This window comes from Georgenia sp. AZ-5 (genome assembly GCF_043952095.1).
Lineage (GTDB): Bacteria > Actinomycetota > Actinomycetes > Actinomycetales > Actinomycetaceae > Georgenia.
In genome coordinates, this window is record NZ_JBINOU010000001.1 from 3,110,095 (window position 1) to 3,164,364 (window position 54,270).

The 54,270-nt window shown below is 73.5% G+C and carries 55 protein-coding genes, 1 tRNA gene and 1 pseudogene; 22 read left to right on the top strand and 35 right to left on the bottom strand.

Annotation, left to right across the window (positions count from 1 at the left end; genetic code table 11):
* Positions 1–112: 112 nt before the first annotated feature.
* From ACF0H8_RS14535 to ACF0H8_RS14545, 3 genes are all read left to right on the top strand, one after another.
* Positions 113–703 (top strand): helix-turn-helix domain-containing protein, encoded by a 591-nt coding sequence (locus ACF0H8_RS14535; RefSeq protein WP_395289603.1) that lies wholly within the window; start codon positions 113–115, stop codon positions 701–703.
* Positions 700–1,455 carry a transposase gene (locus ACF0H8_RS14540; RefSeq protein ID WP_395289604.1) on the top strand — a complete coding sequence of 252 codons (756 nt, stop codon included), beginning with the start codon at positions 700–702 and terminating at the stop codon, positions 1,453–1,455. The genes ACF0H8_RS14535 and ACF0H8_RS14540 overlap by 4 nt, the downstream gene beginning before the upstream one ends.
* Before the next feature lie 201 nt (positions 1,456–1,656).
* Positions 1,657–2,079, top strand: coding sequence for an iron chaperone (locus tag ACF0H8_RS14545; RefSeq protein WP_395289605.1), 423 nt, complete (start codon positions 1,657–1,659; stop codon positions 2,077–2,079).
* Here ACF0H8_RS14545 and ACF0H8_RS14550 read toward each other — a convergent pair.
* On the bottom strand, positions 2,030–2,812 hold the full coding sequence (locus ACF0H8_RS14550) for a hypothetical protein (RefSeq protein WP_395289606.1): 783 nt from the start codon (positions 2,810–2,812) through the stop codon (positions 2,030–2,032). The genes ACF0H8_RS14545 and ACF0H8_RS14550 overlap by 50 nt on opposite strands.
* Before the next feature lie 133 nt (positions 2,813–2,945).
* Between ACF0H8_RS14550 and ACF0H8_RS14555 the strand changes: the two genes are divergently transcribed.
* The gene (locus ACF0H8_RS14555) at positions 2,946–3,674 is read left to right on the top strand and encodes a competence/damage-inducible protein A (RefSeq protein ID WP_395289607.1); all 729 of its coding nucleotides are present in this window, start codon (positions 2,946–2,948) and stop codon (positions 3,672–3,674) included.
* Between the two features lie 153 nt (positions 3,675–3,827).
* The gene (locus ACF0H8_RS14560) at positions 3,828–4,226 is read left to right on the top strand and encodes a YybH family protein (RefSeq protein ID WP_395289608.1); all 399 of its coding nucleotides are present in this window, start codon (positions 3,828–3,830) and stop codon (positions 4,224–4,226) included.
* Positions 4,227–4,243: 17 nt separating this feature from the next.
* On the opposite strand, the gene ACF0H8_RS14565 is transcribed toward ACF0H8_RS14560, so the two are convergent.
* Both ACF0H8_RS14565 and ACF0H8_RS14570 read right to left on the bottom strand, forming a co-directional pair.
* The gene (locus tag ACF0H8_RS14565) at positions 4,244–5,893 is read right to left on the bottom strand and encodes a thiamine pyrophosphate-binding protein (protein ID WP_395289609.1); all 1,650 of its coding nucleotides are present in this window, start codon (positions 5,891–5,893) and stop codon (positions 4,244–4,246) included.
* Positions 5,893–6,663 (bottom strand): cyclase family protein, encoded by a 771-nt coding sequence (locus tag ACF0H8_RS14570; protein WP_395289610.1) that lies wholly within the window; start codon positions 6,661–6,663, stop codon positions 5,893–5,895. The genes ACF0H8_RS14565 and ACF0H8_RS14570 overlap by 1 nt, the downstream gene beginning before the upstream one ends.
* A 140-nt stretch (positions 6,664–6,803) precedes the next feature.
* On the opposite strand from ACF0H8_RS14570, the gene ACF0H8_RS14575 reads away from it, so the two are divergent.
* Positions 6,804–7,919, top strand: coding sequence for an LOG family protein (locus ACF0H8_RS14575; protein WP_395289611.1), 1,116 nt, complete (start codon positions 6,804–6,806; stop codon positions 7,917–7,919).
* Between the two features lie 35 nt (positions 7,920–7,954).
* Here the strand turns inward: ACF0H8_RS14575 and ACF0H8_RS14580 are convergent, their stop codons facing one another.
* Together ACF0H8_RS14580 and ACF0H8_RS14585 are read right to left on the bottom strand one after the other, a co-directional pair.
* Positions 7,955–8,497 (bottom strand): dihydrofolate reductase family protein, encoded by a 543-nt coding sequence (locus ACF0H8_RS14580; protein ID WP_395289612.1) that lies wholly within the window; start codon positions 8,495–8,497, stop codon positions 7,955–7,957.
* A gap of 131 nt (positions 8,498–8,628) precedes the next feature.
* Positions 8,629–9,651: an Rv2578c family radical SAM protein gene (locus tag ACF0H8_RS14585; protein WP_395289613.1), complete on the bottom strand. Its 1,023-nt coding sequence runs from the start codon at positions 9,649–9,651 to the stop codon at positions 8,629–8,631.
* A 281-nt stretch (positions 9,652–9,932) separates the two neighbouring features.
* Here ACF0H8_RS14585 and ACF0H8_RS14590 point away from each other — a divergent pair, with 281 nt between their 5' ends.
* A complete protein-coding gene (locus tag ACF0H8_RS14590) occupies positions 9,933–10,568 on the top strand; it encodes a DUF2461 domain-containing protein (protein WP_395289614.1) in 636 nt (211 codons plus the stop codon).
* A 58-nt stretch (positions 10,569–10,626) separates the two neighbouring features.
* Here the strand turns inward: ACF0H8_RS14590 and ACF0H8_RS14595 are convergent, their stop codons facing one another.
* From ACF0H8_RS14595 to ACF0H8_RS14605, 3 genes are all read right to left on the bottom strand, one after another.
* Positions 10,627–11,697 (bottom strand): LLM class flavin-dependent oxidoreductase, encoded by a 1,071-nt coding sequence (locus ACF0H8_RS14595; RefSeq protein ID WP_395289615.1) that lies wholly within the window; start codon positions 11,695–11,697, stop codon positions 10,627–10,629.
* Between the two features lie 141 nt (positions 11,698–11,838).
* A complete protein-coding gene (locus ACF0H8_RS14600; protein WP_395289616.1) occupies positions 11,839–12,966 on the bottom strand; it encodes an NYN domain-containing protein in 1,128 nt (375 codons plus the stop codon).
* Between the two features lie 97 nt (positions 12,967–13,063).
* Positions 13,064–14,308 (bottom strand): M14 family zinc carboxypeptidase, encoded by a 1,245-nt coding sequence (locus ACF0H8_RS14605; protein WP_395289617.1) that lies wholly within the window; start codon positions 14,306–14,308, stop codon positions 13,064–13,066.
* A 467-nt stretch (positions 14,309–14,775) separates the two neighbouring features.
* Between ACF0H8_RS14605 and ACF0H8_RS14610 the strand changes: the two genes are divergently transcribed.
* The gene (locus tag ACF0H8_RS14610; RefSeq protein WP_395289618.1) at positions 14,776–16,308 is read left to right on the top strand and encodes an MFS transporter; all 1,533 of its coding nucleotides are present in this window, start codon (positions 14,776–14,778) and stop codon (positions 16,306–16,308) included.
* Positions 16,309–16,398: 90 nt separating this feature from the next.
* Here the strand turns inward: ACF0H8_RS14610 and ACF0H8_RS14615 are convergent, their stop codons facing one another.
* Genes ACF0H8_RS14615 through ACF0H8_RS14625 form a run of 3 tightly spaced genes read right to left on the bottom strand, consistent with a single transcriptional unit; the run spans position 16,399 to position 18,937 of the window.
* Positions 16,399–17,391 (bottom strand): ribokinase, encoded by a 993-nt coding sequence (locus tag ACF0H8_RS14615; RefSeq protein ID WP_395289619.1) that lies wholly within the window; start codon positions 17,389–17,391, stop codon positions 16,399–16,401.
* Positions 17,388–18,740: an ADP-ribosylglycohydrolase family protein gene (locus ACF0H8_RS14620; protein ID WP_395289620.1), complete on the bottom strand. Its 1,353-nt coding sequence runs from the start codon at positions 18,738–18,740 to the stop codon at positions 17,388–17,390. Before ACF0H8_RS14620 ends, ACF0H8_RS14615 begins: the two co-directional genes overlap by 4 nt.
* Positions 18,737–18,937 carry a hypothetical protein gene (locus tag ACF0H8_RS14625; protein ID WP_395289621.1) on the bottom strand — a complete coding sequence of 67 codons (201 nt, stop codon included), beginning with the start codon at positions 18,935–18,937 and terminating at the stop codon, positions 18,737–18,739. Before ACF0H8_RS14625 ends, ACF0H8_RS14620 begins: the two co-directional genes overlap by 4 nt.
* Before the next feature lie 303 nt (positions 18,938–19,240).
* Here ACF0H8_RS14625 and ACF0H8_RS14630 point away from each other — a divergent pair, with 303 nt between their 5' ends.
* Entirely contained in the window at positions 19,241–20,566 is a 1,326-nt protein-coding gene (locus ACF0H8_RS14630) for an MFS transporter (RefSeq protein ID WP_395289622.1), read from the top strand.
* Between the two features lie 89 nt (positions 20,567–20,655).
* Here ACF0H8_RS14630 and ACF0H8_RS14635 read toward each other — a convergent pair whose 3' ends face one another.
* A complete protein-coding gene (locus tag ACF0H8_RS14635; protein ID WP_395289623.1) occupies positions 20,656–21,900 on the bottom strand; it encodes a M20 family metallopeptidase in 1,245 nt (414 codons plus the stop codon).
* A 125-nt stretch (positions 21,901–22,025) separates the two neighbouring features.
* Here ACF0H8_RS14635 and ACF0H8_RS14640 point away from each other — a divergent pair, with 125 nt between their 5' ends.
* Positions 22,026–22,859, top strand: coding sequence for a DUF3100 domain-containing protein (locus ACF0H8_RS14640; RefSeq protein WP_395289624.1), 834 nt, complete (start codon positions 22,026–22,028; stop codon positions 22,857–22,859).
* Positions 22,856–23,350, top strand: a complete 495-nt coding sequence (locus tag ACF0H8_RS14645; protein ID WP_395289625.1) for a hypothetical protein — start codon at positions 22,856–22,858, stop codon at positions 23,348–23,350. Before ACF0H8_RS14640 ends, ACF0H8_RS14645 begins: the two co-directional genes overlap by 4 nt.
* 76 nt (positions 23,351–23,426) lie before the next feature.
* Here ACF0H8_RS14645 and ACF0H8_RS14650 read toward each other — a convergent pair.
* The 3 genes and pseudogenes from ACF0H8_RS14650 to ACF0H8_RS14660 all read right to left on the bottom strand — a co-directional run.
* Positions 23,427–23,690, bottom strand: a pseudogene (locus ACF0H8_RS14650) (glucose-6-phosphate isomerase); the annotation flags it as partial.
* 109 nt (positions 23,691–23,799) lie between these two features.
* The gene (locus ACF0H8_RS14655; RefSeq protein ID WP_395289626.1) at positions 23,800–24,111 is read right to left on the bottom strand and encodes a hypothetical protein; all 312 of its coding nucleotides are present in this window, start codon (positions 24,109–24,111) and stop codon (positions 23,800–23,802) included.
* Positions 24,112–24,299: 188 nt separating this feature from the next.
* Complete coding sequence (locus ACF0H8_RS14660) at positions 24,300–24,842, bottom strand: gamma carbonic anhydrase family protein (RefSeq protein ID WP_395289627.1); 543 nt, start codon at positions 24,840–24,842, stop codon at positions 24,300–24,302.
* Between the two features lie 351 nt (positions 24,843–25,193).
* Here ACF0H8_RS14660 and ACF0H8_RS14665 point away from each other — a divergent pair, with 351 nt between their 5' ends.
* The 3 genes from ACF0H8_RS14665 (at position 25,194) to ACF0H8_RS14675 (ending at position 28,870) form a co-directional block, all read left to right on the top strand.
* Positions 25,194–25,610 carry a ChaB family protein gene (locus tag ACF0H8_RS14665; protein ID WP_395289628.1) on the top strand — a complete coding sequence of 139 codons (417 nt, stop codon included), beginning with the start codon at positions 25,194–25,196 and terminating at the stop codon, positions 25,608–25,610.
* A 69-nt stretch (positions 25,611–25,679) separates the two neighbouring features.
* Positions 25,680–28,082 carry a transglycosylase domain-containing protein gene (locus ACF0H8_RS14670; protein ID WP_395289629.1) on the top strand — a complete coding sequence of 801 codons (2,403 nt, stop codon included), beginning with the start codon at positions 25,680–25,682 and terminating at the stop codon, positions 28,080–28,082.
* A gap of 314 nt (positions 28,083–28,396) precedes the next feature.
* Complete coding sequence (locus ACF0H8_RS14675) at positions 28,397–28,870, top strand: VOC family protein (protein WP_395289630.1); 474 nt, start codon at positions 28,397–28,399, stop codon at positions 28,868–28,870.
* Positions 28,871–29,060: 190 nt separating this feature from the next.
* Here ACF0H8_RS14675 and ACF0H8_RS14680 read toward each other — a convergent pair whose 3' ends face one another.
* The 5 genes from ACF0H8_RS14680 to ACF0H8_RS14700 form a co-directional block, all read right to left on the bottom strand.
* The gene (locus ACF0H8_RS14680) at positions 29,061–29,618 is read right to left on the bottom strand and encodes a flavodoxin domain-containing protein (RefSeq protein ID WP_395289631.1); all 558 of its coding nucleotides are present in this window, start codon (positions 29,616–29,618) and stop codon (positions 29,061–29,063) included.
* A gap of 78 nt (positions 29,619–29,696) precedes the next feature.
* Positions 29,697–30,695, bottom strand: coding sequence for a nuclease-related domain-containing protein (locus ACF0H8_RS14685; RefSeq protein WP_395289632.1), 999 nt, complete (start codon positions 30,693–30,695; stop codon positions 29,697–29,699).
* A 183-nt stretch (positions 30,696–30,878) separates the two neighbouring features.
* Positions 30,879–31,712, bottom strand: a complete 834-nt coding sequence (locus ACF0H8_RS14690; RefSeq protein WP_395289633.1) for a trypsin-like serine protease — start codon at positions 31,710–31,712, stop codon at positions 30,879–30,881.
* A gap of 547 nt (positions 31,713–32,259) precedes the next feature.
* Positions 32,260–32,556, bottom strand: coding sequence for a gamma carbonic anhydrase family protein (locus ACF0H8_RS14695; RefSeq protein WP_395289634.1), 297 nt, complete (start codon positions 32,554–32,556; stop codon positions 32,260–32,262).
* Positions 32,557–32,811: 255 nt separating this feature from the next.
* Positions 32,812–33,963, bottom strand: a complete 1,152-nt coding sequence (locus tag ACF0H8_RS14700; RefSeq protein ID WP_395289635.1) for a Glu/Leu/Phe/Val dehydrogenase dimerization domain-containing protein — start codon at positions 33,961–33,963, stop codon at positions 32,812–32,814.
* Between the two features lie 263 nt (positions 33,964–34,226).
* Between ACF0H8_RS14700 and ACF0H8_RS14705 the strand changes: the two genes are divergently transcribed.
* The gene (locus ACF0H8_RS14705; RefSeq protein ID WP_395289636.1) at positions 34,227–35,447 is read left to right on the top strand and encodes a S8 family peptidase; all 1,221 of its coding nucleotides are present in this window, start codon (positions 34,227–34,229) and stop codon (positions 35,445–35,447) included.
* Between the two features lie 196 nt (positions 35,448–35,643).
* On the opposite strand, the gene ACF0H8_RS14710 is transcribed toward ACF0H8_RS14705, so the two are convergent.
* Both ACF0H8_RS14710 and ACF0H8_RS14715 read right to left on the bottom strand, forming a co-directional pair.
* Positions 35,644–36,105, bottom strand: a complete 462-nt coding sequence (locus tag ACF0H8_RS14710; RefSeq protein WP_395289637.1) for a hypothetical protein — start codon at positions 36,103–36,105, stop codon at positions 35,644–35,646.
* Positions 36,102–37,838 (bottom strand): carbon starvation protein A, encoded by a 1,737-nt coding sequence (locus ACF0H8_RS14715; RefSeq protein WP_395289638.1) that lies wholly within the window; start codon positions 37,836–37,838, stop codon positions 36,102–36,104. The genes ACF0H8_RS14710 and ACF0H8_RS14715 overlap by 4 nt, the downstream gene beginning before the upstream one ends.
* Positions 37,839–37,968: 130 nt before the next feature.
* Here ACF0H8_RS14715 and ACF0H8_RS14720 point away from each other — a divergent pair, with 130 nt between their 5' ends.
* Both ACF0H8_RS14720 and ACF0H8_RS14725 read left to right on the top strand, forming a co-directional pair.
* Positions 37,969–38,748 carry a hypothetical protein gene (locus ACF0H8_RS14720; protein WP_395289639.1) on the top strand — a complete coding sequence of 260 codons (780 nt, stop codon included), beginning with the start codon at positions 37,969–37,971 and terminating at the stop codon, positions 38,746–38,748.
* A 157-nt stretch (positions 38,749–38,905) separates the two neighbouring features.
* On the top strand, positions 38,906–39,868 hold the full coding sequence (locus ACF0H8_RS14725) for a DMT family transporter (protein ID WP_395289640.1): 963 nt from the start codon (positions 38,906–38,908) through the stop codon (positions 39,866–39,868).
* A gap of 3 nt (positions 39,869–39,871) precedes the next feature.
* Here the strand turns inward: ACF0H8_RS14725 and ACF0H8_RS14730 are convergent, their stop codons facing one another.
* From ACF0H8_RS14730 to ACF0H8_RS14740, 3 genes are all read right to left on the bottom strand, one after another.
* Entirely contained in the window at positions 39,872–40,426 is a 555-nt protein-coding gene (locus ACF0H8_RS14730) for a DnaJ domain-containing protein (protein WP_395289641.1), read from the bottom strand.
* A 291-nt stretch (positions 40,427–40,717) separates the two neighbouring features.
* Entirely contained in the window at positions 40,718–41,026 is a 309-nt protein-coding gene (locus tag ACF0H8_RS14735; protein WP_395289642.1) for a hypothetical protein, read from the bottom strand.
* Positions 41,027–41,041: 15 nt separating this feature from the next.
* Positions 41,042–41,470 (bottom strand): Hsp20/alpha crystallin family protein, encoded by a 429-nt coding sequence (locus tag ACF0H8_RS14740; protein ID WP_395289643.1) that lies wholly within the window; start codon positions 41,468–41,470, stop codon positions 41,042–41,044.
* A 126-nt stretch (positions 41,471–41,596) separates the two neighbouring features.
* On the opposite strand from ACF0H8_RS14740, the gene ACF0H8_RS14745 reads away from it, so the two are divergent.
* On the top strand, positions 41,597–41,971 hold the full coding sequence (locus tag ACF0H8_RS14745; protein ID WP_395289644.1) for a MerR family transcriptional regulator: 375 nt from the start codon (positions 41,597–41,599) through the stop codon (positions 41,969–41,971).
* 243 nt (positions 41,972–42,214) lie between these two features.
* Here the strand turns inward: ACF0H8_RS14745 and ACF0H8_RS14750 are convergent.
* Positions 42,215–42,287, bottom strand: a tRNA-Ala gene (locus ACF0H8_RS14750).
* A 206-nt stretch (positions 42,288–42,493) separates the two neighbouring features.
* Here ACF0H8_RS14750 and ACF0H8_RS14755 point away from each other — a divergent pair.
* Positions 42,494–42,895 (top strand): ankyrin repeat domain-containing protein, encoded by a 402-nt coding sequence (locus tag ACF0H8_RS14755; RefSeq protein ID WP_395289645.1) that lies wholly within the window; start codon positions 42,494–42,496, stop codon positions 42,893–42,895.
* 80 nt (positions 42,896–42,975) lie between these two features.
* On the opposite strand, the gene ACF0H8_RS14760 is transcribed toward ACF0H8_RS14755, so the two are convergent.
* The gene (locus ACF0H8_RS14760; protein WP_395289646.1) at positions 42,976–44,211 is read right to left on the bottom strand and encodes a flavin-dependent oxidoreductase; all 1,236 of its coding nucleotides are present in this window, start codon (positions 44,209–44,211) and stop codon (positions 42,976–42,978) included.
* A gap of 275 nt (positions 44,212–44,486) precedes the next feature.
* Between ACF0H8_RS14760 and ACF0H8_RS14765 the strand changes: the two genes are divergently transcribed.
* Complete coding sequence (locus tag ACF0H8_RS14765) at positions 44,487–45,479, top strand: ABC transporter substrate-binding protein (RefSeq protein ID WP_395289647.1); 993 nt, start codon at positions 44,487–44,489, stop codon at positions 45,477–45,479.
* A 74-nt stretch (positions 45,480–45,553) separates the two neighbouring features.
* Here the strand turns inward: ACF0H8_RS14765 and ACF0H8_RS14770 are convergent, their stop codons facing one another.
* Genes ACF0H8_RS14770 through ACF0H8_RS14790 form a run of 5 tightly spaced genes read right to left on the bottom strand, consistent with a single transcriptional unit; the run spans position 45,554 to position 48,964 of the window.
* A complete protein-coding gene (locus tag ACF0H8_RS14770; RefSeq protein WP_395289648.1) occupies positions 45,554–46,174 on the bottom strand; it encodes a histidine phosphatase family protein in 621 nt (206 codons plus the stop codon).
* Positions 46,171–46,581, bottom strand: a complete 411-nt coding sequence (gene rsfS / locus ACF0H8_RS14775; protein WP_395289649.1) for a ribosome silencing factor — start codon at positions 46,579–46,581, stop codon at positions 46,171–46,173. Before rsfS ends, ACF0H8_RS14770 begins: the two co-directional genes overlap by 4 nt.
* Positions 46,582–46,619: 38 nt before the next feature.
* Complete coding sequence (locus tag ACF0H8_RS14780) at positions 46,620–48,089, bottom strand: hypothetical protein (protein WP_395289650.1); 1,470 nt, start codon at positions 48,087–48,089, stop codon at positions 46,620–46,622.
* Positions 48,086–48,781: a nicotinate-nucleotide adenylyltransferase gene (gene nadD / locus ACF0H8_RS14785; RefSeq protein WP_395289651.1), complete on the bottom strand. Its 696-nt coding sequence runs from the start codon at positions 48,779–48,781 to the stop codon at positions 48,086–48,088. The genes ACF0H8_RS14780 and nadD overlap by 4 nt, the downstream gene beginning before the upstream one ends.
* A gap of 9 nt (positions 48,782–48,790) precedes the next feature.
* Positions 48,791–48,964, bottom strand: a complete 174-nt coding sequence (locus tag ACF0H8_RS14790; RefSeq protein ID WP_395289652.1) for a hypothetical protein — start codon at positions 48,962–48,964, stop codon at positions 48,791–48,793.
* Positions 48,965–49,495: 531 nt separating this feature from the next.
* Between ACF0H8_RS14790 and ACF0H8_RS14795 the strand changes: the two genes are divergently transcribed.
* Positions 49,496–50,935 carry an IS110 family transposase gene (locus tag ACF0H8_RS14795; protein WP_395289653.1) on the top strand — a complete coding sequence of 480 codons (1,440 nt, stop codon included), beginning with the start codon at positions 49,496–49,498 and terminating at the stop codon, positions 50,933–50,935.
* A 22-nt stretch (positions 50,936–50,957) separates the two neighbouring features.
* Here the strand turns inward: ACF0H8_RS14795 and ACF0H8_RS14800 are convergent, their stop codons facing one another.
* Entirely contained in the window at positions 50,958–51,959 is a 1,002-nt protein-coding gene (locus tag ACF0H8_RS14800; protein ID WP_395289654.1) for a cation diffusion facilitator family transporter, read from the bottom strand.
* On the bottom strand, positions 51,956–52,432 hold the full coding sequence (locus ACF0H8_RS14805; protein ID WP_395289655.1) for a transporter substrate-binding domain-containing protein: 477 nt from the start codon (positions 52,430–52,432) through the stop codon (positions 51,956–51,958). Before ACF0H8_RS14805 ends, ACF0H8_RS14800 begins: the two co-directional genes overlap by 4 nt.
* Before the next feature lie 146 nt (positions 52,433–52,578).
* Here ACF0H8_RS14805 and ACF0H8_RS14810 point away from each other — a divergent pair, with 146 nt between their 5' ends.
* Positions 52,579–53,328, top strand: a complete 750-nt coding sequence (locus tag ACF0H8_RS14810; protein ID WP_395289656.1) for an aspartate/glutamate racemase family protein — start codon at positions 52,579–52,581, stop codon at positions 53,326–53,328.
* On the opposite strand, the gene ACF0H8_RS14815 is transcribed toward ACF0H8_RS14810, so the two are convergent.
* Positions 53,325–54,215 (bottom strand): ABC transporter permease, encoded by an 891-nt coding sequence (locus ACF0H8_RS14815; protein WP_395289657.1) that lies wholly within the window; start codon positions 54,213–54,215, stop codon positions 53,325–53,327. The two genes, ACF0H8_RS14810 and ACF0H8_RS14815, sit on opposite strands and share 4 nt — an antisense overlap.
* Positions 54,216–54,270: the final 55 nt, after the last annotated feature.

Sequence of the window (54,270 nt, forward strand, 5' to 3'; positions counted from 1 at the left end):
GAGTTGCGGTGGGGTGGGTGACACGCCGATCAGGACGGGTTCCATCTGAATAGAGGTCGAGGTCCCCAGGATCAGTAGCGACCAAGCTGCATGACCCAGAGGGACCTCGACGTTGGACCACCCTACCCAGGCGTGTTCGTGCTGCGCCGAGCACGACGCGTACTGCGACCGTTGCGACATCTTCTTCGGTATTGATGGCATCCATGTCACCGCGGTGGGCCGCGACGACGACGGCCTGACCGTCACTGTTGAGGCCCCGCGGCGGCTGAAAGGCTGCCGCCGGTGCGGGGTCGTGGCCGTCAGCCACGGCCGCCGCACGCGGGTCATCCACGACATCTCCGCCCTCGGGGCCCCGGTGCGGGTGATCTGGCGCAAGCGCACGTGGTCCTGCCCGGACCCCGACTGCCAAGTGGGAGTGTTCTCCGAGGACTTCCCGCCCCTGGCTGCCCGGCGGGCCAAGCTGACGACGCGGGCGATCTGGTGGGCCATCAACCAGATGCGCCGCGAGCACGCCTCCGTTCAGGGCCTGGCCCGCCAGCTGGGCGTCGACTGGCACACCGTCTGGGACGCGATCAAGCCGGAGCTGGAGACCATGGCCAAGGACGAGTCCCGCTTCGCCGGCGTGCAGATCCTCGGGGTCGATGAGCACCTCTGTGGCACCACCCCCCCCACAAGGCCAAGGACAAGGGCCCCACGGAGATGACCGGCATGGTCGACCTGTCCCGCGACGCCAAGGGCAAGACGTGGGCCCGGCTGCTCGACCTCGCGCCGGGCCGGTCAGCGAAGGTCTACGCCGACTGGCTCAAGAAGCGTGGCTCCGCCTTCGCCGGCGGCGTCCAGGTCGCCACCCTCGACCCCTTCCGCGGCTACGCCAACGCCATCGACGATGAGCTCGAGGACGCCACCGTTGTCCTCGATGCCTTCCATGTCAGCAAGCTCGGGGTCGACGCCGTCGACGAGGTCCGCCGCCGCGTCCAGCAGGACACCCTCGGCCACCGCGGCCGCCGCGACGACCCGCTCTACAAGGTCCGCAACATTCTCCGTGCCGGCGCAGAACGACTCACCGCGCGGCAGTGGGAGCGGCTCGAGACCTATCTGCCTGCCGGCGACCCGGACAGCGAGGTCTTCATCGCCTGGCAGTGCTACCAGCGGCTGCGCTCGGTCTACCAACTCCCGGACCTCACGGAGGCGAAGAAGGTCGCCGAGCAGATCGTCCTCACCTTCCACACCTGCCCCGTCCCCGAGGTCGCTCGGCTCGGCCGCACGCTGCGCCGGTGGAAGGAGCAGTTCCTCGGCTACTTCACCACCGACCGGGCCAACAACGGCGGCACCGAAGCGATCAACGGGATCATCGAGCTACACCGCCGCATCGCCCGCGGCTTCCGCAACAGGGACAACTACCGCCTGAGAATGATCCTCGTCGGCGGAGGACTCACCCACCCGCAACTCCGATGAGCCACTTATCCCTCCAGCACATGCGTATGCGAGTGTGGACGCGGCGAGCGCAATGCGCCACACGAGCCAGATCAATAACGAGGCCCCCACTTCTCTGCCATCTCGGAGGAGGACACGGCTCGGTTCAGCACTTGGCGGACCATACGGATATCAACCAGCAGGAGAACGTTGGAGAGTGACGTCGGCCGGAACAATGAGCCAATGAAGACCGTAGACGAGGAAATCGCCGAGGTCCCAGGCTGTCGCGCGAGGCCCTCCAGCACGTCATCGACATCGCCCGACGCCTCGCGCCGGAGGTCCGAGGACGGCATGCGCTACGGGATGCCGGCGCTGAAGGTGGCGGGCAGGCCGTACGTCAGCGTGATCGCCGCGGCGAAGCACCTCTCGCTCTTCCCGTTCTCGCCCGCGGCGATCGACGCCGTGCGCGCGGAACTGGCCGGCTACTCGCTGTCGAAGGGCACGGTGCGGTTCTCCGCCGAACGGCCACTTCCCGACGACGTCGTCGAGCGCCTCCTCAGCGCCCGGCTGGCGGAGATCGCCCGGCGGGTAGACGCTCATGTGCGTCGGCGACCGCTCAGGGGTGGAACGGCCAGGTTGAGGGCCTATTCGTCGCGATGGAGATGACGTCCGCCGTGATCCCGTAGACCCCCCAGGCGACCATGACGACGAACAGAACCCTGCCGGCAACGGTCACGGCGTCGCTCTGCCACAGCCGCATAGCTGCCTCCGACCGGCTGATACCGAACGCGACGGCGACCGGCACGGCGACAACCACCAGCCCGAGGTTCAGCGCGGCCACGCCGAGCCCGACCCCCAACCACACAGGGCCGCGACGCGCCCAGCCGCTTGGCGCCTCCAGCCTGTCTATGAACGTCGGGGCGAGGAGCCCGAACAGCGTCGGGATCGCGACGAACGAGAGGACGGCGAGCCACTCCGGTTGCAGGGCCGAGTAGTCGAACGACGGGTGGTCGTGCACGAGGAACGCGCCGCCGATGTTGCCCGTGAAGAGCGCGAACAGCCCCGCCCGGGCTCGGCGCGACGGCGGCAGCACCCGCCGCACCCACAGGTAGACCAGGCCCGCGATCGCACCGAGCGCGATGGTGGTGACGAAGAAGTTCAGCGTGCCGCCGAACGAGATCTGGCCCACCGGCTGAATGTCGTCCGTCAACCGACCACGAAGGTGCGACGGTGACGTCACGGTCAAGAGCCCCATGAGCAGCCGGCCCAGCACGCCACCGATGAGCAGACCGACGAGCCCGCCCCCGACGGCGCCCGCCGCCAGCGTGCGCCAGAACGACACCACCGTGGGGCGTGCCGGGGCGCCGCGGTCGACGGGCGGGTCCTTGACCTTCGACATGCGTGCCTCCGTACCGCCGACTCCCCAAGGCGACAGGATGCCCGCGGACGGCCTGCCTGTCAGCGAGTTCGCCGCCCGGGAGCCGTGGGTCCATGACCGGCAGATCTCACCGGCCCACGCATAGGCTGCCGACATGCCGAATCCCACCGCCGCGATCCTGGTCATCGGCGACGAGATCCTGTCCGGGCGCACCCGCGAGGCGAACGCCTACCACCTCGCCGGCGAGCTGGCCCGCGTCGGAATCGACCTGCGCGAGATCCGGGTCGTGCCCGACGACCACCACGTCATCGTCGACGCCCTCAACGCCCTCCGCTCCGCGCACACCCACGTGTTCACCTCGGGCGGGATCGGGCCCACCCACGACGACATCACCGCCGACGCCGTCGCCGCGGCCTTCGGCGTCGGCATCGACGTGCGCGACGACGCCCGCCAGCTGCTCGAGAACGCGCTCGCCGCGCGCGGACTCGCCGTCACCGCGGACCAGCTGCGGATGGCCCGCATCCCGGACGGCGCCACGCTCATCGTCAACGGCGTCTCCGGCGCGCCCGGGTTCAGCATCGGCAACGTCCACGTCATGGCCGGGGTGCCGAGCATCTTCGTCGCGATGGTGGACGCCGTCCTGCCCACGCTCGAGGCTGGCACCCCGCGCCTGTCCCGCGAGGTCCGGTTCGAGGTGGGCGAGGGCCGGATCGCCACCCCGCTGCGTGACCTCGCCGCGGACATGCCGCACGTGAGCGTCGGCTCCTACCCGTTCCGCGAGGGCGAGGTCCGGGGGACCAACATCGTCGTGCGCGGCACCGACCCGGCGCTGCTCGACGAGGTGGTGGCGCGGCTCGAGGCAATCCGCGCCGCCGTCGGCTGAGCCGCCGGACCCCGCGGCGTCGGGGCACTGAGCGCTACGCGGACGCTCGGGAGCTGGACCCCGGTGGCGCGCCGCTCGGCCCTGAGACTCAGGTGTCCCCCATGGGGCCGGCGCGGTCTTCTCACGCCATAGCGGCCGGAGCATGCTGAGGGCATGGCCGATCGCGAGGACTTCCTGAGGTGGGTCGAGACCTCGTTGTACGAGGCGGAGCTCGCGCTGCACAACGGCGACGCCGGTCCTCGCCGGGCGCTCTGGTCCCGCGCCGAGCCCGTGAGCATCCTCGGTGCGTTCCGCAACGCGCACGGGCGGGCCGAGGTGGAGGAGGTCTTCACCTTCTTGGAGCGGACCTTCTCCGACTGCACGTCCTACATGTTCGAGTTGCAGGCGTATGACGTGGGGGGCGACATGGCCTACACGGCCGGTCTTGAGCACACCTCGACCTCCGTGGACGGCCAGCCGCGCAGCTACACCTTGCGGGCCACCCAGGTGTATCGCCGCGAGGGCGGTACCTGGAAGGTGGCCCATCGGCATGCCGACACCGTCACCGCGTGAACGGGGGCCGAGCCCCGTCAGTGCCCGAACGCCTCCGCGAGCCACCAGGCCGGCTCGTCCGCGCGAACCTTGGCGTCGATGAGCAACGGCCGGTCCCGCGGCCCGGCCACCCACGCGGCGACGGCGTCGAGGTCCTCCGGGCCGCGGACGGTCACCGCGTCGAAGCCGTACCCGGCGCCGACGGCGGCGATGTCCGTGGGCGGGAAGGTGACCGTCGCGAGCGGCTCGCCGGCGAAGTGGTGCACCTCGGCGCCGTAGGCGTCGTCGTTGTAGACCACCACCACCATCGGCAGCCCGAGGCGTCGCACCGTGTCGAGCTCCGCGGCCGCCATGAGCGCGCCGCCGTCGCCGAGGGCCGCCACCGGCAGCCGGCCGGGCTGGGCGAGCGCCGCGCCGATCGCGGTGGCGAGCCCCAGCCCGATGGACTGGAAGGCCTGGGTGAAGCAGAACCCCCGCTCGTCCGGCACGGAGAGGAACATCGAGGGGTAGCCCATGAAGTTGCCCGAGTCGACGGCCACGACCCGCTCGGCGGGCAGCAGGTCGTCGAGCGCGACCGTCAACGTGCGCGGGTCGATGCGCCCGGCCCCGGAGGTGTCCGGGTAGGGCACGTCGCGCCAGCGGAGCCCGCGTGCCAACCGGTCGCGGACCTCGGCTGTGCGGTAGCCCGTCCCGGCACCGGCGAGGTCGCCGCCCGCGTCGGAGCCGAGCGATCTCAGCACGACCTCGGCGGTGGCGGCGACGTCGCCGACGATCCCGACCTCGAGGCGCCGGTGAACGCCGAGGGCCTCGGGGGTGTCGTCCACCTGGACCACGGTGGCGCCGTCGGCGATGAGCCGGCCGTGGCGCATGGTCCACATGTTCAGCGCGCACCCCCAGCCGACGATCAGGTCGGCGCCGGCGATGAGCTCGGCGGCCAGCGGGGAGGAGAACCCGCCGGAGACGTCCAGGCTCCACGGGTCGTCGTGGAACAGGCCCTTGGCGACGGCGGAGGTGGCCAGCAGCGCGCCGCACCGCTCCCCCAGCGCCCGCAACGCCTCCCGGGCGGCGGCGGAGCGGGCGCCGCGGCCCGCGACGAACACCGGCCGGCGCGCCCCGCGCAGGGCGGCGATCAGCCGCTCGACGTCCGCCTCGGCCGGCCGGACCGGCGCGGGCGGGCCGGGCAACGGCGGGATCGCGGGCTCGCCGGCGTCGAGGTCGGCAACGTCGATGGGCAGGTTGAGCAGCACCGTGCGCCGCTGGTGCCGGGCGGTCGCGACGGCGGCGACGGCGTCCCCGGCGGCGGCGGCCGGGTCGGCGATCCGCAGCGGCACGGCGCCGACCGCCCGGCCGAGGGCGTCCTGGTCCACGTGGAAGTTCGACGTCGGGGCGCTCGCCTCCGCCGCCACCACGACCAGCGGGGTGCGGGACTTCGCCGCCTCGGCCAGGCCCGTCATCGCGTTGGTCAGCCCGCAGCCCTGGTGCACGGTGACCGCCGCGACGGTCCCGGCGGTGCGGGCGTAGGCGTCCGCCATGGTGGCCGCCCCGCCCTCGTGCCGGGCCGCGACGAACCGGGCCCCGGCGTCGACCATGGCGTTGGTGACCCGGAAGTTCCCCGAGCCCACCACGCCGAACACGTGGTCGACCCCGGCGGCGACGAGCGCCCGCCCGACAACCTCGGCGACGCGCATCAGCGCTCGACGAGGGCCAGGACGCGGGCCGGGGAGCCGGAGCCGCCGACGATCTTGAGCGGCGGGGTGATCAGCACCGCGCCGGTGGCCGGCAGCCGGTGGAGGTTGGTCAGCTGCGTGAGGCCGTACTTGCCGTTGCCCAGCAGGAAGGTGTGGCACGGGTAGGCGGGGTCGAAGCCGCCGGCCGCGCCGGCGTCGGTGCCGACGGTCTCCACGCCGATGCCGAGCAGCGGGCTCTCCTCGGCGACCCAGCGGGCGCAGTCGGCGGACATGCCGGGGCTGTGCGGGCCGTCGCCGTCCCTGTTGATCATCTCCGCCTGCGTGGTGCGCGCGGACCAGCCGGTGCGACACAGCAGCCAGCCGCCATCGGGCAGCGGGCCGTGCGCGGCGACGAAGGCGTCGAGGTGCTCGCGGGTGACGACGAAGTCGGGGTCCGCGGCCACCCGCGCGGAGACGTCGAGGACGACCGCGGGGGCGACGAGGTGGTCGGCGGGGACGGAGGCGATGTCGGCGAGGTCCTTGCCGCTGACCCAGTGGTTCGGGGCGTCGAAGTGCGTGCCGGTGTGCTCGCCGGTGCGGAAGTTGTTCCAGTACCAGGCCGGGCCGCGGTCGTCGTAGCGGGAGATCTCCTCGAGCCGGAAGTTCGCCGTCTGCCCGAACTGCTCGGGCAGCTCGAGGATGGGCGTGTCCTCGGTGAGAGGCGCGGTGAGGTCGACGACCTCCACGGTTCCGGACCGCAGCGCGTTGACGAGGTCGGCTAGCACGGCCATGTGAGCTCCCTTGCTGGATATGGCCACAGCGTGGCACATCCATGCCGGTCGGGAACGTGCGTCCGGGCGGTGGATGACCGTGAGACCACCGGCGCGGGGCCCGGTGCCGCGGCACGTGGGTCCCGGGTAGGTTCCCCGGTGTGAGGGAGCGCGGACGCACGGTCGAGGTCGAGTCCCTGGCGGACTTCGACCAACGGGTCGCCGACGGGGCGCTGGCCATGGCGGGCTGGCACCTGCAGAACGTCGACCTGAGCGAGCGCGGCCCGGTGCTGCGCCGGCTCGACCCCACCGGCGCCCTCTTCCTCGGCTGCGGGCTGAAGGAGGTGGACGAGCAGAGCCTGCGCGCCCGCGGCGCCCTGGTCTTCCCGGAAGTGCCCGACGTCCCGGTCAACCAGTACCGCGCGACCCTGTACACCCCCGGCGAGCTGTACGACCACCTGGCGACGAGCTACCACGACACCCTCGACGCCCGCGTGTACGCCTGGTCGCAGCAGGAGCCGGCCCTCGACCGCAGCCTGGCCAAGGCGCTGCACGACCACTCCATCGACGACGCCCTGCGCGACTTCGCCCAAGGTCGCGACCTCGTCGGCATCATGGGCGGGCACGCCCTGGCCCGCGGCTCGGCGTCCTACGCGGCGGCCGCCCACCTGGCCCACCGGCTCGCCGGGACCGGCCTGACCGTGGCCACCGGCGGCGGCCCGGGCGCCATGGAGGCGGCGAACCTCGGCGCCTACCTCTCCGCCCGGCAGGCCGGCGAGCTCGACGCGGCGCTGGACCTGCTCGCCGCCGTCCCGGGCTTCACCCCGTCGGTGCAGGACTGGGCCCGGACCGCCTTCGACGTGCTCGACCGGTGGCCGGAGGGCGTGCGCTCCCTCGGCATCCCCACCTGGCACTACGGGCACGAGCCGCCCAACGCCTTCGCCACCGACATCGCCAAGTACTTCAAGAACGCCATCCGCGAGGACGTCCTCCTGCACCTGGCCTCGGCCGGGATCGTGTTCCTGCCCGGCGCGGCCGGCACCGTGCAGGAGATCTTCCAGGACGCGTGCGAGAACTACTACGCCGACCGCTCGGCGGTGGCGCCCATGGTGCTCGTCGGGCGCCGGCACTGGACCGAGACCGTGCCGGTGTGGCCGGTGCTGCAGGCCCTGGGCAGTGGGCGGGACATGGGCGCGCACCTCCACCTGGTCGACAGCCTCGACGAGGCGGTCGCCGTGCTCGCGGCCGACACCAGTGGCGCACGCGTGCTGGGATAGGCGGGCGACGGCGGCGCCCGCCCGCGCCCGCGCCGTCAGGCGGGCCCGTAGTCCAGGTGCACGACGCCGTTGTCGTAGACGTCGTGCGCCCGCAGGGCGAGCTTCGTCGGGTCCACCCCGTCGGCGAACAGCCGCGCCCCTGTCCCGCGCGCGACCGGGTAGACGAACAGGTGCAGGTCGTCGACGAGGCGGTCCGCGAGCAGCGCGCGGACGAGGGTGCCGCTGCCGGACACGTAGATGTAGCCCTCCGTCTCGTTCTTGAGCCGGCGGATCGCCTCCGGGTCGTAGGCCATGGTGGTCGACGGTCCCCACTCGACGTCCGGCTCGCGCGAGGCGACCACGTATTTGTGCGTGTCGTTGAAGAACGGCGCGCCGGGGTCGTCCTCGGCCGTGCGCGCCGACCACGCGGGTGCGAACATCTCGTAGGTCCGGCGGCCCAGGAGGATCGCCGTCGACACACCGGTGATCGCCCCGAGGGTCTCGGCCATCTGCGGGTCGAAGCCATACTCGAACGTCCAGCTCGGGTCCTCGAACACGCCGTCGAGCGCGATGAACTCGTGCACCGCGATGGTTCCCATGGACTGACCTCTCTGCTCGGCAATATCGGGGCACAGCCTTCGCTAGCGGGCCGCCGCCGTCAACGGTTGCGTCCACCGGGCAGCTCTCCAGCCCCGCAAGAGCCGCTCCGCGGCGCCGGTGCGGCAGAGGTTCAGAAGAGGGCGAGCTGGGCAGGTGCTGCGGCCTCCGGCGCCGGCTCAGGTGCTGCCGTGCGCGCCCACCGGCGCGGGACTCGCTTGTCGAACCCGTGCCGCCGGCGCGCCCGCGTCGCCCGCTCCGCGAGCCACTGGGCGTAGTCCTTCGGGGCGTAGGAACCCGAGCCGTACAGCCGGCGGTACCTGGGCACGAGCTCCGGGTACTCGCGAGCGAGCCAGGCCATGAACCACTCGCGCGCCCCCGGGCGCAGGTGCAGCGCACCGGTCGCGACGTCGGTCGCGCCGGCCTCCGCCAGGGCGGCGAACAGCGCGTCGAGCTGCTCCTCGGAGTCGGTCAGCCACGGCAGGATCGGCATCGCCAGCACCGAGCACTCGAGCCCGGCGTCGGTCACCGCACGGATGAGGTCGAGGCGCGCCTTGGGCGTGGGCGTGCCCGGCTCGACCCGCTGCTGGAGCTCGGGGTCCACCAGGGCCAGCGACACCGCCACCGAGACGGGCACCGTGCGCGCCGCCTCCACCAGCAGCGGCAGGTCCCGCCTGAGCAGCGGGCCCTTGGTGAGGATGGAGAACGGCGTGCCGGACTCCGCGAGCGCCGTGATGATCCCCGGCATCAGCCGGTAGCGGCCCTCGGCCCGCATGTACGGGTCGGAGTTGGTGCCGAGCGCGACGTGCTCGCGCCGCCACGATGGCCGGGCGAGCTCCTTGCGCAGCACCTCCACGACGTTGGTCTTGACGATGATCTGCGTGTCGAAGTCCCTGCCCGAGTCCAGGTCCAGGTACTCGTGCGTACGGCGGGCGAAGCAGTACGTACACCGGTGCAGGCACCCCCGGGTCGGGTTGATCGTCCAGCTGAACGGCATCGAGGACTGCGCCGGCACCCGGTTGAGCGCGCTCTTGCACAGCACCTCGTGGAACGTCACCCCGGCGAAGTCGGGCGTCTTCACGCTACGGACGAGGCCCGCGAGCGGCAGCAGCGCCGACTCGTCCGTGCTCTTGAGCTCTTGCCCTTCCCATCGCACACACTCATTCGAACACACATTCGATTACGGCGTCCAGGCCCACCCTCGACGAGCCGCCCGGAAGCGCTCGGTTCGAGGCTGTGCTGGTCGAGGCGGCGGTCAGCGGTGACGCCAGCAATCCCGGCGGACCGGCTGCCGCACCGAGCGGCCCGACCGACGGCGTCCCCAAGCCGAGTACGACCGGCTCACCGACCGGGCACGCAACCTTCCTCGAGCACGCGATCCGCGGAACCGCGACGTAACCCTCCCCGCCGGCGTGGTCCCCCGGGATGATGACCACCATGGGCGACTTCACCGGGTTCCCGCTGTGGGGGCCACAGTTCTACGCCGAGCTCGAGCACCACAACACCCGCGAGTTCTGGGCGGCGCACAAGGCACGGTGGGAGCGCGACGTTCGTGACCCGATGCGGGAGCTCGTCGCGGCGCTCGAGCCGGAGTTCGGCCCGGCCATCGTGTTCCGGCCCTACCGCGACGTCCGGTTCAGCGCCGACAAGTCGCCGTACAAGACGCACCAGGGCGCGATCGCCGGCCCGGCCCCCGGGTTCGGGTACTACGTCGGCCTCGACGCCGACGGCCTCATCGTCGGCGGCGGGTTCCGGTCGCACTCCCCCGACCAGACCGACCGCTTCCGCCGCGCCGTCCACGCCGACGACGGCGGCGTGCTGCCGCGGATCGTCGAGACCCTCCTGGGCCAGGGATACGTGATGGAGGGCGCGTCCCTGAAGACCAGGCCGCGCGGCTACCCCGCCGACCACCCGCGGATCGACCTGCTCCGACGCAAGGAGCTCATGGCCGTCACGAACGTCGGCACCCCGCCGTGGCTGGCCACCCCGGCCGCGCTGGACCACGTCCGGGCGATGTGGGAGCAGCTCCGGCCGCTGGCGGAGTGGGTGGTGACGAACGTCGGCGCGGAATGAGGCGACGCCGTGCGAGAGACCCCGGGGTGAGGCCGGCCGGGCCGGTCACTCCTGCGCCTCACTCCTCCGCCGACAGCGCCCTCGGCGCCGGCGCCCACCCGATCGCCGGGGCCACGTGCTCGGCGATGCTCGCCAGGAGGTGCGCGTTGTAGTCCACCCCGAGCTGGTTCGGCACGGTGAGCAGCACCGTGTCCGCCGCCTGCACGGCGGCGTCCCGCGCCAGCTCCGCCGCGACGGCGTCCGGCTCGCCGGTGTAGCTCTTGCCGAACCGCGCCCGGACACCGTCGAGGATGCCGACCTGGTCGTGCCGCTCGTCGTCCCGGCCGCCGAAGTAGGCCCGGTCCAGGTCGTTGGTGAGGGGGATGACGCTGCGGCTGACCGACACGCGCGGCTCGAACTCCCACCCCGCCTCCCGCCACGCATCCCGGAAGACGGCGATCTGCTCGGCCTGCAGCTCGTCGAACGGCACCCCGGTGTCCTCCGTCAGCAGCGTCGAGCTCATGAGGTTCAAGCCCTGCTCGGCGGTCCACCGCGCGGTGGCCCGGGTGCCCGAGCCCCACCAGATCCGCCTCTCCAGGCCGGGCGATCGCGGCTGGACCGCGAGCACGCCGTCGGAGCCGGTCATGGCCGGGTTGGCGCGGGCCACCGGGGCGCCGGCGATCGCGGCCCGGAAGACCTCGGTGTGCGCCCGGGCCATGTCGGCGTCGCTCTGCCCCTCGCCCGGGACGTACCCGAAGGACTCGAAGCCCCGCAGCGCCGGCTCCGGCGAGCCGCGGCTGACGCCCAGCTGGAGCCTTCCGCCGCTGAGCAGGTCCGCCGCGGCGGCCTCCTCGGCCATGTACAGCGGGTTCTCGTACCGCATGTCGATGACGGCCGTGCCGATCTCGATGCGCGAGGTGCGCACCCCGATCGCCGACAGCAGCGGGAAGGGCGAGGCCAGCTGCCGCGCGAAGTGGTGCACGCGCACGAACGCGCCGTCGATGCTGAGCTCCTCCGCCGCGACGGCGAGCTCGACGCTCTGCAGCAGGGCGTCGGCCGCGGTGCGCGTGTGCGACCCCGGGACCGCCTGCCAGTGCCCGAATGACAGGAATCCGATGCGCTTCCTCGGCGTCTCGCCCCGTGCTGCCATGTCGTTCCCTCCCTCCGTCGCGGCCGTCCTGCCGCGCAGGACAACCGCGTCCGGCGTCGCATATTCCGCTCCAGCGGCGCCTGTCGCCGCGCTCGCGACGGGCCCGCCGGGACAGGACGGAAAGCGGCACCGCACACCTCCTCATTCGGTGAGGATGTAGTCCTCGGCGGCGTCGTCCCACCGCAGGTTCACGAGCTCATCGGCCTGCGCGGCCTTGCAGAACTGCAGGAAGTTCCGGTACCCAAGCGCCTTCTCGCTGAAGTCAGGGCGCCGCTTGCGCAGGCTGTTCTTCAGGCCGGAGAGCAGCACGGGCCCGTCCGCGCTTGCGACGACCTCCTGGAGCAGCGCAAAAGCGCTGTCGCGCTCGCCGCGCTCCGGCAGGGACACCTCCGGGTCACCAGCCGCAGGGCCAGCCGAGAGCTCGACGATGCCACGCTCGGCGAGATGCTTGAGGATCTCGCCGAAGGACCGGAAGCCGTAGTCGGATTCGGTGAACGTCGGGTCCTTGCGCAGCAGCGTCCGCTTGAGGACGGAGGCGGTGACCGCGCCTGATGCTGACGCGAGTCCGGCCAACGTCTGGGCGACAAGCACCTCGAGGGGCTGGGCCTCGGCTTGTGCCTCGGCCTCGACGGCGTCCGGCTCGGCGGGCGTGACCAGCTCCACGGGCACCGGCTGGCCTTCGGGCTGCCCCTCCGCCGCGGAGGCTGTCGTGAGCGCGGGCTCGCGAATCGTGGTGGCGGCGCGCCGGGAGCCCCGTGGCCGCCGCTCACGCGGCTCGAGCTCCTCGGGGACCTCGACCCCTTCGAGCCGGTCATAGAAAAGGAACTCGTCGCACGCCGGTGGCAGCAGGCGGGACGTGGATTGCTCGACCCCGACGCCGATCACCCGCTTGTTCAACTCTCGGAGCTTGTGCACGAGGGGTGAGAAGTCGCTGTCCCCCGTGCACATGACGAACGTGGAGACGTACTCACGCTCGAACGCCATCTCGATCGCGTCGACGACCATCTTGATGTCCGCGGCGTTCTTCCTTGACGCACCCATCCGCTGCGGCATCTCGATGAGCTCGACCTGGTGGCGTGTCAACGAGCGCCGGTCCTCGTCGAAGTAGGACCAGTCCGCGTACGCCCGGCGGACGAGGACCCTGCCCCGCACGGCGAGGGCGTCGGCGATCGGCCCGAAGTCGAACGTCATCCCACCCAGGTGCTCGCGGGCGCCGAGTGCGAGGTTCTCGTAGTCGAGGAAGACGGCCAGGCGCTCTTCAGTGTCCATCCGGCCAGCGTAGGAGGTCATCCTCACCAGGCGGCGGTGGCCGGCGAGCTGGGCCCGGCCGGTGGCCGGGCCCCGCCCCTTGCGGTCAGTCGCCCGGTCAGTCGCCCTGGGTGTCCCAGCCGTAGTCCGGCAGCTCGAAGAAGTCGTCCCCGTCGAGGGTGTCGACCTCCCCGGTCGCCATCGCGTCGATCAGCGACTCGATGCCGGTCTGGACGCTCTGCACCAGCATGCCGTGGAGCTTCTGGCCCAGGTCGTCCTGCTGCCCGCGCACCTCGAACAGCACGGTGGCCGAGCCGTTGAGGGCGAACGCGGACCGGCCCTGGCCGGCGTACTCGCGGTCGTCCGGGTGGTAGTACCGGCCCACCGCCGCGAGCGGGGACCGCTCGCTGTAGGCCTCCTGGATCCCGTTGGCGACGGCGAGGGCGTGGCGGCGTGAGGCGTCCTGGTCGAGCAGCGGCCAGTCCTCCTGGTACGCGGCCCCGTCCTCGACGCCGAGCGGCGGGTAGTCCAGGGAGACCGAGATCGGCCTACCGTCCTGCGCCCCACCGGTGAGGGCGTCGCACGGGCCCATGTGGTGCAGATCGACGACGGCGTCGACCTCGCCGAACTCCTCCTGCAGGTCCACGTAGACGTCACGGATGGCGCGGGACTCGGGCGCGAGGAAGAAGCCGGCGTCGCGCTGGTTGCCCGGCAGGTCGCCCGGCTGCGGGACGTAGTCCAGGTCCGGGTTGAAGTCACGGTTGAGGTCGAAGCCCGGCAGGTCGATCCCGTCGCCGCGCAGCGAGTGGTACCAGGCCCGCGGCGCGCCATCCAGCTGCGGGTACTCCTCGACGACGTCCGCCCAGTCCACCACGTTGATCCGCCGGTTCAGCTCGCCGCCGTCGGGGTTGGCCATGGGCATCGCCACCAGGGTGACGCCCTCGAGCGCCCGCACGGTGTCGGGGTCGTTCCCGCTCGCCAGATCCTTGAGGATGGCGAGGAGCGCCTCGGTGCCGGTGCGCTCGTTGCCATGGATGGCGCTCTGCACGATCAGGACCCGGTCGCCGGTGCCGACGCGTGCGGCATGGATGTCGCGGCCCTCCTGCGTCTGGCCCACGACCTCGACCTCCACGCGCCCGGCGCTGGTGGCCTCGATGCGCCCCAGCTCGGCCACCATCTCCTCGTAGCTGGTCCAGCCGCTGTACTGCGGGTCGTCGAAGATCTTGCAGGAACCGGACGCCGGCTCCCCGGCGCCCTCGGGTGGCGCGGCGGCCGCGGCGGGCACGAACGCAAGCGGCGCGGTCAGTGCGACGGCGGTGGCGAGGCCGAGTGCGGTGCTACCGCGCCGCGTGACGTGTGGCATGTGAAGCCCTCCCAGGTGGCGGACCGGCGCGCCGGTCGAGCGGAATGCTGCGTGGCCGAGCGGCCGGGGAGGGCGGTGCCGTCGTGGCTCGTCAGGGGCGACCGCGCGGCGGTCGCTCCTGGGTGTGAGCCAGCGTCAGTCAATCCCCCATTGACTGCTCGCGCCGCGGGTACGGAGTCTGACGTCCGGTTCCCGTGACGTGCGTCATATCCAGCCATCACCCGTCCGGTTGGTCAAGAGGCCGCAAAGAAGATCGGCACGGGTCGACGAACTCCCGGCCATTGCCGCCCGCGAGGTCAAGGCATCGCACGGTGGCGTTCAGTCCCAGCCCCTCGGGCGGTTTCCCGTGCGCCCGCGCGCCGAAGGACGTAGTCGCCGGCCGCGCTTCGGCGCCGCGCGTCTGTCGATCTGGTCTCATCCGGCCCGCCATGCGAGCGGGGACAGGTTGTCTGGGCTACAACAAGCAGGTGAGCGACGATCCCGATCTCATCCGCGTGGACGGCACGGACCGTGTCTTCCGCCGCAGCCGCATCCTCGTGGTCCTGCTCATCCCCATCGCGATGGCCCTCATCGCGGTGTCGTCGATCAACGTCGCGCTGCCGACGATCTCGCAGACCCTCGGTGCCACCGACTCCGACCTCCAGTGGGTGCTCTCCGGCTACGCGCTCACTTTCGGCATCACCCTCGTGCCCGCCGGCCGCGCCGGGGACGTGCTCGGCCGCGGCGCGTTCTTCGTCATCGGGCTCCTGGTGTTCTCGCTCGCCTCGCTGGCTTGTGGCCTCGCGCCGACGCCGGAGCTCCTCAACGTCGCCCGCTTCGCCCAGGGCATCGGGGCGGGCCTGTACAACCCGCAGACCATGGGGATGATCCAGCAGTACTGGCAGGGCATGGAGCGCGCCCGGGCCTTCGCCCTGTTCGGCACCGTCGTCGCCGTCTCCGTCGCCGTGGGGCCGGTCCTCGCGGGCGGCATCATCCAGGTGTTCGGGCCGGAGGCCGGCTGGCGGGCCACGTTCCTCATCAACTTCCCCCTCGGGCTCCTCGGCTGCGTGCTCGCCCTGTGCTGGTTCCCGTTCGGCAAGGAGCGAGCGCGCCGCGCCGCGAGGAGGGCGGCGAGGCTGGCGCGCAAGGCCCGGACGTCGGCCGGCGTCGTCGCCGCGGCCGTGCCGCGCCTGAAGGTGGACCTCGACCCCGTGGGCGCGACGCTCCTGGCGCTCGCCGTGCTGTGCGTGATGCTGCCCTTCATGTCCGACGGCGGCGGCGTCATCTGGCTCCTGCTGACGGCCGGCGTGGCGCTCGTCGTCCTGTGGTGCCTGTGGGAGCGGCGCTACAAGGCGCGCGGGCGCGCCCCGATGGTGGACCTGGCGCTGTTCTCGTTCCCGTCGTTCTCCAACGGCACGGCGGTGGCCGGCACGTTCTTCCTCGGATCCACGTCGATCTTCGTGGTGGTCGCCCTGTACATGCAGAACGGCCTGGGGGCGAGCGCGCTGGAGACCGGCCTGATCGGCCTGCCCAACGCCGTCGTCTCCGCGTTCGCCTCCATCTGGGCCGGCCGTCACGCGCTCACGCGCGGCCGCACGATCGTCATCGGGGCGTTGGGCTGCCTCATCGCCGGCGTCGCGCTCAGCGTGGCCGTCGCACTCCTGGTCGAGGCGTTCGGCATCAGCTTCTGGTGGCTGGCCCTGCCGCTCACGCTCGTCGGCATGGGCCAGGGCGCCCTGGGCTCGGCCAACCAGACGCTCTCCCTCCAGGACGTCCCGACGGGCTACGGCGGGACCGCCGGCGGTGTGAAGTCCACGGCGGAGCGCATCGGCACCGCCATCGGCAACGCGATGATCACGGCGATCTTCTTCGGCGCCGTCGGGGCCGGCGCCTGGGAGACCGGGTTCGCCGCGGCTTTCGGCGCCATCTGCCTGTGCCTGGTCGTCGCCCTGCTCGTCGCCGTGCACGACCGCAGGATCTCCGGGAACGGCCCCGCCGTCGCGCCGGGGGTGTCTCGCTAGGCTCCTGCCGGGTCGAACCGGCAGCCCGCGCGCACCGCGGGCGCGCGGCCTCGTGGATGGGCCGCGGCACCAGCGGGTCGAAGCTGTAGCTCACCGCTCCCCCACCGTCTCGTACGTCTCCCGGGCCAGGGCGGCGGTCTCCTCCGCAGTCGGCACGGCGTCCTGGGCGCCGGGCCGGGTGACGGCGAGCGCGCCGGCCGCGGACGCGAGTCGGGCGGCGTCGGCCAGCGGAGCGCCGTCGGCGAGGGCGGCGGCCAGCACGCCGCAGAAGGTGTCCCCGGCGCCGGTGGTGTCCACGGGGGTCACGCGGGGGGCGGCGACGGCGACCGGGTCGGCGCCACGCTCGGCCACCAGGCAGCCGCGGCCGCCGAGGGTGATGACGACGGCGGGCACCTGGCGGAGCAGGCGGGCGGCGAGGGCGGCGGGATCGTCGTCGGGCACCTCGCCGTCGGACGCGGTGGCGCCGGGCGCGGCGGCGTGGGGCGGTGCCCCGTCCGCCGCCTCCGGCAGCCGCGCCAGGTCGCGCGCCTCGTGCTCGTTGACCACCAGCACGTCGACGGCGTCCCACGCCTCCTCGGGCAGCTCCCGGGACGGCGCGGCGTTCAGCACGAACCGCGCGCCGCGGCGCCGGGCGTGGGCCGCGGCGAGCACCGTCTCGAGCGGGATCTCCAGCTGCGCGAGCACCACGTCGGCCTCGGCGAGGCGCGCGGCGGCGTCGCCGTCGACCACGACGAGCTCGTTCGCCCCCGGCGCGACGACGATCGCGTTCTCGCCGTCGGTGCTCACCGTGATGAGCGCGGCGCCGGTGGCGGCGTCGCTGCGGGCTACCAGGTCGGTGCGCACGCCCACGCGCTCCAGCGACGCCAGCAGCAACCCGGCGGCGTCGTCCCGGCCGAGCGCCCCGAGGAACGTCGTGTCCGCCCGGCCCGCACGGGCGGCGGCCACGGCCTGGTTGGCGCCCTTGCCGCCGGGGGTGCGGCGCAGCTCGCCGCCGAGGATCGTCTCGCCAGGGCCGGGGTGGCGCGGGACGTCGACGACGAGGTCGACGTTCGCGCTGCCGACCACGACCACCCGCCCGCTCACGGGGCCCCCTCCTGCAGGGCGAGGGTCCGGCGCGCGAGGTCCTCGATGCGCTGGGGGCCACCGGGCAGGGACGTGGCGATGGTGCCGCGCAGCGGCGCGGTCCAGTACTCGCCGATCCCCTCGGCGCCGACGAGCGCCCCGACCACCGACCCCGCGGTCGCGCCCACCGAGTCGGTGTCCCACCCGGCGGTGACGGCGATCGAGATGCTGGCCACGAACTCCCCGCCGCCCTTCGTCAGGGCGTAGGCGATGACGGCGGCGTTGTTGAGCACGTGCACCCAGTGCAGGTGCCCGTACTCGGCGTGCAGGGCGTCGAGGCCGGCGGTGACGGCGTCCCCGCGCGTGGCGACCTCGCGCCCGAACGCCACGGCCGCGGCCAGGTCGCTGCCGGGCGGGATGGCGGCCGCGGCGGCATCGAGCGTCTCTTCCACAGTCGCGCTCACCATCGAGGCCGAGCACAGCGCCGCGGCCCACATCTCGCCATAGACGCCGTTGCGGGTGTGCGACAGGCGCGCGTCCGTCCACGCCAGGCGGGCCGCGCCGCGCACGTCGCCGGGCCGCACCCAGCCGAGCACGTCGCCCCGGATCAGGGCGCCGATCCACTCGCGGAACGGGTTGAGATAGGTCGCCGTCTCCGGCACGGGCCGGGCGTCGAGGATGTTGCGGTACGCGGCCCGCTCGGCGGTGAAGATCCGCCCGGCGGGCAGGTTCTCGAGCCACAGCTGGGCGACGTCCTCTGTGTCGAAGCCGAGCCCGGCCCGCTCGAGCAGGTCCAGGGCGAGCATCGCGTAGTTGAGGTCGTCGTCCTCGGGCATGCCCGCGATGTTCTCCTCCAGGCTCGTCGGGCCGCTGCGGCGGTTCCACGGCCACCGCTGCGCCACCTCGTCCGGCAGCCCGACGGCGGTGAAGTAGCGGTCCAGCGGCCGGCGCCCGGTGGCGCGAAGGATCTCCTCGATGCCCTGGCGCGGGATCTTCTCCACGGGCTTGCCGAGCAGGCACCCGGCGGCCCGGCCGGTCCAGGCGCCGAACACGCGACTCTCCAGGCCGGCCGGGTCCGGCGCGGACAGGGCCGACGCCGACGGCAGGAGCGCCTCGATCTCCGACCAGTCGTCGGGCTGGTTCGGGGCCGGCGCGGCGGGCCGCCCGGCCAGCTCGGCCAGCAGCTCGCGGGCCAGCGTCCGCAGCTCGGGCGAGCCCGGCGTGGGGCCCGCGCCGCTCACGGCGGGCTCGACGTCGCCCCCGGCGGCGGCCCACCGGTCCGCGACGTCGGCCGTCTCGCGGCCCTCGGTCGCCGACTGGAGCAGCTCCTGCGCGAGCAGGTCCTCCGGCGCCGACCAGGTCAGCCTCACGGAACCTTGCTCCCCTCGCGAACTTCCGTGCTCAGCGCCGCGACGTTGGCGCCCCAGTCGAGACGCTCCTGCTCGAGGCGTACGTCCGCGCCCAGGATCGCGACGACAGGCCCGGCGTGCTGCGCGCGCAGCAACGACCAGGCGGGACCGGACTCCGCAAGCCGCTGGGCCGCCGGCGCCGTGGTGAGCATGCTCACGGCGCCGACTCTATCGAGGGGCCGACAAGCCGGTGCAGCGCTCGCCCGCGCGGCGCCGCCCGCACAACGGGATGCCGGACCGCGAGCGCTCTTCCCGGCCGTAGGGCTCACGTGACTCGCGAGCCGGACTCCGGTCACCGCGGCCCGCGCCCACCCAGGCGCAGTGATCACACTCCCGCGGTCTCCGGCGGCCGGGCGACGAGTGCCCACAGCGCCATATTTCCGTGGACTCCCTCGCTCCGCCGCGGGAGGCTGAGTGACATCCCACCTACCCGCGCCCTCGGCGCGGCCGAAAGAGGCACCATGTCCGCGGCCCAGACGCCAACCCCGCCGACGACGAGCACGCTCCCCCGCGCGCTGCGGCCGTTCGCCGTCGCCCAGTACCGCGTGCTCGTCGGCGCCCTGACGCTGTCCCTGCTGGGCACCGGGATGTGGCTCGTCGCGGTCGTCTGGCAGGTCATCGACCTCGGCGGCGGGCCCGTTGAGCTGTCCCAGGTGGCGACCGGCGCCGCGGCCGGCGCGGTGGTGGCCGCGCTGTTCGGCGGCGTGCTCGCCGACCGGGTCTCGCAGCGGTGGATCCTCCTGGGCGTCGAGGCCACCAAGGCCGTCCTGGTCGGCGTCGCGGCGTGGTTGTCGCTGACCGGGACGCTCGAGCTGTGGCACATGGTGCTGCTCGCCGTCGTCGTCGGCGCCACCGACGGGTTCTTCTACCCGGCCTACACGGCGATCCTGCCCACGATCCTGCCCCCCGAGCAGCTCCTCGCCGCCAACGGCGTCGAGGGGATGATGCGTCCGGCGCTCATGCAGGCCGCCGGCCCGGCGCTGGCCAGCGCGGCCCTGGCCGCCGCTTCTCCCGGCCTCGCGCTGGCGGCCGTCGCCGCCTCGCAGCTGCTCGCCGTCGTCGGCCTGGCCCTGCTGCGCACCGCCCCGGTGCGCCGCGAGCGCGCCGCCGCCGACGCCCACCCGCTGCGCGCCATCGGCGCCGACCTGCGCGAGGGCTTCGTCTACATGGCCCGCACGCCGTGGCTGCTCGGCACGCTGCTCTTCGCCTGCGGCTGGGTGCTGCTGATGATGGGCCCGATCGAGGTGCTGCTGCCCTTCGCGGTGCGCGACCAGGCCGGCGGCGGCCCAAGGGAGTTCGCGCTGGTGCTCGCGGCGTTCGGCGTCGGCAGCGCGATCGGCTCCTTCGCCGTCGCGTCCTGGCGCCTGCCGCGGCGCTACCTCACCGCCCTGGTGCTGGCCTGGGCCGTGGGCAGCCTCCCGCTCGTCACAGTGGGGTTGACGAACCAGCTGTGGGTCATGGTGGCCGCCGTGTTCGCCGTCGGCCTGACCAGCGGCATGGGCAACGTCATCTGGGGCACGCTGCTCCAGCGGCGGGTGCCGCCGGCGCTGCTCGGCCGGGTCTCAAGCCTGGACTTCTTCGTCTCGCTGCTGCTCATGCCGGTGTCCATGGCGCTGGCCGGGCCGATCGGCGAGGCGATCGGGCTTCGGCCGGTCTTCGTGGTGGCGCCGCTGGTGCCGGTGCTCTTCGGCGTGCTCGCGTGGCTGCTCGCCCGCATGCCCCGCGACGAGATGGAGCACCCGCTCGACCGGAAGATCCCCACGCCGGAGGGCACCCTGGCCGGCTGAGCTCTGTCCGCCGTCAGCGGCCTCCGCCGTTGGCTCGCCGCACGGAGCGCGCGCCGCGCCCCGGCGCGCCGTCGATCCCGCCCGCGCCGTCAGGCCCGGCGCTCGCCCGCGCCATCGAGCAGGCGCTGCACCTCCCCCGGGTCGGCCATCACGGCGGCGGCGGTCCAGCCCATGGCGATTGCGCACTCCAGCATGAGGTCGTAGGCCTGAGGGGAGTCGGCCACGGCCGCGAACTCGTGGGTGTGGATCGGGACGCCGCACCCCGGCACGCCCACCCAGGGATGGATGCTCGGAATGACCCGGGAGACGTTCCCCATGTCCGTCGAGCCGCCCCCGAGCTCCGCACCGGGCTCGACGTCGTGGCCGAAGAATCCGATGGCCTCCCCCCAGCGGGCGCAGAGGCCCTCGTCGTGCACGAGCGGCTCGTACAGCGGCTCGGTGGGCGACATCTCGAGGACGGCGCCGGTCGCCAGCGCGCCTGCCTCGAAACAACGCCGCACTCGTGCGATCAGGGCCTCGTACTCCGGCAGGGTGAAGGCCCGGCACTCGAAGTCGACGACGGCGGTGTCCGGGATGATGTTCGTGGCCCTCCCCGCCTCGGAGACGACCAGCGCCACCCGATGGTCTCCCGGCAGCTGCTGACGCAGCAGGCCCACCGCCACCTGCGCGATCACGGCGGCGTCCGCGGCGTTCACACCCAGGTGCGGCGCGGTGGCCGCGTGCGAGGCGCGGCCGCGGAAGGTCGCGCGATACCTGCCGACGGCCTGGGAGGTCGTCCCGACGGGGTTGTAGCTGAGGCCCTCCTGGAACGGGTGGACCATCATCGCCATTGCCACACCGTCGAAGACGCCGCGCTCGAGCAGGATCGACTTCCCGCCACCGTGCTCCTCGGCCGGGGTGCCGATGACCTTCACCGTGATCCCCAGCTCGTCGGCGACTGGCAGCAGGCCCAGCGCCGCGCCCACGCCGGCGCCCGCAATGAGGTTGTGCCCGCAGGCGTGGCCCACCCCGGGCAGGGCGTCGTACTCGACGCAGATCCCGACGGTCAGCCGCCCGCCGCCGGCGGTGGCGGTGAACGCGGTGGGCAGTCCGCCGGCGCCACGCTCCACCGTGAAGCCGCTGCGTTCGAGCAGCGCGCTGATTGCGGCCGACGCCCGATGCTCCTCGAAGGACAGCTCCGGGTCGGCATGGAGCCGCCTGCTCAGTCCCAGGACGTCCTCGGCCCGGGCTGCGACGGCTCGGGCGATCCGTGAGCGGACGCCGGAGGTCTCCTCGACGAGGTTGGCAAGGTCCACGGTGGCTCCGTTCATCTGGTCGGCCGCCGGTGCCGTCACGCCCGATGGTGCCGTCGGGCGGATGGTGTGTTCCCCGCGCCACCGGTAGTGTGGCCCGCCTCACACCCGCCGTCCGCCCCCTCGGCTGAGGGCCTCCCGGACGACCGATCGCCTGGAGGTCGGGAGTGGACAACATCAGAGACGTCTTCGGCGCGTGGCGGCTCCACGTCGTCGTGCTGCTCATCGTGGTCGCCGCCCAGCTGATCGGGGTCCGGCAGATCGACGTCGGCATCGGCGCCATCCTCTTCCTGCCGCTGCTGTACGCGTTCGTCATCGGGCTGCTGCTCAACCCCAACGTCACCGGCCGCATCGCCCGGATCATGGGCTCGCGCGAGGTGCGGGTCGCCTCGCCCATGATCGTGGTGGCGATCATGCCGTTCATCGCGAAGTTCGGCACCACGATCGGCCCGGACGTCGACGAGATCATCGCCGCCGGGCCCGCCCTGGTCCTGCAGGAGATCGGCAACCTCGGCACGATCGCCCTGGCGTTCCCCATCGCGGTCTGGGTACTCAGGATGGGGCGGGAGGCGGTCGGGGCGACCTTCTCCGTCGCCCGCGAGCCGAGCATCGCCATCGTCGCCGAGCGGTACGGCCTCAAGGGGCCGGAGGGCACCGGGGTGCTGGCCGTCTACGTCGTCGGCACGCTCTTCGGCACCATCCTCTACTCGGTCATGGTCTCCTTCCTGGCCTCCGTGGACATCCTCGACATCCGGGCGATGGCCATGGCCTGCGGGGTGGGCAGCGGCTCGATGATGGCCGCCTGCAGCGGCGCGCTGGCGGCGGCGCTGCCCCAGCAGGAGGACACGATCGTGGCGTTCGCCGGCTCGAGCAACCTGCTGACCTACGCCACCGGCATGTACGTCTCGCTCTTCGTGGCCCTGCCCCTGGTGGAGTGGATGTACCGCAAGGCCCGTCCGGACGCGCGGGCTCAGGTCGGGGCCGAGGGAGGTGCCGTGTGAGCACCGCCGACACCGCGAAGGTCCGCGACGAACAGGTGCAGAAGCTGCCGCTGGGTCCAGAGCTCCTGGCGCTGCTGGTCGTGCTGCCCATCGGGTGGGTCGCCCAGCTGGTTGCCACGGGCCTGCCCGCCGGGGACGCCGCGTTGGGCATGCTCGTGCTGGCCGCTGTCGCGGTGGTCGGCATCCTCATCACGCGGGCGACCGCGTTCCTGAGGCTGCCCAGCGTCGCCTGGGTCTCCATCGTCGGCATCCTCGCCAGCATTCCCGCTTTCCCGTGGGGCGAGGCCGTCGTCGGCCTGGTGGGCGGCATCGACTTCCTGGCGCTGAGCGTGCCCTGCCTCGCCTACGCCGGGCTCGCGATCTCGCGGCGCGAGATCGCCATCGCCAAGCACTCGGGCTGGAAGCTGCTGGTGGTTGGCATCTTCGTGCTCATCGGCACGTTCCTGGCCTCGGCCGTCATCGCCCACATCACGCTGCAGGTCACCGACTGACGGCGCGCGGCCACAGTGCGGGTGGCCACTCCCGTGTCAGCCCGCGCGCCGCGCCGATCGATAGCGCCGGATGAGGTTGTTGGTGGTCGGGGACCTCGTCGGCCGGGTGGACGAAGCCCATGAAGCCGGCGGGCGCAGTCCGGGTGCCCTGGTGGACTAGCTGGCAGAGGGCGTGCTGGCCGTCCGTGCCGGGCTCGCCCCACACCACCGGGCCGGTCTGATAGGTCACGGGCTCGCCGTCGAGCGTGACGGACTTGCCGTTGGACTCCTCCATGCCCACCTGCTGCGGGCAGGCCGGGAAGCGCGCGAGATACTGGTTGGAGGGCAGGACGGCGTGCGTCGCGGTGCGGGTGTGGGCACAGGCTCGGTGGGGGCTTAGACGCCTTGGACGCGGGTTCCTGCGTGGCGGGGGTGGCCGGGCTGCGGCAGGGACCGCACCGAGCGACAGCTCAGCCCCCACCCTCCGACGGCCCCGTTCCGCCGTCGTCCCGCTCGCACAGGTGCGGCACGCCGTCGGGTCCGGCGGTGTACAGCCACTCGCGGTCGCCGCGGGCCAGGACCACGCGGTAGCCGTCGACCAGCGCCTGGGTGTAGAGGTGTCCGGGCCGCGGGCAGCCCAGCGACCCGTCCGGGAAGGTCTCGCGCTGCGCGAGGACCACGCGGACGGGGGCGTCGCCGGAGCCCAGCCGCGCGGTGAGGTCGGCGACGGCGGCCTCGGCAACGGTCTCGGGCACGGGTGCGGGTGCGGGTGCGGGTGTCACGGTGCTCCCCTCTGGGGTGCCGCGCTCGGCGCTCCCGTCACCGGTGCCCGGCATCGATGAAGGCGCCGCGGACGACGGCGCGGCGGGTGGCTCGCCCCCGCTCCCGGCGCAGCCGGCGAGGAGCGCGGCACAGCAGGCCAGCGCGGCGACCGGCCTGCCGCCGGAGCTGAGGCGGCGCGTCCCCATCGTCAGCCCAACGCCTGGCGATGCCGGCTCTTGAGGGCCACATAGGTCACGGCGTTCTGGACCAGCGCTTCCCGCTGCGCAGGCGAGAGTTCGCGCCGCACGCGCGCGGGCACGCCGGCCACGAGGGAGCCGGGCGCCACCTCCATGCCCTCCTGGACCACCGCCCCGGCGGCGACGAGGCTGCCGCGGCCGATGCGGGCGCCGTTGAGCACGACCGCGCCCATGCCGATGAGGCAGTCGTCCTCCACCGTGCAACCGTGAAGCACCGCCCGGTGCCCGACGGAGACGTTGGCGCCCACGCTGACCGGGTGCCCCGGGTCGGTGTGGACGACGCAGCCGTCCTGGACGTTGGAGCCACGGCCGATCGAGATTTCGTCCATGTCCCCGCGGAGCACGGCGCCGTAGAAGACGCTGGCGTCGGCGGCAAGGCTGACCCGGCCGACCAGGATGGCGCCCGGCGCCACCCACGCCTCGGCGGCCACGGCCGGCTCGACGTCGTCGAAACGGACCCTCATGGCCTCGTCGGTGCTGCGTCCGGTGTCCATGTGCCATCCCATCTCTCGCCGAGGTCCGGCCGCCGCCGCGCCTTGCCCACGTGACCGGCGTCCTCACCGCTGCAGCCTACGGACGCGCGTGCCCCGGCGCGGTGCGGGGGATCCATCCCGCCGCGACGCCCGCAGGAGGTGTGTCGAGCCGGGCCACGAGGTCGGTGTGCCGAGCTGGCGAGGACGCCCGCCAGGGCATCGTGGAGCACGCCGCGTTCACCGGACTCCCTCCCGGGTCGGGTAGGACGCCTGACATACGACGAGGCAGCGGATGCGCCCGCGGGCGGGCCGTCCAATGCTGGAGCAGCACGGGCGGCGGCCGCCGCCCGTGCTGAGGAGGGAGAGACCGCGATGCCCAAGACCAACAAGGACGGCTCCGCCAAGCAGAGCGAGCTGCCCAGCACCCTGAAGAAGTCCGACGCCAAGGCCCAGCGCACCTTCGCCAAGGCTCACGACTCCGCCGCGGAGTCCTACGGCGAGGGCGAGCGCGCGAACCGCACGGCCTACTCGGCGCTCAAGCACACCCACGAGAAGGTGGGCGACCACTGGGAGCCCAAGGACTCCAAGGGCCCCTCGGACGAGAAGGCCGAGGGCGGCCGCGGCTCCAAGGGCGAGACCAAGGGCGGCGTGAACGCCAACGCCTCCAAGGAGCACCTAATGGACATCGCCAAGAAGCTGGACGTCCCGGGGCGCTCGAAGATGAACAAGGACGAGCTCGTGGACGCCATCCAGAAGGCCAACGAGCGGGAGACCCGCAAGAACCGCTGACGACCCACGCACTACCGCAACGAGCCGGAATCCGCACGAGTTACGGCCGATACCCGTACGCTACGGGGCATGTCGCCAGCGTCGGCGCGGCACCCGCGCGCCGTGAAGCCCTCCCAGCTGCTCACCATGCTGCTCGCCTTCCTGCTGCTCGCGGGCGCCAGCGGCATCCTCACGGCGGGGCTCGTGATGCCCGCCGTCGGCGCGGTCGGGACGGTCACCACCGCCTCGACCGACCTGTTCGAGGACCTGCCCAGCGAGCTCGCCATCCCGGAGCCGTCCCAGCAGAGCGTCATGCTCGCCGCGGACGGCTCCCCGCTCGCGACGTTCTTCGCGGAGAACCGGATCGTCGTCGGCCTGGACCAGATCGCCGAGCCGATGCGCCACGCCGTCGTCGCCGTCGAGGACCGCCGCTTCTACGAGCACAAGGGCATCGACCCGGACGGCATGGCCCGCGCGGCGGTGAACAACCTCGCCGGCGGCCCGCTGGAGGGCGCCTCCACCCTCACCCAGCAGTACGTCAAGAACGTCCTCATCGAGGCCGGCCGCGTCTCCGGCGACGACGCCGCGATCGCCGAGGCCACCGAGACGTCCCTGGGCCGCAAGCTGCGCGAGGCGCGGCTGGCCATCGCCCTGGAGGAGCGGGTGAGCAAGGACCAGATCCTCGAGGGTTACCTCAACATCGCCCAGTTCGGGCCCTCGGTGTGGGGCGTGGAGGCCGCCGCCCGGCACTACTACAACAAGTCCGCGGCCGAGCTCAGCGTGGCGGAGGCCGCCCTGCTCGCCGGCATCACGCAGTCCCCCGCCAAGTGGGACCCGGTGCGCAACCCGGACAACGCCCAGCACCGCCGCGACGTCGTGCTCGGCACCATGCTCGACCAGGGCTACATCGACCAGGCGCAGTACGACGAGGCGGTCGCCCTCCCGGTCGCCGACATGCTGAACGTGCAGACCACCCCCAACGGCTGCGCCGCCGCCGGCACCGCGGCGTACTTCTGCGAGTACGTCGTCAAGGACCTGCTGAACAACGAGTCGTTCGGCAAGGACATCACCGAGCGGCGCCAGCGGCTCACGCGCGGCGGCCTCATCATCCACACCACCCTGGACCCCGCGAAGCAGCAGGCCGCGTACGACTCCGTCGTCGCCTCGGTGCCGGTCAACGACCGCTCCGGCATCAAGATGGCGCTGTCCTCCGTCGAGCCGGGCACCGGCAAGATCCTGGCAATGGCGCAGAACACCAACTTCGGCGCCACCACCCCGGAGGACCCGAACGCCACGATGCTCAACCTCAACGTGGGCAAGAGCCACGGCGGCGGGCTGGGCTTCCAGTCCGGCTCGAGCTTCAAGGTGTTCACCCTCATCGAGTGGCTGGAGACGGGCCACTCCCTGAACGACCGGGTGCTGTCGACCAAGAAGGTCTTCCCGCGCGCCAGCTGGGACATCTCCTGCGCCCCGGAGCACAAGGCGGACTACAACAACGCCACGAACATCGACGGCATGCCGACCTCGCGCACGATGTCGGTGCTCGAGGCGACCCGCCAGTCGGTCAACCTCACCTTCATCGAGATGGCCAACCAGATGGACATGTGCGCCATCATCGACAACGCCGAGCGGATGGGCCTGACCCAGGGCGACGGCTCGCCGCTGATGCCGAACCCGGCCGCCGTCCTCGGCACCAACACCGTCACGCCGCTGGCGCAGGCCGCCGCGTTCGCCACCCTCGCCGCGGGCGGCAACTTCTGCACCCCGGTCGCCATCACCAAGGTCACCGACCGCGACGGCGCCGAGGTGCCGGCCCCGCCGGCGACCTGCACGCAGGTGCTCGAGCCGGACGTCGTCAACGGCGTCAACCACGCCCTGCAGCAGGTGGTGTCGAACCGGTCGCTGGCCACCGGCCGCAGCGCCGTGCTGCCCGGCCGGCCCGCCGCGGGCAAGACCGGCACGGCCAACGAGGACGCGCACGCCTGGTTCGTCGGCTACACCCCGCAGCTCGCCGCGGCGGTGTGGATGGGCCACTCGCAGGGCGACAAGTCGATGATGGACGCGGTCATCGACGGCCGGTACAACCAGTGGGTCTTCGGCGGCTCCTACCCCGCCGAGACGTGGCAGGCCTACATGGCCCGCTCGCTCCAGGGCGCGCCCGTCGAGCGGTTCCCCGACGCCCGCTCCCGCGTCATCTTCGGCGAGCGCCTCGCGGTGCCCGCGGTGGCGGGCCGGTCCCTCGACGCCGCCCGCGCCATCCTCGAGGATCGCGGCTTCCGGGTGCGAGTGGGCGGCGCCGTCTCCTCCGACCTGCCGGCCGGAAGCGTCGTCGTCACCTGGCCGGAGGCCGGGGCGCGCGTGACGCCGGGAACCACGGTCGTCCTCTCCCCCAGCTCCGGCCCCGCCCCCGAGCCGCCGCCGGCGCCCACGCCCGACGGCGGAAGCCCGCCGCCCGCCGAGGCCGTCCCCGCCGCGTCGCCGCCCGCGCAGTGACGGGGCGCCGGGTCCGGCTGCGGGCGCCGCCTCTCGCGACGGCGCCGTCTCTTGCGGCGGCGCCGTCTCTTGCGGCGGCGCCGTCTCTTGCGGCGCGTCGCCGAACAGGCCCTGATCCGGCGTTTCGGCGTGGGGACGGCGGATCAGGGCCTGTTCGGCAGGCGCACTTGTCGTTGTAAGTGGTGGCGGCGGGCACACCGCCATCCTGGCTGCGCCTCGTTCACACCGCGGGGCGGAGAGGTGGCCGAAGGCCTCCCACGCCGGCGCACGTTGGCACAGAATGGGCGAGCACCCGACGCGCGAGGAGGACGTTGATGGACACCCTGCTCAACCCCTACCTGAACTTCCGTGACAATGCCAAGGAGGCCATGGAGTTCTACCAGTCGGTCTTCGGCGGCGAGCTCCAGACCAGCACCTTCGCCGAGTACCAGGCCAGCGAGGACCCGGCCGAGGCGGACAAGATCATGCACTCCCAGCTGCGCACCGAGGGCGGCATGGTCCTCATGGCCGCCGACACCCCGAACAGCATGGAGTACAACCCGGGAAACAACTTCTCCGTCTCCCTCAGCGGCGACAACGAGGAGGAGCTGCGCGGCTACTGGGACAAGCTCTCCGACGGCGGGCAGACGGTCATGCCGCTGGAGAAGGCGCCCTGGGGCGACACCTTCGGCATGTGCATCGACAAGTTCGGCATCAGCTGGCTGATCAACGTCGCCGGTGAGGCGCCGGAGGGCGGCGAGGACGCCGAGGATGCCGGGGAGACGCAGGAGTCCAAGGCATCGCAGTAGCCGCGCAGCAGGAGCGGTGGCGTGACCGCGGCAGCACCGGGCTGCCGCGGTCACGCGTCTCCGGCCGCGCCCTCCCGTGCCATCACGGCCCGGCGCCACGGGTCAGTCGGCATCGGGGCGGCCGGCGGGCCGGCGGACCCGAATGCAGTGCCTGGGACATGGGGTCGCTCCGTCCCGGCGACCGGTGGGGTCAGCCGGCCGGTCTGCCGTCCTCGGCGGGCGTGCCGTCGCTCAGCGCGCCGGCGATCTCCCGCGCCCAGTGGTCGATGTCCGCCCAGTCGCGGACGTCGCCCTCGGGCATCAGGTCGCGCCCGGCGGGCAGCTTGCGCACGGCCCGCTCGGCCAGGTTGAGCCGTCCGGGCCGCAGCGCCCCGAAGAAGACGCGGTGCCCGCGCGGCCGCACGGCGTCGACGAGCTCGGGCAGCTCCGTGGGCGCGGAGGACTCCTTGAGGTCCGCACCGTCCTTGTCCCTCGCCTCCGCGCCTAGCGGCCCGCTGCTGAACAGCCACACCGGCTTCTCGCCCAGCGTCTCGGCGTTCTTCAGGACGAACGCCGTGGCGCCCCTGTGCCAGTGGCCCATGTACACCGAGCTGCCGATCACGGCGGCGTCGTAGCGGCCGAGGTCGGCGACGTCGCTGACCGGCGCGACGTCGACGGCGTGCCCGGCCCCGCGAAGGGCGCCGGCGATGCGCTCGGCGATCTCCGCCGTAGCGCCGTGCCTGCTGGCATAGGCGATCAGGGTCCGCATGACGCTCACCTCGACCTCCACGATGCCTCGCGCGGCCGGTCTTCCGCGAGGGGCGAAGGCCCCGGCCAGCCAGCGCGCCTACGGAGTCCATGTCGTCGAGCGCCGTGCGGCGGCCCGCACCGACTCCAGGCGCGCCTCGTCGAGCACCTCGCGCTGCCGCGCGATCCACCTGGCGAGGCGCCGCCGCGCGACGACGGCGACCCCTTCGGGCCCAGCCTTGACGGTGATCTCGCGCGCGCCGACCGGCGCGATCACCGGCGTGACCGGCACCGGGAAGCCGCAGGCGGCGCCGAGCAGCCTGGCGGCGCGGGCGGCCTCGTGCCGGCTGTTGCGGATGTAGGGCTGCCGGGCGCCGTTGACCATGAAGGTGTTGCCGGCGATCCAGACGTTGGCGCCCGGGTGGTGCTTGGCGTTGACGGTGAAGACGCCCGCGGGGCCGATGACGACGTGGTCGATGTCCGAGCCCTTGGTACCGGGACCGCGTTGAGACAGCGCCAGCGCGGGTCCCGCCGGACGAGCTTCTCCAGCTCGGAAGCCACGCGCTCCTCCCCCACCGCACCGATGCGCCAGGCCCGCTCCTCGGTGTGCACGCCGAGCACCCGGGCGACGAAGGTGCGCACGGGTGCCGCCTGCCGCAGAGTCTCTGCCTGCTGCCGCGCCATGGCGCCCGCCGCGCGGCCCACGAGGTCCGGGCCGTGGTCGTCCGCGCTGTGCACAGGGCGAGCGTGGACGGGCGGAACACTCGCGGGCTGAGCGGGCGGTGCGGAACCGATGGACCGTGACGGCGCCGCGCCCGGGGCGGGAGCGGGAGGATGGCGCAACCACTCCCCGACGGCGGCCTGGAGCGCGACCAGGCTGTCCGCCGACTGTGGGTGCGCCTGGTGTGTGGCGAGGTCGTACCAGCCGACGGGTACGCCGTCGGCGGCGGTGACGTAGAGCCGGTCCTTCCCGTACCTCCGCCACCGCCGCACCGTCGCCGCAGCGTCCGTCGGTGAATGCTGCGGCGACAGCCCGCCCGGGCGCGTGGGCCCATTTTCGGACGCCGACTCCTCCATAGTTAGATGTTGCCGGGCGCACGGCGCGCGCGACGGACGAACCGGCGTCGGATCGTGAACTCGCACTATCGGCGCCGCAGCGGTGACCGGCTCGCCGCCGCGACCTAGCGACAGTCCCTTGCGGTCACGGTCACCACGAGAGTTCCGCCGCGGCCACCGGGCGACAGGCCGGCCCGGCCACTCGCCGCCGCCGGCCCGCGGCGCCTCAGCGGGCCGCGGCGACCGGCACGGCCTCCTCGGCGAAGCTGCCGATCCAGTCCAGCACCTCGGGGATGTCGACGCGCTGGGAGTAGGCGTCGCCGGCGCAGGTGCTGTTCAGGACGTAGGAGTTCACCGCCAGGACGGTGTCGGTGCCCCGGGCCAGGTCCGGGGCACCGGAGTCGCCGAAGCAGGTGCCGCCGTGCCGCTCCGACCGGTCCGGGCTCAGCCGGACGAACTCCTCGGCGTTGGGGTACGTGCCGGGGGCGTCGATCTCGCTGGGCGCGTAGTACCGCGCGCGGAGCCCGGTCCACCGCGGTTCGTTCGGGCCGCCCACGTTGGCCTGGACGCCGTAGCCGACGATGTCGACCGGGGTCTCGCCCGGCAGCGTGTCGACGAGCCAGGCGTCCGGCAGCTCGGCGTACCGGCTCACGACCTCGGTGGGCACCGGCTCGCTCAGCACGACGACGCCGACGTCGCGGACGACCACCGCCGTGGCGCCGTCGCCGCACTCCACGCAGAAGCCCGGCGCGGTGTACGGCACGCCGTCGTAGGAGGTGGCGCCCCTGCCGGGGTACTCGGGGTTGTCCTGGACGCTCTCGTCGACCCAGATCCGGGCGGTGTCGGCGCCGCTGGTGCAGTGGCCCGCGGTCAGCACCAGGGTCGCGCTGAGCAGCGCGGCGCTGCACCGGCGCGTGGCCACGCCGTCGTCCTCGAAGACCGCCAGGCCCACGTAGGGATGGCGGCCGCCGTCCGGCTCCCCGTTCGTGATCGCGGACGCGACGGGGGCGAGGACCGCGGCCCCGGCCGTGACGAGCGCGGCGAGCAACGTCTTGCGCATGTCGGGTCTCCTCGCGAGGGTCGCAGGAGCGGGCGCCCGGGCGGCGGCTCTGGCGCCAGCAACGTACGCCCGCAGGAGTTCATTCGCGTTACGGACCCGTGATCCGCCCGACGCCCTGGGCGGTGGCAGGGACGGTGCTCGGCACCCCGGGCAGCAGGGACGGTGCTCGCTCGGCGCCCCAGGCAGAGCACCGGGACGGCGATCGGCGGACGTCGCAGCCACCACCCACTCGCGATCTCCGCGCCGGGCGGTCAGCGGGCCGCCGAAGATGTCCGAACTTGCCGTTCGCGCCGCAGACGGGAAGTCAGGGCCTTCTCGGCGCACCCTCCGCCCAGTGCGCCGGCCGGGCGAGTGCCGCCGGCAGCCGGGTGGCGGCGTCGCCTCGGGCGCACTCACCGCGGCCGTCCCAGCGCGCGGAGCCGGCGCCGCCGCGGCCGTCCCGGCGTGCGGAGTCGGCGCCGCCGCGGCCGTCCCAGCGCGCGGAGCCGGCGCTCGCCCCGGCCGTCCCAGCGCGCGGAGCCGGCGCCGCCGCGACCTCGTGGCCGTGTCAGTCCGCCGGCCGGACCGGGGGCGCGTCGCGGTGACGCCGGTGCAGCGCCACGTATGTGGCGGCGTTCCGCTGCAGGCCGGCCACCTCCTCGGGGGTCACCCGGCGGACGCGGGCGGGCACGCCGGCGACCAGCGACCCCGGCGGCACCTGCATGCCCTCCGGGACGACGGCGCCGGCGGCCACCAGGCTGCCGCGGCCGATCCGGGCGCCGTTGAGCACGACGGCGCCCATGCCGACGAGGCAGCCGTCCTCCACCGTGCACCCGTGCAGCACCGCCCGGTGCCCGACGGACACGTTCGCGCCGACCCGGACCGGCCGGCCGGGGTCGGTGTGGAGAACGCACCCGTCCTGGACGTTGCTGCGCGGCCCGATCCCGGTGGCGTCGCCGTCGGCCCGCAGGACCGAGCCGTACGCTCGCCTCGGCGCCCAGCCTGACGGCGCCGGCGAGCACCGCGGTCGGGGCGCCCCACGCCACGGCGTCGACCTCCGGCTCAGCACCCTCGAAGCTCACGACCAGGGTCGGTCCGGTCCCTTGAGTGGTCCATCCGCTCACCGCCGCGCCAGGTACGGCCGGCCGGCCCCGACGGCGGCGATCCGCTCCTCGGCGAGGTGGCCCGCCGCGTGCGCGGGGCTGATGCCCTGCTCCGCGGCCCGCCGCAGCACGCCGAGGGTCGCGTCGAAGAGCCCCTCGACGCGGTGCCTGGCGCGGTCGAGGTCGAATCCCTCCAGCTCGTCGCTGACCTGGATGACGCCGCCGGAGTTGACCAGGTAGTCCGGGGCGTAGGTGATGCTGCGCTCGACCATCCGCTCGGCGAGCCCGCCCTCGCCGTCGTCGGCGAGCTGGTTGTTCGCCGCGCCGCAGACCACCTTGGCGCGCAGCGCCTCGATGGTGGGCCGGTCCAGCGCGCCGCCGAGCGCGCACGGCGCGTAGACGTCGAGCCGGGAGCGGACGAGCTCGTCGGTGCCGGCGGCCACCTCCACCTCGGGGTGCTCGGCGCGCACGGCGTCGACGGCCTGCTCGCGCACGTCGGTGACGACCACGTGCGCGCCGGCGCCGAGCAGGTGGCCCACCAGTTGGTGGCCGACCTTGCCCACGCCTGCGACGCCGACCGTGCGGCCGCGCAGGGAGGTGGTGCCCCATACGTGCTCGGCGCAGGCGCGCATGGCGGTGAAGACGCCGAACGCCGTCAGGACCGAGGAGTCTCCCGACCCGCCGTGCACGGTGCTGCGTCCGGTGACGTGCCGGGTCTCGCGGTGGATGACGTCCATGTCGGGCACGAAGGTGCCGACGTCGCAGGCGGTGATGTACCGCCCGCCGAGCGACTCGATGAACCGGCCGTAGGCGCGCAGCAGCGCCTCGGACTTGTCTGTGGCGGGGTCGCCGATGATGACGGCCTTGCCGCCGCCGAGGTCCAGCCCGGCGAGGGCGTTCTTGTAGGTCATGCCGCGCGAGAGGCGCAGGACGTCGGCGAGGGCGTCGTCCTCGGTCGCGTACGGGAAGAACCGGGTGCCGCCGAGGGCCGGGCCGAGGGCGGTGCTGTGGATGGCGATGATGGCCCGCAGCCCGCTGGCGCGGTCGTGGCAGTACGCGACCTGCTCGTGCCCGTGGGCCGGGTCGAACGGGCCCGGCGCGCGGAAGGCGGTGGGGCGGGTGCCGGGGCTGGTGCCCGGCTGCACCTCGGGGTGCGTCAGGACGCTCACGATGTCGACTCCTTCGTCATCTCGTGGATGAGCGGCGCCCGCGCGTGGGTGGTGCCCGGGTCGCCTCGATCCAGGGTAGGCCGGGGCGGTGCGGGCGGCACATGGGCGCTGAAGGCCCCGCGTCGCCCGGCGTGACGCACGTCACAGTTGCCATGAAGCGGTCGATACTGGTCCAATTTCTTCTGAGTCCCTCACGCCACTGGCCAGGCGTGGTTCTGGGGACCGACTCATCGCTCAGCCTCACTTCCCGAGAAGAGACTGTCATGCCTCGTGCCCATCTCCCCGTCCGCACCCGCCTGGCCGCCCTCGGCCTCGCCACCGCGCTCGTCACCGGCGCGGCCCTCACGGTGCCCCTGACCGCGCATGCCGCCCCCGCCGGCAAGCAGACCTACATCGTCAGCGTGGACGCCGGCGTGGACGCGCGCGGGGTCGCCCGCGCCGTCCAGGCCAACCCCAAGTTCGTCTACAGCGAGGTCCTCAACGGCTTCGTCGCCGAGCTCAACCACGGCCAGCTGCGCGCGCTGGAGAACAACGCCTCCGTCACCGCGGTGGAGGCGGACCAGGTCGCCACCACCGTCGGCAAGCCCGCCAAGGGCGCCGGCGCCACCCCGGCGCCGCAGCCTGCCGACCAGCCCGCGGCGGCTGCCGCCCAGGCGCTGCCGACCTCGAACCTGCTCTGGGGGCTGGACCGCATCGACCAGGCCAGGCTGCCGCTGTCCTACTCCTACAACTACGCCGAGACCGGCGACGGCGTGACCGTCTACGTGCTCGACACCGGCATCGACACCGCCCACCCCGACTTCGAGGGCCGCGCCGTCAACGTCTTCGACGCCTTCGGCGGCAACGGCGCCGACCTCAACGGCCACGGCACCCACGTCGCCGGCACCATCGGCGGGCAGAGGTACGGCGTGGCCAAGGACGTCAGGCTCGCCGGCGTCCGTGTGCTCGACGCCGACGGCAGCGGCTCATACTCCGGCATCATCGCCGGGCTGGACCACGTCGCGAAGAACTCCCCCGGTCCCTCCGTCGCCAACCTGTCCCTGGGCGGCGGGTACAGCTCGGCACTGAACACCGCGGTGACCAACCTGTCGAGCTCCGGGGTGGCCGTGGTCGTGGCCGCCGGTAACGAGGGCCAGAACACCGCCAACGTCAGCCCGGCCTCCGCCCCGGCGGCGATCACCGTGGCGGCGACCGACAAGGCGGACTACCGCGCGTCGTACAGCAACTACGGGTCTGCCGTGGATCTGTACGCCCCGGGCAGCGCGATCACGTCGACCTGGCCGGGCGGGCAGGCCGCCACGGCGAGCGGCACCTCGATGGCCGCTCCTCACGTGGCCGGCGCCGCCGCGCTGTACAAGGACAAGGTCGGCGAGGCCTCCTCCGGGAGCGTCGCGCAGTACCTGACCTCGACGTCCACCACCGGCGTGGTCAGGGGCAACGTCACCGGCACGGTCAACCGGCTGCTGAACAAGGGCACGCTCTGATGCGTGGGGCCCGCAGCGCGTTCGCGGCGGGCGCCATCCGGCAGCACCCAGATCGCACCTCCCGGCGGCGGACTGCGGCCGTGGGCGTCGGCCCGGGCCGCCGGGAGGAGTTGAGCACCGAGCAGGTCCCGGGGGCTACGGCTCGTGGGCCGACGCGCGACGGGTGCCTGACAACACTTCCCCGCGGGATGCTGCGTCAGCCGGCCGCCGGCCGGTGCGCACGCGCCCGGTGAGCCTCGCCAGGAAGCCGCTCGCGCACCGCCGCCAGAACGCCCTCCGGTCCCAGGTCCGCCACGTCTCCCACCCGTTCGCCGTCCACGAGCAGCGCCCCGGCAGTCGGGGCACGCAGTGCGGCGGCGACCGCGGAGCGCACGCCGAACCGCCGTCGCATCCGGCGGAATGTCGTGGGCAGGAGGTACACGGTGTTGCCGGCGTCCACGACCTGCACGTCCACCTCAGGCAGGGCGGCGCGCAGGAGGCGGTAAGCCTCTCCCACCGTCGCCTCAGGCCCAGGGCCGGCGCGGCGGTGGGAGAGGTGGTCGTGCCGGCCGGGCTCACGACCCAGGACGTCATCCGGTGCCGCGCTGCAGCAGCCACCACCGCCGCGCGCCGCCCGCCAGGGGCGCACGAGGACGACCAGGGGGCGGTCCGCCGTCATGCGCCCCGCTCCCCCGGAGCCGCCTGCGCCGGGGGCCCGACCAGGTCCGGGCCGTGCCGGCGCGCCCGCCGCATCGCGGCCGCGGCCTCGTAGACCAGCCACATGGCGAGGACGAAGATGATGGCGTCGAGCGGGGCGAGCAGCCACTCCTCGAGCCGGATGAAGTTGACCAGGTTGACGATGAGCGCCCAGGTGGTCATGGCCAGCAGGAAGACCAGCGGGACGATGACGGCCACCGGATTGCGCCCGCGCCGCGTGACCCAGACCGCCACGACGGCGAGCGCCAGGCCGGCGGTGAGCTGGTTGGTGGTACCGAACAGCTGCCAGAGCACCCCGAAGGCATAGCCGGCGTCACCGCCGCCCGGCAGCAGGGCCAGCACCAGCGGGACGGCCACGGCCACGACGCTGGCCAGGGTGAGGTTGCGCGAGAGGCGGTGCCAGCCTGCGGTCTCGGCGATCTCCTGGACCACGTAACGCTGCAGGCGGACGCCGGTGTCCATGGTGGTCGCCGCGAACGAGATCACCACCACCGCGGCGAAGATCGTGGCGATCTGCAGCGGGATCCCCAAGTTCCCGGCGAACTGGGCGACACCGCCCACGAAGTTGCCGGTCGCGCCGCCGGAGGCGGTGGAGAAGTCGGCGTAGAGCGCGTCCCAGTCCGCGCGGGTGGCCGCGACGCCCGCCGTCACGGCCAGCAGCGCGCCCACGGCCAGGGAGCCCTCGCCGACGGCGCCCATGTAGCCCACGTACCGGGCGTCGGTCTCCTTGTCGAGCTGTTTCGACGTCGTCCCGGAGGACACCAGGGAGTGGAACCCCGAGATGGCTCCGCAGGCGATGGTGATGAAGAGGAACGGGAAGATCGACGGGGAGCCCGCGGGAACGTCGTTGACCATGGGCGCCACCAGCGACTCCCAGCCCACCACGAGCCCCGCGGCGATGAGCGCGAGGGCGATGAAGAGCTGGTGGGAGTTGATGTAGTCACGCGGCTGCAGCAGCACCCACACCGGGATCCGGGAGGCGATGAAGGTGTAGACGAACAGGATGATGACCCACAGGTCGCGCGGGTTCTCGAACCCCAGAGCCGTCGCCCACGGCGTGATGTCGAAGGGCGCGTACTGCCCCACCACGATGAGCGCGTAGAGCAGGACGACGCCGATGATGGAGGGCACGAGCGCCGCGGTCCGGGTCCGGTAGACGTACTGGCCGATGGCGATGGCGATGGGGATCTCCACGAAGATCGGCAGCACCGCGCCGGGGTTGGCGATGAACAGGTTGCCGATGACCACCGCGAACACCGCGTTCACCAAGGTCAGCAGGAAGAAGATGATGAACAGGAAAAGGGTGCGCGCCCGTGTGCTGACGATGTCCTTGGCGAGCGAGCCGATGCTCATGGCCTTGTGCCGCACGGAGACGACGAGGGCACCGAAGTCGTGCACCCCAGCCGCGAAGATGGTCCCGAGCACGATCCATACCAGCGCCGGGCCCCACCCCCAGAACGCGGCGATCGCGGGGCCGACGATCGGCGCGGCCCCTGCCACCGAGGTGAAGTGGTGGCCGAAGACCACGTGCTTGTTGGTGGGAACGTAGTCGATCCCGTCACGGAACTGGTGGGCCGGGGTCACGAAGGACTCCTCGAGCCCGTACACCCTGCGCGCCAGGTACGTGGAGTAGTACCGGTACCCCAGGAAATACAGCACGGCCACGACGACGGCGACGACGACGGCGGTGGGCACGGGGCGCTCCTTCCGAAGGACTCACATCGGTGTGAGCCAGGTCACGTTTACGTCCGAGTGTGGCGCTAAGATCGCGCTGTTTCAACCGTTCGGGGCCGCTACGGTGGCCCGCCGCCGCGCAGGGAGGCCGATGGTGCTCGCCCAGACCCTCCAGGCGGTGCGCGCCTCGTCCGTGGCGGAGCTGTGCTGGCTGGGCCCCGAGGGTGCGCCCCGGGTCCACGGGGTGGTGGCGCTCCCGGCGGCGGAGGGCGCCGTGGTGGCCTTCACCTACGCCGACGAACCCGTGGCGCGGGCCGTGGCCGCCGCCGGCCGCGTCGTGCTCACGCTGACCGAGACCCGGTCGACGGGGCCCGGCTTCACCCCCCTGCTGGTGCGCGGCAGTACCCACCTGGTCGAGGACGCCTCCGGCGAGATCTTCCGCCGGGACCTGCTGGTGCACGAGCTGCGCCGGTACCCGCCCTCGCGGTTGCTGGCCGACTCCCCGATGCTGTGCCGGGAGCACTGGTGGTACCTGCCCCGCCTCATCGTCCAGATCGCCGTCGATGACGCCGAGCCGCTGCCCACCCGGCCCCGGCCGGACGGCCGCCTGCTCGCTGTCGCCGCCCGCGGCAGCCTGGCGGTCAGCCTGGTACGCGTCCCCGACGAGCGTCCCGACGCCGAGCGCCTCGCCCTCGACGCCGCGCTCCCCCCGGGCCCGGCGGCGCTGTTCGGTCAGGACGCCTCCTTCCCTGACCTCGAGCAGTGGTCCCAGTGGTCCTTCGAGGGCGCCTGGGACGGCACCCACCTCAACGTGCGCCGGGCACCGGCACGCGTCGGCCTCGAGCCGCGCCCGACCCTGCGCCAGCGGATGCGCCGCGAGCGCGAGCTCGAGCGGGAGTGCCGGGCGCGCATCCCTCGGCCCGGCCGCTGAGGCGCACGGCCCCGCGGCGGCGCGGGTGGACCTCATGAACCACCTGTCGTAGTCCAGCTCACGACCGGGCTGTCACGGTCGCCTGCGTCGGCACGGGCTTGTCCGCCCTTCGTCGGCGCCCCAGGATGGGCGCCGACGAGGACGAACAGGAGAACCGATGACGGACGCGGCACCCCGGACGCTGCTGAAGTACGTGGCGCTGGCGGTGATCTGGGGCTCGAGCTTCCTGTTCATGCGCGTGGCTCTCGAGGGCCTCTCCCCCGCCCAGGTGGCGCTCGGCCGCCTGCTGGTCGGCGCCGCGACGCTGGCGCTGATCATGCTCGTCACCCGGCGGCGGTGGCCGCGCGAGCCGCGGGCGCTGGGGCACCTGACGGTGCTGGCGCTGCTGCTGTGCGTGGTGCCGTTCCTGCTCTTCGCCTGGGCCGGGCAGCACATCCCCTCGGGCCTGTCGAGCATCTACAACGCCACGACGCCGATCATGACGCTGCTGGTGTCGCTGGTCGCGCTGCCCGCCGAGCGGCTCACCGCCGGGCGGACGGCGGCGCTGCTGCTCGCGGCGCTCGGCGTCGTCGTCGTGGCGGCGCCGTGGACCCTCTCCACCGGGCCTGCTGGCACCGAGTTCTACGTCGCGCAGCTCGCCGCCCTCGGCGCCACCGCCTGCTACGGCATGGGCTACGTGTACATGCGCCGCCAGCTCACCGGCCACCGCCACGACGCCGTCGCGGTGGCCGCCACGCAGGTGGGCGTCGCGGCGGTGATCATGCTCGTGCTCGCGCCGTTCGTCGCGACCGACCCCGTCGCCCTCGACCCCGCGGTGGTCGGCTCGGTCCTCGCGCTCGGCGCGCTGGGCACCGGCATCGCCTACGTGTGGAACTTCGACGTGGTGAGCGCCCTCGGCGCCACGCTCGCCTCCACCGTGACCTACCTGACGCCGGTGGTCGGCGTGCTGCTCGGCGTGGCAGTGCTGGATGAGACGCTGACCGTGAACCAGCCGGTGGGCGCCGTCATCGTCATCCTGGGCATCCTCATCGGTCAGGGACACCTGCGGCTGCGCCGACGGCGGGCGGCAACCTCCCAGCGGCCGGTCGCCCCCGTGCCGCGGGCGGCCGGGGACCGCTGACGCTCACCACCAGCGCCCGCGGAGGAGCTCAAGCAGCAGCTCGTCGAGCGTCGGCATCGGCGGGCGGGGGTCCCGCTGGACCGGGGAGACCCAGATCGACATCCGGGACCCGCCGCGCCGGCCGCTGCCGCCGAGGGTGACCACCGGCTCCGACCAGCCGTCGTCCCACGCCGGCCGCCGGCCACCCTGCCGCGCCGCAGCCCGGCGCTCCTGCTCCGTCCGCCGCCGCTTCTCGGCCTCGCGCAGCTGCGCCGCGCGCCGCGCCTGCTCGGCGAGCCGCCGCTCCTGCCCCGCCCGGAGCCTCGCCTCCTCCGCCCGGAGCCTCGCCTCCTCCGCCCGGCGGCGGTCGTAGGCGGCCCGGCGCTGCTCGTCCCGCAGCGTGGCGTAGGCGTCCATCACCTCGCCCAGGGCGCGGTCGTGCTCGGCGCCCGTGCCGGACTGCTCGCGGCTGTCGGGGTGGTGCCGCCGCACCAGCGCGCGGTAGGCGCGCGCGAGCTGCTCGGGGGTGGCCCTGGGCCCGACCCCGAGCACCTGGTAGAGGTCCAGCGGGTCCTTCATGGTGCGGGTCGCCGTCGGCGTGCTCGCTGCCAGGCTACGGCGGCCGCGCGCCGCAGGCGAGAGCAGCACGCGCGGCCGGGTCGTCGTGGCCCGGACAGGGGTGCGCGGCCGGTCGCTGACCGGCCGCGCGAAAGAGGGTCGCTGCCCGGGACGGCCGGCACGCCGCCATCACCCCTCGGGTGCCAGCCGGTGCACGCGCTCGCGTGCGTCAACGGCCAAACGGTCACGGGCGGCCGACCAGCCGGGCAGTCGTCCTGTTGTTCAGGTGAGGGCATCACCTGCCTTCGTCCGTCACCTTCGGGTTCCCGGGCCGGGCGGGGAGCGCTGCCGCGCCCAGCCGTCCGACCCCGAGTGCCGTGGCCGCGGTGCCGCGTCCGAGACGTCCTCACCCCGGCGCCGGGGAGGCCGGCCCGGCGGGACGGGTCCCGCCTCGGGCCGGGCGGCCGGCGGGTGCGGGCCGTCCAGGCTCACGGCGACGATCTCCTCGAACTCGGCTCGAAGCAGTTCCTCGTCCTCGTACACCAGGCCGAGGAACACCTCGTCCGGGGCCGCCGTCGTCGCGAGGTCCTCGCGGTGCGGCTCAGGCACGCTCGTGGTCATCCCCGTATCCCCCGGTCAGGCGTTGATGGCCTTGCGGTCCTCGCCCGCGGTGATCTGGATCTTCCGCGGCTTGGCCTGCTCGGCTACCGGGATCCGTAGCTGGAGCACTCCGGCGGTGTAGCTGGCCTCGACCTTGTCGGTGTCCAGGTTCTCGCCGAGGAACAGCTGACGGTTGAACACCCCGCGCGGGCGCTCGGCCGCGATCAGCTCGGCGACGTCCTTCAACTCCGGACGCTCGGCCCTGACGGTGAGGACGTTGCGCTCCACGTCGAGGTCGATGGTGTCCGGGTCGATGCCGGGCAGGTCGAACTCGACCACGAACGCGTCACCCTCGCGCCAGGCGTCCATCGGCATCGCTGCCGGGCGCGCCATCGTGCCGAGGTTGCCGAAGACCTGCTGGGTGAGCCGGTCGAGCTCCCGGAAGGGGTCGGTGCGCATCAACATCGGTTTCACCTCCATCGGTCAGCTGTCGCACATCTCCCCGTTGGCGAACCACCGATCTGTGGTGGTTGCTACACATTTCTTATAGCACGTGTGCCATACTGGCGCAAGAGGTTCTTTGGAGGTGACATGACGACGCGGGCCGCACCGGACTCCGCCCAGGGCGTGTACGGCATCTCCGTCGCGGCCGAGCTCACCGGGCTCGACCCGCAGAGCCTGCGGCTGTACGAGCGGCGCGGGCTGCTCGAGCCCACCCGCACGCCCGGCGGCACGCGTCGCTACAGCGCCGACGACCTCGCCCGGCTCTCCCGCATCAGCGACCTGCTCGGAGCCGGGCTGAACCTCGCCGGCGTCGCGGCCGTACTCGAGCTCGAGGCGGACAACGCCGACCTCCAGGCCCACAACCGGGGGCTGAAGGCGGACAACCGCGGCCTGAAGGCCGACAACGCCCGGCTGGAGGCCGACAACGCGCGGCTGCGGGCGCGGCTCGACGACGCGGGCTGACGCCTCGCCCGCCCCTGGGCCATGCGCGGCGCGTGGGCCGCGCGCGGCGCGCGCTGGCGCCCGTCACGGTTCTCATGAGCGGTAGTGCGTCGAGGGCGCCTCGACACGTCGAGGGCTCCTCTTGTATGTGTGGCCATCAACGTGTCGAGGCGCCCTCGGCGAGATGGGCGCTCGGGTCGGCAGTCACAGCTGCCCGGAAAAGACGAAGGCCCGGACGTCTCCGTCCGGGCCTCATCGGTTCTGTGGAGCTAGAGGGATTCGAACCCTCGACCTCTTCCATGCCATGGAAGCGCGCTACCAACTGCGCCATAGCCCCTCGTTCTGCCCCGCGGGGCGTTGACTACTTTAGGGCATCGCCGTCCGGGAGTGCTAATCCGTGAGGCCCCGCCGGCCCGTGAGCCTCACCACGCCCCGCCGCCCGGCGGGTCTCCTTGACCGCCATCGGAAGACGGCCGGGCTCCAGGAGGCACACGATGGCAGCCCGGCGCACATCCTCGCGGGCCGCTTCATTAGGTTGGTGCCATGACCGAGCAGCCCGACGACGCCGCCATCGCCTACGCCAACCACCTCTTCGACGTCGCCCGCGAGGGCGAGACGGCGGAGCTGGCCGCCGCCGTGGACGCCGGGGTGCCCGTCGACCTCACCAACGCCAAGGGCGACACCCTGCTCATCCTGGCCGCCTACCACCAGCACGCAACGACGGTGCGGGCGCTGCTGGAGCGCGGCGCCGACGTCGAGCGCCTCAACGACCGCGGGCAGAACGCCCTGGTGTGCGCGGTCTTCAAGCAGGACCCGGAGATCGTCACCATGCTGCTGGACGCCGGGGCGGACCCCGACGCCGGCACGCCCAGCGCCCGGGCAACCGCGCAGTACTTCAACCTGCCCGAGATGGCGTCGCTCATCGCGGAGCACCGGCCGTCCTGAGCCCCGCGCGCCGCTTGGGTCACGCGTGCGCCGGGTCGGCGAAGAACCGCCGACCCGCCCATCAAGGCGGAACCAGGGCGTCACCCCTGCCGGCGCAGCATGTCCTTGTCGTACGCGGCGACCCGCTTGTAGCTGTCGGAGATGGCCGCCATCTCCTCCTGGCTGATGACGTCCTCGATGCGCCGGAACGGGCGGTCTCCGGTGCGCTCGTAGACCTCCTTGAGGATGGTGTCCGGCGGGTTGCGCCGGTTCGTTTCGACGACGGCCGCGGTGGCCGGGCGCCGTTCCTCCTCGTAGCGGTGCAGCGCGGCCTGCGGGTCCCGCGTGCTCTCGAGGGCCCGGCGCAGCGCACGGGCGTCGAGGACGGCCTGCCCGGCGCCGTTGGAGCCGCGCGGCACCATCGGGTGCGCGGCGTCGCCGAGCAGGGTGGCGTGGCCGAAGGTCCACCTGGGCAGCGGGTCCTGGTCGACCATGGGGTACTCGAGCACCTTCTCGGCACCGCGGATGAGGGCCGGCACGTCGAGCCAGTCGAAGTGCCAGTCCTCGAACACGTCGATGAAGTCCTCGAGCCGGCCCGAGCGGTTCCAGTCCCGGCGGCCGGGCCGCGGTCGCTCGACCTCGGCGACCCAGTTGACCAGCTGGGTGCCGGCGCCGTCGATGTCGTCGCGCACGGGGTAGACGACCATCTTCCCCGAGGCGAGCCAGCCGGCGCGGACCATGCTCGCCCCGCTCAGGAACGGCCGCCACGGCGTCACGCCGCGCCACATGGTCACGCCCGAGTAGAGCGGGTCGCCCTCGTCGGGGTAGAACTGCGCCCGGACCGCGGAGTGCACGCCGTCGCAGCCGACGAGGACCGTGGCGCGCTCCTCGGACTCCTGCCCGGCCTCGTCCAGCACGGCGACGCGCACGCCGTCGCCGTCCTCGGCGACGCCGATGACCCGCCGGCCCAGCTTGACGGCGTCCGCGCCGAGCCGGTCCCGGACGAGCCGGAGCAGGGTGAGCTGGGCGTCGCCGCGATGTATGGAGACCTGGGGATGCTCGTACCCGGCGAACCGGCCCGCCGGCTCGCGGTAGACGAGCTGCCCGTACCGGCTGAAGAAGACGGACTCCTTCGTCTCGATACCGACCCGCTCCAGCTCCTCGGCCGCGCCCAGGCCGTCGAGCACCTGCATCGCGTGCGGGAGGAGGTTGATGCCTGCCCCGATGGGCTCCAGCCGCGGCACCGCCTCGAGCACGCGGCACTCGATGCCCGCCTGGTGCAGCTCCAGCGCCAGCGTCAGCCCGGCGATCCCAGCACCGGCGATCAGGACGTTCACTGCTGCTCCTTCGTCCGTGCGGCCACAGCGCCGCTGCCGCGCACCACGCCGCGACGTCCGGCGCGGGTCCGCTGCACCCATGCTCCGCCTCGCTCCCCGCACGCGCGCGCCGGCCGTCGCCGCACGCACCCGCCCGGAGCGCGTGGCGCGGATGGGCGCCGTCCCGGTGTCGCGCTCCGACCGCCGGGCGCACCATGGTCAGGACGGGCGCGACGACGCGCTGCTCCGGCGGCCAACGGAGGCCACCGCGATGAACCTCGACGAGGAGGACCACCATGGACGCACGGCGGGTGGGTGCACTGGCGGCCGCGGCGCTCGCCCTGGCGGCGTGCGGCGCCGACGAGGAGGCGCCCCCGGAGGCCACCGGGCAGGACGGCGGCACGGGCGGCGCCGAGCCGGCGACGCTGCGGATCGGGGAGACCGCGGGCATCCCGTCGGCGTTCCTGGGCTACGGGGAGCAGCTCGGGATCTTCGAGGAGCACGGCCTCGACCTGGAGGTGGACACCTCGGCCGGGGGCGCGGCCACCATCCCCGCGCTCGTCTCCGGCAACTTCGACCTGGCCGGCTCCAACACCGTCAGCGTGCTGCGCGCCGGCTCCGAGGGGCTGCCGTTGCAGATCGTCGCGCCGGGGACGTTCGCCACCCGGGACCCGCAGAGCGACTTCTCCGCCGTCCTCGTGCCCGGCGGCGGGGAGATCACCGACGCGGGCGGGCTCGCCGGACGGTCGATCGCGGTGAACACGCTGGAGAACATCGGCGACATCACCATCACCGCGGCGCTGCAGGAGCGGGGCATCGACCCCTCCGGCATCGAGTTCGTCGAGATCGGCTTCCCGGACATGCTCTCCGCCCTCGCCAACGGCAACGTCGACGCCGCCTGGGTTATCGAGCCGTTCCTGGCGATCGGCAAGCAGCAGGGCAACGTCCCGGTCCTCTACCCCTACGCCGAGGCGATGGAGGGGCTGCAGGTGGGCTCGTTCGTCGCGACGCCGCAGTACGCGCAGGAGAACGCGGAGGTCGTCGAGAGCTTCCGCACCGCCGTCGGCGAGACCGCCCAGGCCATCGCGGACGACCCGGACGCCTTCCGGACCGCCTTGTCCGATCTGCAGGACGTCGACCCGGCGGTGGCGGCCGAGATGGTGCTGCCGGAGTGGGGCGGCGAGGTCGACGTCGAGTCGCTGGAGTTCCTCGCCGAGCAGATGCAGGAGCAGGGCGTGGTCGACGAGCCGATCGACGTGGAGTCCCTGGTGCCGGCGGACGCGCGGTAGCCCGGTCAGAGCGCGCGCGACGACGACGCGGCCCGGCCGCGCGCGAGGCCGGGCGCCCACTGCTCCCGGGCGCCCTACTCCTCGGCGCCGATGTTGTAGCCCGCCAGCCGCCAGGCGGGCTCGCGGCCGCGGTTGGGGTGCATCGTCGACCAGCGGCAGTTCTCCAGGCCGGTAAAGCCGAACCAGCCCCCCGGCTCCAGGCCGAGCAGCACGGTCTGCCCGCAGGTGATGGCGGCGCCGTGCGCGACGACGACCAGCACGTCGTCCCGGTCGAGCTCGTCGGCGACCTCCTCGACCGCCTCGGCGACCCGCACGCCGCAGCCGGCGCGCGACTCGGCGCCCACGCCCTCGGGCTCCTGCCCGCGCCGCCACGCGGCGTACTCCGCCGGCCAGCCGGTCTCGATCTCGGCGCCGGTCAGGCCCTCCCACACCCCGAAGCTGCGCTCACGCAGCCGCACGTCCCTCGTCGCCTGCACGCCGGCGACGCCCGCGAGGACCTGCGCCGTCTCCTGGGCGCGGACCAGGTCGGAGGTGATGATGCGGGTGGGCTCGAGCGCGGCCAGCACCTCGGCGGCCGCGGCCGCCTGCCGCCGGCCCGTGGCGTTGAGCGCGATGTCCGACTGGCCCTGCAGCCGCAGGGACGCGTTGTACTCGGTCTGCCCGTGCCGCCACAGGACGACGGTGCCGGCGGTCATGCCTGCGCGGCCCCGGCCCCGTCCGCGTCCGCCTCGGCCGGCGCGTAGAGGTCGGCCGGCAGGTCGACGACGGGGCAGTCCTTCCACAGCCGCTCGAGGGCGTAGAACTCGCGGTCCTCCTCCTGCTGCACGTGCACCACGATCTCGCCGAAGTCCAGCAGCACCCAGTGCGCCTCGCTCAGGCCCTCCCGGCGGGCCGCCTTGGCGCCCTCCTTGTGCAGGGCCTCCTCGACGGCGTCGACGATGGCCTTGACCTGCCGGTCGTTGGCGCCGGAGGCGACCAGGAAGACGTCGGTGAGCACCAGCCGCTCACTGACGTCGAGGGCGATGATCTCCTGGGCCTTCTTGTCGGCCGCCGCACGGGCGGCGACGACGGCGAGGTGGCGGGAACGGTCGTCAGCGGGCACGGGTCTCCTCGTGAGGTGGTGGACGGGTCCCGGCGATCCTACGCGCGCGCGGGCGGGGTGGCCCCGGTGAGGGCCACCACCCGGTCGACGACCTGCCCGGCCGCGGCGTTGCCCGGGTCGGTGAACGCCAGCAGCCCGATGAGCAGCCCGATGACGATGGCCGCCACCACGAGGATGACGATCTTGACGATCGAGGTGGCCGGGTTCTCGGCCTCGTAGTCCTCGTGGTCGTAGTCGTCGTACTCCTCGTCCGGCGCCTCCGCCGGGGAGTGCGCGGACGCGCCGGTGACGGCGCGGGCCGTCTCGGCGACGCGCTCGCGCAGCGGCCGGCGGGCGGGCTGGGCAGGCGCGGACGCCTCGTCGGGCGAGGCACCCGTGGCCGCGCTGAACTCGGCCAGCGAGGCCCACTGCGGCCGCGGCAGGTCGTCGTAGTCCTCGTCGTCGAGCTCCGGCCCGGCCGTGTCCTCGGCTTGGGCGGCGGTGTCGGCGACGTGGGCGTCGGCGACGGCGGCGGGGGTGGGGGTGGGGGTGGGGGTGGGGGTGGGGGTGGGGGCGTCGGGACGGACGGGCGCGGCGAGGGCGGCCGTGCGCTCCAGCTCCGAGTCCTCGACCACCGTGAACGTGCCGGCGCCCTCGACGACGGCGGGCAGGTTCGCGGCCGACTCCCAGTCGGTGGGGTCGGTGGGCACGGCGGCGGGCGCGGGCAGCGCTGACGGCGGCGCGGCGGCCGGGACCGGCTGGATGCCCGTGAGCGTGCCGGTGGCGTCGAGGCTGCGGATGCCCTTGGCGGCGTGCGGCGCCCGGACAACCGGGCGGCGGGTCGGGGCCGTGCGGTGCTGCTCGGTCTCACGGGGCGGCGCGGCCGGCGTCAGCGCGCCAACCGGCTCGGCGAGGCGCTGGGCCACGGCGCGGTCGTCGACGCCCTGGGCGCCGCGCCGCCGCGCGGGCTGGGCCGGGCGCGCGGCCGGGGCGTGGGGCTGCGGGGCGCGCGCCGGCTGGGCCCCGCGACCTGGGTGGGCGGCGCGGACGGGATGGGCGACCGAGGGCCCCTGACCGGGCTGCGCGTGGTCGGCCGGGCGGAGCGCGGCCTCCGCCGCGGAGTGCGCCGACGGCGCCTCCTGCGCCGACGCGGCCGTCTCGGCGCGGCGCCGCTCACGGCGCCTCGCGGTCGCTCCGGCGCCCCGCGCCGAGCCGGCGGCGGGAACGCCGGGCGCGGTGCCCGTGTGAGCCCCGGTCGCGGTGCCCGTGAGAGCTGCGGCCGGCGCGCCGGCCGCGGAAGCGCCGGCCGCGGGCGCGCCGGCCGGCTGCGCGGGCGCGCCGAGCTGCAGCTCACCGGTGGCGATCGCCTGCAGGCGCGCCTCCTCCTCGAGCTGGCGGCGGCGGATCTCCTTGCGGCTCAGCGGCTGACCGGCTCGCTCGGCGGCGATCGCGGCGGCGCGCGCCGCCTCACGGCGTCGGCGCCGCTCCCCCAGTCCGGCGGTGTCGGTCGACGGCTCTGGCTGGCTCACTGCCCTGCTCCCACGGTGCGCCGGCTGCCGGCGCGTGTTTCGGTCTCTGCCTGATTGGTCTCGTGCTGTCCCACCACGCCGGCGGGACCGTCCGGGCGGTAGAGCCCGTGCTTGGCGATGTACTGCACCACGCCGTCTGGCACCAGGTACCACACCGGCTTCCCGGCCCGGACGCGGTCGCGGCAGTCCGTGGAGGAGATCGCCATGGCCGGCACCTCCATCAGGGACACGCCCGCCGCGGGCAGGGCGCCGAGGTCGAGCTGGTGCCCGGGCCGCGTCACCCCGATGAAGTGCGCCAGCGACCACAGCTCGTCGGCGTCCTTCCACGTGAGGATCTGCGGCAGCACGTCGGCGCCGGTGATGAAGAAGAACTCGGCGTCGGGCATCTGCTCGCGCAGGGCGCGGAGCGTGTCGATGGTGTACGTGACGCCGGGCCGGTCGATCTCCACGCGGGAGACGGTGAAGCGGGGGTTGGACGCCGTGGCGACCACCGTCATCAGGTAACGGTGCTCGGCCGCGGTGACCTCGCGGTCCTGCTTGAACGGGTTCTCACCGGTGGGGACGAAGATGACCTCGTCGAGGTCGAACGCGTCGCGCACCTCGCTGGCCGCCACCAGGTGCCCGTGGTGCACCGGGTCGAAGGTGCCACCCATGACACCGACGCGCCGACGGCGCTTCTCGCCCCACCCCATCTGGCTACCTCAGTGCTGGTCGCGGCTGCTGTGCCGGTGGCTCACGTTGCGGAACGCGTACGTCAGCAGCAGGAGCAGCACGAAGGCGCTGAAGGTGACGAGGCCGAGCACATAGGGGTTGACGGTCGCGGCCTCGGCGGTGGCCTCGGCCTCGGCGGCGAAGGTGACGAGCGAGCTCTTCATCGGATCCCATTCCTCGCGTGGCAGTCCGGTACAGGGGAACAGTCTGTCACGGACGAGGGTTCGGGACGGAGCGGGCTCGCCGCTCGGAGGCGTTCCCGGGGCTCGGTGACGCCCTGTGGTGGCCGATGCCGCCGGTGGCACGGCCGCGTCGTCCGCTGGGACGCGAGGGATGTGGCGGGACTCACCGGCCGACCCGCTCATGTAAGGGACATCGGCGGCGTGGAGCCACCACGTGGTCGGGGTCCCAGGGTATGCGTAGGTCATCCCGGTTGGTCCGGGTGGTGGCGTCGAGATCCGCTCTGGGGAGGTGCTCCGCGTGGAGTGCTTGCCCCGTTGGCCTGATTGCCACTCCCGGCCGGCCACGGATGCCCCGGTTGAGGGAAGTGGCCCGGTCCGCCGAGGCCGGTGCCGGTTGCAGCACATGAGTGGGAGCCGCGGTTGGCCGCGTGTCTTCCTTGGGACCGTGGCCGTAGTGCGTCGCTCCACCCCGGACGGGCCGGTGTCAATCGTCACCGACGAAGGGGAGATCAGATGGCGACACGGCGCCTGGTGGGCATCGACCTGGGCATCGCGACCGCCCATACGGTCCGGGTGCTGGACGAGACCGGTGCGACGGTGGCCAGGCGCAAGGCCTGGCCGACCGTGGAGAGCCTGACCGGCATCGAGCAGGCCGCGCTGGCCGGCGCCGAGGCGGGCACCCGGCTGGAGGTCGTGATGGAGCCGACCGGGCCGGCGTGGTTGCCGATCGCGGTGTTCTTCGCCACCCGCGGCCACCTGGTCCACCGGGTCAGCTCGGCCAAGGCCGCCGACCTGCGCCGCTTCCTGTCCCGGCACACCAAGACCAACGGCATCGACGCCGAGACCCTGGCCCGACTGCCGCTGTTCGACCCGGCCGGGCTGCGACCCCTGGAGCTGCCCGGCGCGGAGCGGGCCGGGCTGGACCGGCGGGTGCGGGCCACCGACCGGCTCACCCGGGCCGGGGCCGAGCACAAGCGGCGCATCAAGGACCTGGCCCGCCAGGTGCTGCCGATGTCGCCGCTGACCGGTGACCTCGGCGTCGCCGACCTGGCGGTCCTGGAGCGCTACGCCGACCCGCGGGCGCTGACCAGGGCCGGGCTCACGCGCCTGACCACGCTGATCACGAGGGCCTCGCACGGCCACCAGGGCCGCGACCGGGCCCAGCAATGGCTCGAGGCCGCCCGCGCCTCCCTGGCCCTGTACGGCGAGCACCCCGCGGTGGCCTTCGCCGACCTCGCCGCCGAGATCGCCACCGAGGTGCGGTTGCTGCGCGCCGTCCAGGCCGAGCTCGCCGAACACGCCCAGCACCGCGAGGCCTACTACCAGCAGGTCGACCCAGAAGAGCTGGCCCGCTCCCTGCCCGGCGTCGCCGAGATCAGCGGTCCCGCGCTGGTCGCCGTGACCGGGGACGCAGCCCGGTTCCGCAACGCCAAGGCGTTTCGCTCCTACACCGGGCTAGCCCCCAGGGCCTCCGAGACCGGCGAGACCGACCGCAAGGGCCAGCCGATGTCCAAGGCCGGCTCCTCGCTGCTGCGCACCACCCTGATCCGCGCCGCGGACACCGCCCGCCACCAAGACCCCCAGCTCGCCCGCCTGTACTACGTCCAGATGGTCGAACGCGGCAAGGACCACCTCGGCGCCCTGTGCGTCGTCGCCGCCCACCTGGCCGAACGGTTCTGGACCGTCATGCGACGCGGCGAGCCCTACGTCATCCGCGACACCGACGGGCGCCCAGTGAGCGCCGAGGAGGCCAAGGCCATCGTCCGCCAGCACTGGACGGTGCCGGCCGAGGTCCGCGCCCGCCGCCGCAGCAAGAAAGCGAGGAAGGCCCCCCAGACAGTCCCTACCGGACAGTCACAGCCAGACACACGCAGTGTCGGCAAACGGGGCGACCTTCCTCGCTCCTCATCGTTGACCGGGCCCACACAGCCCGTCAACAGGCGGACCGCTTGACAACCCGATCCCCCTTAGGGAATCAGCCGGTGGCGTCGTGCCCGCGGTTCTCCTCGCGCAGCCCGGGCAGGAACTTCGCGGGCAGGTCCTCCACCGGGACGAGCACCATGTCCTGGATCTTCCAGTCCAGCTCGCTCGCGGCCTCCCGGGCCTCGCGCAGCTGCGTGGGCGACGGTGTCACGCCCTCTGCCGGGACGACGAAGGACTCGACGTGGAACACGTGCCCCTCGTCCCGCACCCGCGAGCGGGCGGCGCGGACCCACGGCAGCGAGCCGAGCAGCTCGTCGACCTGCTCGACGAGCGGGTGCGGCTCCTCCCCGTCGACCGTGGCGGCGCGGGCGTCCATGAGCGCGGCGACGGCGACCCGGAGGTTCTTCCACCCGTCGTGGATGATGCTCACCGCGATGAACAGGGCGGCGACGGCGTCGGCCCACCACAGCCCGACGCCGATGCCCAGCACGCCGATGACGGCGCCGCCGGCGGTCATCCAGTCCGCCTTGTTCATGTCGGCGTCGGCGTAGAGCACCCGGTCGTGCAGCTCCCGCGAGAGCGGCATCTTCGCGCGGCCGAGCAGCACCGGCGGTATCCCGGTGTAGGCCAGCACCAGGATCATCAGCCAGCCCGACCAGATCTCCTGACCGGCGAGCTCCATCAGGCCCACCGGCGGGTGCTCGGCCTTGACCAGCCGGGTGGCCGAGTCCCACACCAGCAGGGCACCCATGCTCAGCAGCGCGGTGGCCGCGACGAGGTGACCGACGCCGATCGAGCGGTGGTAGCCGTAGGGGTGGCGCTCGCTCGGCGGCTTGCGGGTCAGGCGCACGGCGACGAGGAAGGCGATGGGCGGGATGAAGGAGAGCATGTCCTCCACCCACGCGGCCTTCATGGCCTGGGAGTTGCCCATGACGAGGTAGACCGGGATCACGGCCGTGACGAGGTAGCCGATGGTCAGCCACTCGAGCCGGATGGCGCGGTGGAGGGCGCGGTCCTGCTCCTCCGGCAGCTGGGTGTCGCCGAACCTGCTCACACCAGGTCCTTCCCCAGCAGGAAGTGCTCCAGCTCGACGAGGAAGGCGTTCTCCCCCATCGGCGCGGCCATCACGTGCAGCTCCTCCGTGCCCTCGGGGCCGACGGCCGTGGTGTACCGGTAGGTCAGCGCCGCCTTCTGCGACCACGGCGACCTCGCCGTCAGCCCGCCGATCACCAGGTCCAGCTGGCCCCGCTCGAGCTCGCCGACGAGCGCCTCCTCCCCGCCGACCGTCCACTCGATCTCGGCGCCGAGCGACTCGGCGAACTCGCCGACCAGCTCGGCCTCCGTGCCCCGCGGCGGCGCCTCCTGGCTCGTCACGATGGTCCACGGCGGGTTCGGGGAGACTCCCACCCGCAGCACGCCGGTGCTCGTCACCCGGTCGAGGGTGCCGTCGGGGTCGGTCGGGATGGTCGCCCCGCACCCCGTCAGCAGCGCCGCCAGCAGCAGCGCCGTCGCGATCAGCCTGGTCACGGGGCCATTGAACGCCGACGGCGGATTTCCGCACTTTCGGCCGCGGCGCGTGGCACGCCCGGCGGCATGCCCGCGGACGGGCTGGATCACCCCCGGCGCGCGGCCGGGGTGGGGCAGCATGGGAGACCCGGCGCGAAGGAGCGAGCATGCGGACCATCGGTCTCATCGGCGGCATGAGCTGGTACTCGACGGCCGAGTACTACAAGGTCATCAACACCGAGGTGCAGCGCCGGCTGGGCGGGCACCACTCGGCCCGGCTGCTGATGTCCTCTCTCGACTTCGAGGAGGTCCGCGCGCTCCAGCTGTGCGAGGACTGGGCCGGCGCGGGAGAGCTGCTGGCGGATGCGGCCCGCCGCCTGGAGGGCGCCGGCGCCGAGCTCGTCCTCATCGGGACCAACCTGATGCACAAGGTCGCCGGGGCCGTCGAGGACGCCGTCTCCGTGCCGCTGCTGCACATCGGCGACGCCGTGGGCGCGGCGGCCACGGCCGCCGGGTACCGCACGGTCGGGCTGGTCGGCACCCGGTGGGTGATGGCGGAGGCCTTCTATGCCGACCGGCTCGCCCGGCACGGCATCACGACGGTCGTCCCGGCGGCCGGCGACCAGGAGATGATCGACCGGTTCATCTTCGACGAGCTGACGCAGGGCGTCGTCACGGACGACTCCCGCCGGGCCTACGTCCGGGCGCTCGGCTCGCTGGCCGGGACCGGCTGCGACGCCGTCGTGCTGGCCTGCACCGAGATCGAGCTGCTCCTCAGCCCGGCGGACAGCCCCCTGCCGCTGCTGGACTCGATGCGCTGCCACGCACTGGCCGCCGCCGAGGCCGCCCTCGCGCAGGACGGCACCGCGGGCGCCGCGATCCTCCAGGACGACGCCGCGGGCACAGCGCCCGGCTAGGACGGATCGGCCGACGTAGGCCTACTGCCCGCGGCCACCTCCCTGGCCGTGCCACCGGCCCCGGGGCCGCCGCCCTGAGGGCGCTCCGCCGGGGCGTGGTGGTGCTTCCGGCGCTGGGCGGCGGCGCCGGAAGGCGCGGCCGCCGTCGGCAGCAGCGGCGCGGCGGAGAGGATGCGGGTCACGGTGAGCCCGGTCAGGGTCTGGGTGAGCATGATCCCGGCGAGCACGACGAGCTGGAAGCGGGCCGCCTCGATGGGGCCGGCGCCGCCGAAGAGCGCGCCGACGAACGCACCGGGCAGCGTCACCAGGCCGGTGGAGCGGGTCTGGTCCAGCGTGGGCAGCAGCGCCTCATGGACGGCGTTGCGGGCGACGTCCTCGAAGGCCCGGCGCGGCGGCGCGCCCAGCGCGAGCCACGCCTCCACCTCGCCCGCCCGGGCGAGGGCCATGGTCCGGAAGTTGCGGCCCGAGAGCGTGGCGGCGGACATGGAGTTGCCGATGAGGATGCCGCCCACCGCGACGACGTTGCGCGCGTCGAAGGGCACCAGGCCCAGGGCGAGCACGACGGCGGTGGAGACCAGCCCGCCGACCAGCACGGCGGCGAGGGCGGCCCGGCGGCCGGACCAGAGCTCACCCAGCCGGGAGCCGGAGGTGAGGGACGCCGTCGTGAGCATGAGCGCGACGAAGGCCGCGACCAGCGCGGGCCAGGTGAGCACGCCCCGCAGGACCAGGGCGATGACGCCGAGCTGCAGGGCGGCGCGCAGCACCGCGGTCAGGGGGCGGGCGCCGGTGGGCAGCCGGCCCCAGCGCTGCAGCCCCATGGTCAGGCCCACGACCACCGCCAGCCCCACGGCGGTGCGCAGCAGCAGGCCCACGTCGTCCTGGCTCATCGATGCCTCCCGCGGGCAAGGTACGCCGCCGCCGGGTCGGGGCGCCCCGCACGTC

Bases quoted from the DNA above. Each gene is read 5' to 3' on its own strand.
- ACF0H8_RS14540 (WP_395289604.1), top strand. From the start codon at position 700: ATGACCGGCATGGTCGACCTGTCCCGCGACGCCAAGGGCAAGACGTGG.
- ACF0H8_RS14545 (WP_395289605.1), top strand. From the start codon at position 1,657: ATGAAGACCGTAGACGAGGAAATCGCCGAGGTCCCAGGCTGTCGCGCG.
- ACF0H8_RS14550 (WP_395289606.1), bottom strand. From the start codon at position 2,812: ATGTCGAAGGTCAAGGACCCGCCCGTCGACCGCGGCGCCCCGGCACGC.
- ACF0H8_RS14555 (WP_395289607.1), top strand. From the start codon at position 2,946: ATGCCGAATCCCACCGCCGCGATCCTGGTCATCGGCGACGAGATCCTG.
- ACF0H8_RS14560 (WP_395289608.1), top strand. From the start codon at position 3,828: ATGGCCGATCGCGAGGACTTCCTGAGGTGGGTCGAGACCTCGTTGTAC.
- ACF0H8_RS14565 (WP_395289609.1), bottom strand. From the start codon at position 5,893: ATGCGCGTCGCCGAGGTTGTCGGGCGGGCGCTCGTCGCCGCCGGGGTC.
- ACF0H8_RS14570 (WP_395289610.1), bottom strand. From the start codon at position 6,663: ATGGCCGTGCTAGCCGACCTCGTCAACGCGCTGCGGTCCGGAACCGTG.
- ACF0H8_RS14580 (WP_395289612.1), bottom strand. From the start codon at position 8,497: ATGGGAACCATCGCGGTGCACGAGTTCATCGCGCTCGACGGCGTGTTC.
- ACF0H8_RS14590 (WP_395289614.1), top strand. From the start codon at position 9,933: ATGGGCGACTTCACCGGGTTCCCGCTGTGGGGGCCACAGTTCTACGCC.
- ACF0H8_RS14595 (WP_395289615.1), bottom strand. From the start codon at position 11,697: ATGGCAGCACGGGGCGAGACGCCGAGGAAGCGCATCGGATTCCTGTCA.
- ACF0H8_RS14600 (WP_395289616.1), bottom strand. From the start codon at position 12,966: ATGGACACTGAAGAGCGCCTGGCCGTCTTCCTCGACTACGAGAACCTC.
- ACF0H8_RS14605 (WP_395289617.1), bottom strand. From the start codon at position 14,308: ATGCCACACGTCACGCGGCGCGGTAGCACCGCACTCGGCCTCGCCACC.
- ACF0H8_RS14630 (WP_395289622.1), top strand. From the start codon at position 19,241: ATGTCCGCGGCCCAGACGCCAACCCCGCCGACGACGAGCACGCTCCCC.
- ACF0H8_RS14660 (WP_395289627.1), bottom strand. From the start codon at position 24,842: ATGGACACCGGACGCAGCACCGACGAGGCCATGAGGGTCCGTTTCGAC.
- ACF0H8_RS14665 (WP_395289628.1), top strand. From the start codon at position 25,194: ATGCCCAAGACCAACAAGGACGGCTCCGCCAAGCAGAGCGAGCTGCCC.
- ACF0H8_RS14670 (WP_395289629.1), top strand. From the start codon at position 25,680: ATGTCGCCAGCGTCGGCGCGGCACCCGCGCGCCGTGAAGCCCTCCCAG.
- ACF0H8_RS14675 (WP_395289630.1), top strand. From the start codon at position 28,397: ATGGACACCCTGCTCAACCCCTACCTGAACTTCCGTGACAATGCCAAG.
- ACF0H8_RS14680 (WP_395289631.1), bottom strand. From the start codon at position 29,618: ATGCGGACCCTGATCGCCTATGCCAGCAGGCACGGCGCTACGGCGGAG.
- ACF0H8_RS14690 (WP_395289633.1), bottom strand. From the start codon at position 31,712: ATGCGCAAGACGTTGCTCGCCGCGCTCGTCACGGCCGGGGCCGCGGTC.
- ACF0H8_RS14705 (WP_395289636.1), top strand. From the start codon at position 34,227: ATGCCTCGTGCCCATCTCCCCGTCCGCACCCGCCTGGCCGCCCTCGGC.
- ACF0H8_RS14710 (WP_395289637.1), bottom strand. From the start codon at position 36,105: ATGACGGCGGACCGCCCCCTGGTCGTCCTCGTGCGCCCCTGGCGGGCG.
- ACF0H8_RS14720 (WP_395289639.1), top strand. From the start codon at position 37,969: ATGGTGCTCGCCCAGACCCTCCAGGCGGTGCGCGCCTCGTCCGTGGCG.
- ACF0H8_RS14725 (WP_395289640.1), top strand. From the start codon at position 38,906: ATGACGGACGCGGCACCCCGGACGCTGCTGAAGTACGTGGCGCTGGCG.
- ACF0H8_RS14730 (WP_395289641.1), bottom strand. From the start codon at position 40,426: ATGAAGGACCCGCTGGACCTCTACCAGGTGCTCGGGGTCGGGCCCAGG.
- ACF0H8_RS14735 (WP_395289642.1), bottom strand. From the start codon at position 41,026: ATGACCACGAGCGTGCCTGAGCCGCACCGCGAGGACCTCGCGACGACG.
- ACF0H8_RS14740 (WP_395289643.1), bottom strand. From the start codon at position 41,470: ATGTTGATGCGCACCGACCCCTTCCGGGAGCTCGACCGGCTCACCCAG.
- ACF0H8_RS14745 (WP_395289644.1), top strand. From the start codon at position 41,597: ATGACGACGCGGGCCGCACCGGACTCCGCCCAGGGCGTGTACGGCATC.
- ACF0H8_RS14755 (WP_395289645.1), top strand. From the start codon at position 42,494: ATGACCGAGCAGCCCGACGACGCCGCCATCGCCTACGCCAACCACCTC.
- ACF0H8_RS14765 (WP_395289647.1), top strand. From the start codon at position 44,487: ATGGACGCACGGCGGGTGGGTGCACTGGCGGCCGCGGCGCTCGCCCTG.
- ACF0H8_RS14770 (WP_395289648.1), bottom strand. From the start codon at position 46,174: ATGACCGCCGGCACCGTCGTCCTGTGGCGGCACGGGCAGACCGAGTAC.
- nadD (WP_395289651.1), bottom strand. From the start codon at position 48,781: ATGGGGTGGGGCGAGAAGCGCCGTCGGCGCGTCGGTGTCATGGGTGGC.
- ACF0H8_RS14790 (WP_395289652.1), bottom strand. From the start codon at position 48,964: ATGAAGAGCTCGCTCGTCACCTTCGCCGCCGAGGCCGAGGCCACCGCC.
- ACF0H8_RS14795 (WP_395289653.1), top strand. From the start codon at position 49,496: ATGGCGACACGGCGCCTGGTGGGCATCGACCTGGGCATCGCGACCGCC.
- ACF0H8_RS14810 (WP_395289656.1), top strand. From the start codon at position 52,579: ATGCGGACCATCGGTCTCATCGGCGGCATGAGCTGGTACTCGACGGCC.
- ACF0H8_RS14815 (WP_395289657.1), bottom strand. From the start codon at position 54,215: ATGAGCCAGGACGACGTGGGCCTGCTGCTGCGCACCGCCGTGGGGCTG.